The 57,671-nt window shown below is 71.3% G+C and carries 50 protein-coding genes and 2 pseudogenes (1 of these 52 running past the window's edge); 37 read left to right on the plus strand and 15 right to left on the minus strand.

Annotation, left to right across the window (positions count from 1 at the left end; translation table 11 throughout):
• The first annotated feature begins 883 nt into the window (after positions 1-883).
• A complete protein-coding gene (locus tag ACZ4W9_RS32615) occupies positions 884-1,243 on the plus strand; it encodes a hypothetical protein (RefSeq protein WP_467941848.1) in 360 nt (119 codons plus the stop codon).
• 546 nt (positions 1,244-1,789) lie between these two features.
• Positions 1,790-1,912 (plus strand): hypothetical protein, encoded by a 123-nt coding sequence (locus ACZ4W9_RS32620; RefSeq protein ID WP_267058206.1) that lies wholly within the window; start codon positions 1,790-1,792, stop codon positions 1,910-1,912.
• 768 nt (positions 1,913-2,680) lie between these two features.
• Here ACZ4W9_RS32620 and ACZ4W9_RS32625 read toward each other — a convergent pair.
• On the minus strand, positions 2,681-2,998 hold the full coding sequence (locus ACZ4W9_RS32625; protein ID WP_467941850.1) for a hypothetical protein: 318 nt from the start codon (positions 2,996-2,998) through the stop codon (positions 2,681-2,683).
• Between the two features lie 984 nt (positions 2,999-3,982).
• Here ACZ4W9_RS32625 and ACZ4W9_RS32630 point away from each other — a divergent pair.
• Both ACZ4W9_RS32630 and ACZ4W9_RS32635 read left to right on the plus strand, forming a co-directional pair.
• Positions 3,983-4,237 carry a hypothetical protein gene (locus ACZ4W9_RS32630; protein WP_467941851.1) on the plus strand — a complete coding sequence of 85 codons (255 nt, stop codon included), beginning with the start codon at positions 3,983-3,985 and terminating at the stop codon, positions 4,235-4,237.
• Between the two features lie 92 nt (positions 4,238-4,329).
• Positions 4,330-4,557, plus strand: coding sequence for a hypothetical protein (locus ACZ4W9_RS32635; protein WP_467941853.1), 228 nt, complete (start codon positions 4,330-4,332; stop codon positions 4,555-4,557).
• Between the two features lie 366 nt (positions 4,558-4,923).
• On the opposite strand, the gene ACZ4W9_RS32640 is transcribed toward ACZ4W9_RS32635, so the two are convergent.
• Positions 4,924-5,337, minus strand: coding sequence for a Dabb family protein (locus ACZ4W9_RS32640; protein WP_467941855.1), 414 nt, complete (start codon positions 5,335-5,337; stop codon positions 4,924-4,926).
• Between the two features lie 80 nt (positions 5,338-5,417).
• On the opposite strand from ACZ4W9_RS32640, the gene ACZ4W9_RS32645 reads away from it, so the two are divergent.
• Positions 5,418-6,071, plus strand: coding sequence for a TetR/AcrR family transcriptional regulator (locus tag ACZ4W9_RS32645; RefSeq protein WP_467941857.1), 654 nt, complete (start codon positions 5,418-5,420; stop codon positions 6,069-6,071).
• Between the two features lie 53 nt (positions 6,072-6,124).
• Here ACZ4W9_RS32645 and ACZ4W9_RS32650 read toward each other — a convergent pair whose 3' ends face one another.
• Positions 6,125-7,756: an amidohydrolase gene (locus ACZ4W9_RS32650; RefSeq protein WP_467941859.1), complete on the minus strand. Its 1,632-nt coding sequence runs from the start codon at positions 7,754-7,756 to the stop codon at positions 6,125-6,127.
• A 265-nt stretch (positions 7,757-8,021) separates the two neighbouring features.
• Between ACZ4W9_RS32650 and ACZ4W9_RS32655 the strand changes: the two genes are divergently transcribed.
• From ACZ4W9_RS32655 to ACZ4W9_RS32680, 6 genes are all read left to right on the plus strand, one after another.
• Positions 8,022-8,582 carry a hypothetical protein gene (locus ACZ4W9_RS32655; RefSeq protein ID WP_467941861.1) on the plus strand — a complete coding sequence of 187 codons (561 nt, stop codon included), beginning with the start codon at positions 8,022-8,024 and terminating at the stop codon, positions 8,580-8,582.
• A gap of 406 nt (positions 8,583-8,988) precedes the next feature.
• A complete protein-coding gene (locus tag ACZ4W9_RS32660) occupies positions 8,989-9,324 on the plus strand; it encodes a hypothetical protein (protein WP_467941863.1) in 336 nt (111 codons plus the stop codon).
• Between the two features lie 438 nt (positions 9,325-9,762).
• Positions 9,763-9,951 (plus strand): hypothetical protein, encoded by a 189-nt coding sequence (locus ACZ4W9_RS32665; RefSeq protein WP_467941865.1) that lies wholly within the window; start codon positions 9,763-9,765, stop codon positions 9,949-9,951.
• 173 nt (positions 9,952-10,124) lie between these two features.
• Positions 10,125-10,754 (plus strand): hypothetical protein, encoded by a 630-nt coding sequence (locus ACZ4W9_RS32670; RefSeq protein WP_467941867.1) that lies wholly within the window; start codon positions 10,125-10,127, stop codon positions 10,752-10,754.
• Positions 10,751-11,740, plus strand: a complete 990-nt coding sequence (locus tag ACZ4W9_RS32675; protein ID WP_467941869.1) for a DUF6895 family protein — start codon at positions 10,751-10,753, stop codon at positions 11,738-11,740. The genes ACZ4W9_RS32670 and ACZ4W9_RS32675 overlap by 4 nt, the downstream gene beginning before the upstream one ends.
• Positions 11,737-12,882 (plus strand): serine hydrolase domain-containing protein, encoded by a 1,146-nt coding sequence (locus ACZ4W9_RS32680; RefSeq protein WP_467941871.1) that lies wholly within the window; start codon positions 11,737-11,739, stop codon positions 12,880-12,882. The genes ACZ4W9_RS32675 and ACZ4W9_RS32680 overlap by 4 nt, the downstream gene beginning before the upstream one ends.
• Here ACZ4W9_RS32680 and ACZ4W9_RS32685 read toward each other — a convergent pair.
• Complete coding sequence (locus ACZ4W9_RS32685; protein WP_467941873.1) at positions 12,852-13,046, minus strand: hypothetical protein; 195 nt, start codon at positions 13,044-13,046, stop codon at positions 12,852-12,854. The two genes, ACZ4W9_RS32680 and ACZ4W9_RS32685, sit on opposite strands and share 31 nt — an antisense overlap.
• Before the next feature lie 920 nt (positions 13,047-13,966).
• Positions 13,967-14,206 (minus strand): hypothetical protein, encoded by a 240-nt coding sequence (locus tag ACZ4W9_RS32690; protein WP_467941875.1) that lies wholly within the window; start codon positions 14,204-14,206, stop codon positions 13,967-13,969.
• A gap of 273 nt (positions 14,207-14,479) precedes the next feature.
• Between ACZ4W9_RS32690 and ACZ4W9_RS32695 the strand changes: the two genes are divergently transcribed.
• Both ACZ4W9_RS32695 and ACZ4W9_RS32700 read left to right on the plus strand, forming a co-directional pair.
• A complete protein-coding gene (locus tag ACZ4W9_RS32695) occupies positions 14,480-18,205 on the plus strand; it encodes an nSTAND1 domain-containing NTPase (RefSeq protein WP_467941877.1) in 3,726 nt (1,241 codons plus the stop codon).
• 752 nt (positions 18,206-18,957) lie between these two features.
• Positions 18,958-19,152, plus strand: coding sequence for a hypothetical protein (locus tag ACZ4W9_RS32700; RefSeq protein ID WP_467941959.1), 195 nt, complete (start codon positions 18,958-18,960; stop codon positions 19,150-19,152).
• Positions 19,153-19,228: 76 nt separating this feature from the next.
• On the opposite strand, the gene ACZ4W9_RS32705 is transcribed toward ACZ4W9_RS32700, so the two are convergent.
• Positions 19,229-20,011, minus strand: coding sequence for a class II aldolase/adducin family protein (locus ACZ4W9_RS32705; RefSeq protein ID WP_467941879.1), 783 nt, complete (start codon positions 20,009-20,011; stop codon positions 19,229-19,231).
• 80 nt (positions 20,012-20,091) lie between these two features.
• Positions 20,092-21,069: a phenylacetaldoxime dehydratase family protein gene (locus ACZ4W9_RS32710; protein WP_467941881.1), complete on the minus strand. Its 978-nt coding sequence runs from the start codon at positions 21,067-21,069 to the stop codon at positions 20,092-20,094.
• Between the two features lie 272 nt (positions 21,070-21,341).
• Between ACZ4W9_RS32710 and ACZ4W9_RS32715 the strand changes: the two genes are divergently transcribed.
• Both ACZ4W9_RS32715 and ACZ4W9_RS32720 read left to right on the plus strand, forming a co-directional pair.
• Positions 21,342-22,574 (plus strand): ATP-grasp domain-containing protein, encoded by a 1,233-nt coding sequence (locus tag ACZ4W9_RS32715; RefSeq protein WP_467941883.1) that lies wholly within the window; start codon positions 21,342-21,344, stop codon positions 22,572-22,574.
• A gap of 16 nt (positions 22,575-22,590) precedes the next feature.
• On the plus strand, positions 22,591-24,012 hold the full coding sequence (locus ACZ4W9_RS32720) for an FAD/NAD(P)-binding protein (protein WP_467941885.1): 1,422 nt from the start codon (positions 22,591-22,593) through the stop codon (positions 24,010-24,012).
• A gap of 147 nt (positions 24,013-24,159) precedes the next feature.
• Here ACZ4W9_RS32720 and ACZ4W9_RS32725 read toward each other — a convergent pair.
• Positions 24,160-24,470, minus strand: a pseudogene (locus ACZ4W9_RS32725) (HD domain-containing protein); the annotation flags it as partial.
• A 632-nt stretch (positions 24,471-25,102) separates the two neighbouring features.
• Here ACZ4W9_RS32725 and ACZ4W9_RS32730 point away from each other — a divergent pair.
• Positions 25,103-25,282 carry a hypothetical protein gene (locus tag ACZ4W9_RS32730; protein WP_181794033.1) on the plus strand — a complete coding sequence of 60 codons (180 nt, stop codon included), beginning with the start codon at positions 25,103-25,105 and terminating at the stop codon, positions 25,280-25,282.
• Between the two features lie 71 nt (positions 25,283-25,353).
• Positions 25,354-28,548, plus strand: a complete 3,195-nt coding sequence (locus ACZ4W9_RS32735; RefSeq protein WP_467941888.1) for a type 2 lanthipeptide synthetase LanM family protein — start codon at positions 25,354-25,356, stop codon at positions 28,546-28,548.
• 160 nt (positions 28,549-28,708) lie between these two features.
• Here the strand turns inward: ACZ4W9_RS32735 and ACZ4W9_RS32740 are convergent, their stop codons facing one another.
• The 3 genes from ACZ4W9_RS32740 to ACZ4W9_RS32750 form a co-directional block, all read right to left on the minus strand.
• Positions 28,709-29,575, minus strand: a complete 867-nt coding sequence (locus tag ACZ4W9_RS32740; protein ID WP_467941890.1) for a triphosphoribosyl-dephospho-CoA synthase — start codon at positions 29,573-29,575, stop codon at positions 28,709-28,711.
• Between the two features lie 6 nt (positions 29,576-29,581).
• Complete coding sequence (locus ACZ4W9_RS32745; RefSeq protein WP_467941892.1) at positions 29,582-30,547, minus strand: intradiol ring-cleavage dioxygenase; 966 nt, start codon at positions 30,545-30,547, stop codon at positions 29,582-29,584.
• 694 nt (positions 30,548-31,241) lie between these two features.
• Positions 31,242-32,258 (minus strand): chitinase, encoded by a 1,017-nt coding sequence (locus ACZ4W9_RS32750; protein WP_467941894.1) that lies wholly within the window; start codon positions 32,256-32,258, stop codon positions 31,242-31,244.
• 299 nt (positions 32,259-32,557) lie between these two features.
• Between ACZ4W9_RS32750 and ACZ4W9_RS32755 the strand changes: the two genes are divergently transcribed.
• From ACZ4W9_RS32755 to ACZ4W9_RS32780, 6 genes are all read left to right on the plus strand, one after another.
• A complete protein-coding gene (locus tag ACZ4W9_RS32755; protein ID WP_467941896.1) occupies positions 32,558-32,902 on the plus strand; it encodes a hypothetical protein in 345 nt (114 codons plus the stop codon).
• Positions 32,903-32,921: 19 nt separating this feature from the next.
• Positions 32,922-35,156, plus strand: coding sequence for a bifunctional polysaccharide deacetylase/glycosyltransferase family 2 protein (locus tag ACZ4W9_RS32760; RefSeq protein WP_467941898.1), 2,235 nt, complete (start codon positions 32,922-32,924; stop codon positions 35,154-35,156).
• Entirely contained in the window at positions 35,156-36,256 is a 1,101-nt protein-coding gene (locus ACZ4W9_RS32765; RefSeq protein WP_467941900.1) for an acyltransferase family protein, read from the plus strand. Before ACZ4W9_RS32760 ends, ACZ4W9_RS32765 begins: the two co-directional genes overlap by 1 nt.
• 618 nt (positions 36,257-36,874) lie before the next feature.
• A complete protein-coding gene (locus tag ACZ4W9_RS32770; RefSeq protein WP_467941902.1) occupies positions 36,875-37,264 on the plus strand; it encodes a hypothetical protein in 390 nt (129 codons plus the stop codon).
• Positions 37,265-37,875: 611 nt separating this feature from the next.
• Positions 37,876-38,193, plus strand: a complete 318-nt coding sequence (locus ACZ4W9_RS32775) for a hypothetical protein (RefSeq protein ID WP_467941904.1) — start codon at positions 37,876-37,878, stop codon at positions 38,191-38,193.
• Between the two features lie 62 nt (positions 38,194-38,255).
• Positions 38,256-38,879 carry a hypothetical protein gene (locus tag ACZ4W9_RS32780; RefSeq protein WP_467941906.1) on the plus strand — a complete coding sequence of 208 codons (624 nt, stop codon included), beginning with the start codon at positions 38,256-38,258 and terminating at the stop codon, positions 38,877-38,879.
• Between the two features lie 156 nt (positions 38,880-39,035).
• On the opposite strand, the gene ACZ4W9_RS32785 is transcribed toward ACZ4W9_RS32780, so the two are convergent.
• Genes ACZ4W9_RS32785 through ACZ4W9_RS32795 form a run of 3 tightly spaced genes read right to left on the minus strand, consistent with a single transcriptional unit; the run spans position 39,036 to position 41,060 of the window.
• Positions 39,036-39,764: a DJ-1/PfpI family protein gene (locus tag ACZ4W9_RS32785; RefSeq protein WP_467941908.1), complete on the minus strand. Its 729-nt coding sequence runs from the start codon at positions 39,762-39,764 to the stop codon at positions 39,036-39,038.
• A 28-nt stretch (positions 39,765-39,792) separates the two neighbouring features.
• Positions 39,793-40,404, minus strand: coding sequence for a DJ-1/PfpI family protein (locus ACZ4W9_RS32790; protein ID WP_467941910.1), 612 nt, complete (start codon positions 40,402-40,404; stop codon positions 39,793-39,795).
• Between the two features lie 2 nt (positions 40,405-40,406).
• Positions 40,407-41,060 carry an HD domain-containing protein gene (locus ACZ4W9_RS32795; RefSeq protein ID WP_467941912.1) on the minus strand — a complete coding sequence of 218 codons (654 nt, stop codon included), beginning with the start codon at positions 41,058-41,060 and terminating at the stop codon, positions 40,407-40,409.
• Between the two features lie 53 nt (positions 41,061-41,113).
• Here ACZ4W9_RS32795 and ACZ4W9_RS32800 point away from each other — a divergent pair, with 53 nt between their 5' ends.
• The 14 genes and pseudogenes from ACZ4W9_RS32800 (at position 41,114) to ACZ4W9_RS32865 (ending at position 57,143) form a co-directional block, all read left to right on the plus strand.
• The gene (locus tag ACZ4W9_RS32800; RefSeq protein ID WP_467941914.1) at positions 41,114-42,166 is read left to right on the plus strand and encodes a GlxA family transcriptional regulator; all 1,053 of its coding nucleotides are present in this window, start codon (positions 41,114-41,116) and stop codon (positions 42,164-42,166) included.
• Positions 42,167-42,330: 164 nt separating this feature from the next.
• A pseudogene (locus ACZ4W9_RS32805) lies at positions 42,331-43,342 on the plus strand (IS630 family transposase); the annotation flags it as partial.
• 202 nt (positions 43,343-43,544) lie between these two features.
• Positions 43,545-43,796, plus strand: a complete 252-nt coding sequence (locus ACZ4W9_RS32810; RefSeq protein ID WP_467941916.1) for a hypothetical protein — start codon at positions 43,545-43,547, stop codon at positions 43,794-43,796.
• 34 nt (positions 43,797-43,830) lie between these two features.
• Complete coding sequence (locus ACZ4W9_RS32815) at positions 43,831-44,172, plus strand: hypothetical protein (protein WP_467941918.1); 342 nt, start codon at positions 43,831-43,833, stop codon at positions 44,170-44,172.
• Between the two features lie 114 nt (positions 44,173-44,286).
• Positions 44,287-45,270: a glycosyltransferase family 2 protein gene (locus tag ACZ4W9_RS32820; protein ID WP_467941920.1), complete on the plus strand. Its 984-nt coding sequence runs from the start codon at positions 44,287-44,289 to the stop codon at positions 45,268-45,270.
• Positions 45,267-46,700, plus strand: a complete 1,434-nt coding sequence (locus tag ACZ4W9_RS32825; RefSeq protein ID WP_467941922.1) for an NAD(P)/FAD-dependent oxidoreductase — start codon at positions 45,267-45,269, stop codon at positions 46,698-46,700. Before ACZ4W9_RS32820 ends, ACZ4W9_RS32825 begins: the two co-directional genes overlap by 4 nt.
• Positions 46,693-48,111 carry an aspartate aminotransferase family protein gene (locus ACZ4W9_RS32830; RefSeq protein WP_467941924.1) on the plus strand — a complete coding sequence of 473 codons (1,419 nt, stop codon included), beginning with the start codon at positions 46,693-46,695 and terminating at the stop codon, positions 48,109-48,111. The genes ACZ4W9_RS32825 and ACZ4W9_RS32830 overlap by 8 nt, the downstream gene beginning before the upstream one ends.
• Positions 48,108-48,488, plus strand: coding sequence for a hypothetical protein (locus ACZ4W9_RS32835; protein ID WP_467941926.1), 381 nt, complete (start codon positions 48,108-48,110; stop codon positions 48,486-48,488). Before ACZ4W9_RS32830 ends, ACZ4W9_RS32835 begins: the two co-directional genes overlap by 4 nt.
• Entirely contained in the window at positions 48,485-49,960 is a 1,476-nt protein-coding gene (locus tag ACZ4W9_RS32840) for a GMC family oxidoreductase N-terminal domain-containing protein (protein WP_467941928.1), read from the plus strand. The genes ACZ4W9_RS32835 and ACZ4W9_RS32840 overlap by 4 nt, the downstream gene beginning before the upstream one ends.
• Positions 49,957-51,168 carry an MFS transporter gene (locus ACZ4W9_RS32845; protein ID WP_467941930.1) on the plus strand — a complete coding sequence of 404 codons (1,212 nt, stop codon included), beginning with the start codon at positions 49,957-49,959 and terminating at the stop codon, positions 51,166-51,168. Before ACZ4W9_RS32840 ends, ACZ4W9_RS32845 begins: the two co-directional genes overlap by 4 nt.
• Before the next feature lie 41 nt (positions 51,169-51,209).
• The gene (locus ACZ4W9_RS32850; RefSeq protein ID WP_467941932.1) at positions 51,210-52,970 is read left to right on the plus strand and encodes a beta-galactosidase; all 1,761 of its coding nucleotides are present in this window, start codon (positions 51,210-51,212) and stop codon (positions 52,968-52,970) included.
• A complete protein-coding gene (locus ACZ4W9_RS32855; RefSeq protein WP_467941934.1) occupies positions 52,970-55,357 on the plus strand; it encodes a beta-galactosidase in 2,388 nt (795 codons plus the stop codon). Before ACZ4W9_RS32850 ends, ACZ4W9_RS32855 begins: the two co-directional genes overlap by 1 nt.
• Positions 55,358-55,471: 114 nt before the next feature.
• The gene (locus ACZ4W9_RS32860) at positions 55,472-56,605 is read left to right on the plus strand and encodes a LacI family DNA-binding transcriptional regulator (protein WP_467941935.1); all 1,134 of its coding nucleotides are present in this window, start codon (positions 55,472-55,474) and stop codon (positions 56,603-56,605) included.
• Positions 56,606-56,918: 313 nt separating this feature from the next.
• Positions 56,919-57,143: a hypothetical protein gene (locus ACZ4W9_RS32865; RefSeq protein WP_467941961.1), complete on the plus strand. Its 225-nt coding sequence runs from the start codon at positions 56,919-56,921 to the stop codon at positions 57,141-57,143.
• 409 nt (positions 57,144-57,552) lie between these two features.
• On the opposite strand, the gene ACZ4W9_RS32870 is transcribed toward ACZ4W9_RS32865, so the two are convergent.
• On the minus strand, positions 57,553-57,671 hold the final stretch of the coding sequence (locus tag ACZ4W9_RS32870) for an STAS domain-containing protein (protein ID WP_467941937.1). It continues 298 nt past the right edge of the window; the window shows 119 of its 417 coding nt (coding positions 299-417); its start codon lies off the right edge, out of view — the gene reads right to left on this strand; its stop codon occupies positions 57,553-57,555.

The raw sequence follows: 57,671 nt of genomic DNA on the forward strand, positions 1-57,671 counted from the left end.
TTCTTCCCACCTTTGGGGACGAGGGGCTGGCTGTGTGTACGGGGGGTTCTCTCTCCCCCCCCCTCCCCCCCCCCCCCCCCCCCCCCCCCCCCCCCCCCCCCCTTTTTCCCCCCCCCCCCCCCCCCCCCCCCCCCCCGCCGTCGTCCCTACGGTCTCCACCACCCGCCCGGCCCGTCCGTCCGCCTGGACCGTCCGCACCGCCCCGTGCGTCCGTCACCACCGGGTTCCGGCGGGCGCCACCGGCCCATCGCCGGGCACGGGGCGAAAACATGGGGGCGATACCCCCATGCCCGTGACGCTCCTTCCCGGAAGCCGCGCCGGAGGGCGACGGAAGGGACCGCCCTACCGACCGGCGGCCGGGGATCCTCAGCCAGACCGCCGGATGGCGCACCGGCCGGCAATCGGACTGCGGGTGGGGCGTCGCGCGAGTGGGACGCGCCGCGGCATCAGGTGTCGAACCGGACAGAGCCGAGCCACGCGACCCTTTCGGAGTGGGTGAGCTGGAAGTCGAACACGTCGACCTTCTCCGCCATACGTTCGAAACACACCGACTTCGGCCTGGGAACGATCTCACGCTGGACGAACGGGCGCGGGGCGACCCGGGCGACGGACTTGTCGTGTGAGCGGGCCGGGGCAGAAGTCGCCGACGCCGATCGTCCGGGCACGGCCGGTCCGGTCGAGGTCCTCCAGGGCCCGCATGGTGAGGCGGATGAGTCGTGGGCCAACAGCTTATTGACGGAGCGATGCCCCATCCGGTTGCGGGCGGTGTCTGCGGTGGCGGTCGTTCCGTTTGCGGCCGTGGGGCGTTATCCAAGTTCGGGGAAGAAGGACACGGAACAGACGCGTGGTCAACGCCCCGATCGACAGGGGAGGTGTTTCACGGGTGCCACGTCGAGAGCGTCCGCTGGATGTCGAGGCCGGTCCGCTGCAGACCCTTCGCGAAGGCGGCGTGCACGCCATGCAGAACCTGCGGATGGACTTCCTCATGCTGTTCCCGGGCGCCCGGCGAGTGGTGCTGGAAGTCGACGGCATGCAGCACTACACCCGGAACTGCGGCACCGAGCCCGACAGCGCGAAGTACGCTGCCACCATGGCCGGCGACCGCGACCTGAAACTCCGCGGCTACGAGGGGTTCCGGTTCGGCCCCGACGAACTCCGCGACCGCGACCGCGCCCAACCTCTGCTCGCCGGCTTCTTCGACACCCTCCTTGACCGCCCACCCGCCGGTCCGTCTCGGATGTAGCTGCCCGCCCAATCCTGACCGGGTCGGGGCCCCACGGCTGCTGTCGTTCTGACGCCAAGTCCCGGTAAGGGGTGAAGGCGGGAGAGGTTCCCGCGATGGAGGTACCGCTGTGATCGTCCGACTCCTGGGTGGTCCGCTCGTCTGGTCGCGTACTGGAGACCAACGACGCCCCGTGGACCGGAGGTTGGTTCACCGCCGGTGAGGTCGCCCGTAGCCTGTACGTTCCCGTGCACCGGGACCCGGTGACTGGCATCGTCCTGGCGCAGGCCCAGGTGACCATCCCGCGCCGCCGGTAGCCGGCCCTCGGACGGTTGCTGCAACACCCGATCCGCGTTGCACCCCTGACCTGCGTTGTCAGCACCAGATACCCGTGTTCCACTGGATATGGACAGATGCTGATCCGCTTCATCGAAGGTGGGCGGAAGGCGCGCGACCAACTCGCAAGTGGAAGAGCAAAGTGCCCTCCATCTAGGGAAAGCGCCGTCCGTGCGGTACGTGTCACGCTACTGTCCCCACCTCAGACCACTGACATGTTGGGAGATATCGATGGACCGGACAGAGCTCAAGGCCAAGATCGATGAGCTGATGCGCCAGTACGACGAGGAGGAGATTGACGGCGCAACCTACGCCCAGGCGATGATGGAATTGACCGCCTCCGCCCAGGAGTGATGCCCGGTCCGTAGCCGATCGCCTCGGTACAGATGCGCAGCCGACCCGTCTCACCGGAGGTGCACCGATGCGCGGGAGCGCTGGTCATGCCCGATCCATCGAGCACTTGGCCAGGGCTTCGGCCTCAGCGCGGGACTACGGTCGTTTCATCGGCAGAGGCCTCTCAGGCGTCGGAGGTCGGCGCACCATCGACGGTGACTGCCGACTCCGGCTCCACTTTCGAGCTGGTGGCCGGCCTGCTGTCCGCCCTTGATGAGACGGACCAGCATCTGTCCGTCTTCAGCGAGACACGACCCAACTCCAGTGAGACAGGTCAATCGCGGCCCCGGGGTCTCCTGCGTCAGGCTCAGCGCCGCGCGGTCTTGAGGTCAGGCTGTGACGGATGTACCGCACTGCGGTTTCATCGAGCTCGGCAGACAGGGTGAGGTCCGGCGCGAACTCCCCCGGGGCACCGAAGAGGCGCCACCGCTAACCCGCCGCGCGCCGTGATCCGCCACCAGGGAACGGACGGTGCGCGCACCCGCCCCACCACCGCGCCCGATGCCAGGACGGTGGGCTCCGCTCGATGCACGACATCCGATGTCCACTTGCCGGTGGGGATGGGCGGTGCGCCACCCCTTGTCCACCTCCGCTACCTGCGACACCAGAAGTCTCCGTCCCCGGGCACCGCCCCGGCCGGTTCACTCAGGCCGCGGCCGCCCCGTGCCGGGCGCCCGGCGTCGCGGCGGATGTCGGCGAGGAACTGGTCGACCTCCTGCATGCACTCGATCAGGAACCCGGCCGCGACCCAGGCGGTGTGTGCGCCGCACCGCCCGCGAGGCACCACCGCTTGAGGTACCGGCTCGCCACCGTCACCAGCTGCCCGAGGATGTGCGCGGACTCGCAGTCGGCGTGCTCATCGGGCACGGCGGTGAGGCAGTCGGCCAGCAGCGGCGCACCGAACTCACCGATCAGCCAGGCCAGCTCCGGGCCGTCGGCGTGGAACTGTGCCAGCGCGGTCTTCTCCTCCTCGCTGCCCTGCTCCTGCCGGACCAGCTCCAGGCAATCGGCGGCCCGCATGATCTGCTCCGGGGCGAGTTGGGGCACCTTGGGCGACGTCGTCTCCTTGCTGTTCCCCGGCCGGGTGCCTGGTGAGCCCGGCCGATCACCCTACGGCGCGTGCCCGGCCCTGTGGACAGAGCGCACGCTCCGGGACACGGTGCGGGCGTGTTTCCGGGCACGGACAAATTCGGACTGCAAGGGGTGGTCAAGGAGGAGTCGGACGCCTGGGGTTGGTGGCCGTCAGCCCGCGGTCAAGGGGGTGGCTTCACACGGTGGCTCCGGCTCGTGCGCAGATCCGCGCACAGGCCGGACGAGCGTCGCCCCGGCCCGCAGGCCGGAGAATCCGAGGACACCGCCGAACCCGCACCCGCCCCCGCCCGTGAGCAGCGCGCCGCCCGCGGCCGCCGGCCTTCCGAGGACATCGATCAGGTCCCGCAGGCCCCTTCCACGAACACCTCCGTCGCCCCCTCCACGGCCGCTTCGTCTGTCCGATGTGAAGCCGCAGGGCAGCCCCGGAAGTCAAGGTCCCCGCGACGCGTTCGACAACCCTGGCCGCTACTTCGCCGGCAGCCCGTACGCGGGCGAGGGCATCACGGCCGTCGACGCCTCAGGAGTCGCTGCCCGAGCGGAGCGGCAGGGCCCCGTCCGGGCCGTGCGCGGCGAACTCGGTGACGGCCGTATAGGCGCCCGAGCGGCCCCGGACGCGTCGACGACACCGGCGAGGCGTCGGTGACCCGTGCGCACCGGGGGCGCAGGCTCGGTGGCCGGCCCCGTCCGCGCAGGCCCGCGCGCAAGGGGACCGCTCGGCGCGCATGGAGGCGTTCGACGCGATGGCGACGGGGGAGTGGGAGCTCGCGGGCGAGGTATGGCAGGAGACCGACCTGCTGCTGTGGAGGCCGCCCGCGTCCTGGTTCAGCGTCAACGCCTTCTTCGTCCCTGACGGGGACGGGCGCGTCGGCTGCGGAACTGGTACGTCAACTTCGAGCACCCCACCGCCTCACCGAGGACGCTTCGCCCCCCGACCTGACCGTGGTTCTGGTCGTCGCGCCCGACCTCACCCGCTGGGAGTGGAAGGACGAAGACGAGTACGCACACGTGCGACGCATCGGCATCGTCTACGACACCGAGCACCGGGCCGTCGACACCGCCCGCGGCGAGGTCCTGGCCATGCTCACCGAACGCTCCGGGGTCTTCGCGCAGGCGGAACGGTGGGCGGCCTGGCGGTGGGATCCGGCCTGGCCCACGCCGCGCCTGCCCCGGCCGGTTGCCGCGACGCGACGCTAACGGGGCCGGTGCTCAACGTTCCCGCCGCTCGGTCCCGCGACCGCGTCTCCAACCGGGAGACCACGCGCGTCCGGGCAGAGAGGACCGTCACCATGACCTTCATCGAGCCCGGCCGGTACGTACGCAACGGCTTCGCCGAAGGGCCGCTCGCCGACGCCGCGCTGTCCCGTGCGACCCGCGCCGGGCAGCTTCTCGACGAACTGCAGGAGCAGGCGCCCACGATGACCGACGGCCAACTGCGCGACGGTGTCACCGGGCGCTGCTCCGCTTCCCCCCGGAGCAGCCGCCCACGTGCCAGGTCGACAGCATCACCGCGCTGATCCGCCGCGGAGTGCGCCTCGACTGGCCCGCCTCCGACCGTCTGCCCTGCGCCTGACGCCCGCGGAGCGGGACGCCGGACGGCCGGTGTCGCCTGCCCCCCGCTGTCGGTGGCGGCTGGAAGGCTGTTCGGATGAACGCCGATGACGAGCAACTGCTGCGCGGCCGGGTGTACGGCGCGGATGATGACGACCCCAACCCGGGCCCGCTGCCGCACCGGACCTACGCCGAACTGGTCGGCCGGCCGCTGGACGCTCTGCTGGTGGACAGGTCCGCCACCACGCAAGCGGAGTTCGGGCCGGCAAAGCGATGGCGGCGCCCATGGACACCTGTGCGCTCTCACAGTCATGACCCGCCCCGTTCCGGAATCACGACCCGCTCTGTCCGACCCGCATGTCCACGAGCGGTTCGAGCTGGGCGGCCCACTCCGGGTACATCGCGGTCTTCCGCTCGTGCAGCGTCATGAGCTTGCCGCCGAGTTCCGGGTCCATGTCGTCGGAGAGATCGGGGCCGACGGCGATCCTGGACAGGTGCGGAATGATCTCGTCGTCCCCGGCCAGGTGGACCGGGTCGTGCATGTACCGTTCCAGGGCCGCCAGATCCTCGATGCCCACGCAGTAGGCGTGGGTGAAGCCCTCCGCCGGGTCGCTCAGGCTCTGCCCGACCGTGGCGAACGACACCGACTCGACCGACGCCGTCCGCCGCATCAGGGCGAGCACCCGGTTCTTCTGTTCCTCGGTCGTCTCGTCCTTGAAGGCGAAGCGCAGCGTGTGAACAATCACCGTTCCAGTCCTTCCCGTTGAGTACTGAACCCGCTGGTTCAGGAAAAATTCCTGACGAGTTCGATATGTAGACTGAACCAATGAGTTCAGTAGCGTCAAGGGACGGCCAGGGTGCCCCGCGCCGGAAGGCCGACAAGCGACAGACGATCCTGGACGCCGCCTTCACCGTCTTCGCACGACGCGGCTACGCCCAGGCGTGTGTGCAGGAGATCGCCGAGGAGGCGCGCGTCGCCAAGCCGACCGTCTACAGCCACCTGAACGACAAGGAGACTCTCTTCCGTCACACCATCGAAGCCGCGGCCGACGCCCTCATGGCGGAGATCCTCGCGGTCGTCGAGCAACTGCGCGAGCGAGAGCGGGACGACGACCTTCGAGCGGCGCTCGCGGGCACCGCCCAGCGGCTGCTGCGGATCTGCAACGGCGAACGTGCTCGCGCTCTGCGCTGGTTGACCTACTCCCAGGTGGGCGGGTTCCCGGACCTGGTCGAGGCCGTGCAGGAGCGCACCGCGCATCGCCCCTGTGCGGCGCTCGCCGACCGGTTGGCCCGCCTCTCACTCGCCGGGCGTCTGCGCCCGTCCGAGCCGGAACAGGCCGCCGAGCACTTTCTCGCCTTGCTCACCGGTCCTTTGGAGGCCCGCTCAAGGCTGGGTGCCCGCCGCCTTCCCGACGCCGAGCTGCGCGGCCTGGCGGATGCGGCCGTGGACGTCTTCCTGCGCGCGTACGGCAGTGACTGACGGGCCGGAATAGCGACCCGCGCAGGCGCCGACGAGAGAGGACACGTACGCGGCTACGTCTCCGCGTGCACGGAAACGCCGCCGAGGAAGGTGTGGGCGGGCCGCAGCCCGGCCAGTTCCTCCTCCGGAACGGTCAGCGGGTCCCGCTCCCACACGGTGAGGTCGGCGAGCCGCCCGGGGGTGAGCCGCCCGCGCAGCGCGCTCTCGCCGGTGAGGCGGGCCGCCGCCGTGGTGTGCAGGGCGACGGCCTCGGCGCGCCTGATGGCGTGGTCCGCGCCGAGCACGCCGCAGACGGTCTGCCGGGTGGTGAGCCCGTACAGGGAGTGGGCGGCGCCGTAGGAGCCGACGGGGTAGTCGGATCCACCGGAGATGTCGCCACCGGCGTCCAGCCACTGCCGCGCGGGGAAGAGGCGGGCTACCCGCTCCGCGCCCCAGTACTCGCTCTGCACGTCCGCCGCGTCGTACAGCAGTGCCTGCTGAATGGTCACGGGGACGCCGAGGGCGACGGCTCGGCGCCGTTGCCCGTCGTCGGCGAGGCCACCGTGTTCCATGACAAGGGTGCCGTAGGGCAGGCCGGGGAGGCGGGCCTGCACGCGTTCGTAGAGGTCGAGCAGCGTGCGCACGCCCCGGTCACCGTACGCGTGGATGCCGACACGCCAGCCGCGCCGCACGACGCGCTCCACTGCTTCCTCCAACACGTCCTGGTCCCAGGAGAGTTGGCCGGTGTAGCCGGGCGTGGGCCGGTGTGCGGGGCAGTAGGGCTCGTCCAGGGCGCCGGACTCGATGCCGCCGTCCATCCAGAACTTCACGCCCCACACTCTCAGCCACGGGTCGGCGGCGTACTTCCATGCTTCCATCCCGTCGAGGATCTCTTCGACCTGCTCGACGGTCGTGAACCCCATCGTGGTCGGCAGTGCCCGCACACGGCATCCCAACTCGCCGTTGTCGCGTACCTGTTGAATGGCCTTGAGGTCGGCGAGGGACGTGTTGGTGTCCCGGACGGTGCCGATGCCGGCGGCGGCGTAGTCGTGCGAGGCGATCCGCAGGCCGTCCAGCTCGAGGGCCGGATCGGGGACCGGCAGGTGCGGCTGGACGAGGGCCAGGCCGTCGACGAGGTGGCCGTTGGGCTGTCCGTCCGTGTCGTGTTCGATGGCGCCGCCCTCCGGGTCGGGGGTGGTGGCGTCGATACCGCACAGCTTGAGCGCGTGGTTGTTGAGGACCTGGTTGTGGACACCGCGCAGGACGAGGACCGGGTGGTGGCCGCTGGCCGTGTCGAGCTCGGCGGCGGTGGGGAAGCGGCGCTCGGCGAGGTTCAGCTCCTGCCAGTGTTCTGCCGTACGGATCCACTGCCCGGCCGGGGTGCCGGCGGCCCGGGCCCGGATCAGGTCCAGGAGCTCGGCGATGCTGCGGGCCCCGTCGACCGCCACGTCGTGGGCGCTGTCTGCGGCCGAGATCAGGTGGGTGTGGGTGTCGTCGAAGGCGGGCAGCACGGTGGCGTCCTCGCCCGGGACGTCGAGGACGCGGGTGCCGGGCCCGACGAGGTCGTCCAGACCGTGCGGGTCGACGGCGAGGGCCTGTATCCGGTCGCCGCGCACGGTCAGCGCCCGCTGTGGTTCCTGACCGTCGACGAGCGTGCGGACACGGGCGGCCTTGACGACCAGGTCGGCGTACGGAAGGGGGGCCATGGTCCGTCTCCTCCGGGCGTGCGTGCGTGCGGGGCCGGTGCCGGCCCGTGCTCCCAGTCTGCGTGCCGCGATGCGCTCGTGCAGCGGACGAAAGTCCCGCGCCGTGCTGGAACGCATCCCCATGAGCCCCCCTGATGCCGCGCCGGGGGATGAGGTCTGGCTCAATCGGGTCATTGCCGCCCGGAGCGCCGGCCGGGATCCTGGGGCCCTGATGTCACCCACCGCTCACGGGACATCACCCACCGAATAGGGAGGGAGCGACTCCATGCGCTGTCCCATAGCCGCGCTCGCCACGCCCCGACTGTCCGCCGCCTTCGCAGCCGCGTTCGCACTGATCGCAGGAGGCGTACTCGTGGCCCCGGCCGCCCACGCGGCAGGGGTGGACATTGCTTGTCCAGTCGGCTCGGAGCACGCCACCTACGATCCTCCCCTGACCAACACACTGCGGACCACGGACATCAAGGTCACCGAGAACTTCAGCTGCACCTCGCTGACCACCGGAGTCAGTAGCGGCACTACCGCCTTCTCCCGGACCCGTGAAGTCAGTTGCCTGATCGCGTTGACGCCTCCGAACACCGTCACGTCGGAGACGTACACCTGGAACACCGGCCAAAGCAGCACCGTGACCTATACCAGCACCACCGCGGCGCGCGCGGCCGACGGCACGACAGTGGTTACCGCCGTGGGGTCGGTCACCTCCGGTTTCGGGCAGGGCAGTTCTGTCACCAAGGTCGTCGTCGAACCTCAGCTCAGCCTGACCGCGTGCGCCACGACCGGCCTTCAGGACACAAACGGGACTGCCAGCCTCGTCATCCTGCCCGTCTGAGAGCTCATTTTCTCCCGAGGCCTCGCCGCCCCCACAACTCACCATCGACGCTTGGCACATCAACTGGATCGGATATTCCTTTCGAGGGTGACCTCGATGCCCCGCGTCGGAGAGAAGGCGCCACGAGGTCATCGTCCGCCACTGCCCTTACGGAAAACCCAGCCCAGGCACAACCCGCTGCTGGAGCATGGGGCGAGTCGGGCAGCCCTCACACCCGAGTGAGCCGGTCACCGGCATGTCGGCGCGGCTGATCACAGGGACACCCTCCTCACAAAATCAAGGCCGGCATGCTCACGCATCCCAGCCGACGGGACGCATCGCAAGATTTTCGGGTCAGTCCGGTTTTCAAGTGCATGCGCGCGGAGTAGCGTCCCAAGTCTCATGGAGGTACCGAAAGGAGTCCCACATGAAGGGAACGAAGATCGCCGGATTAGGAGCAGCCGCTTTACTGGCTGCCGCCGGCGCCATAGCCGTCTGTACCGTGCCGGCCTCCGCCGCAGCGCAGTCGCCGCAGGCGCTCCCGGCGGCGGCCGACATCAACTGCCAGTTCGCCAGCATCCAGGGCGAGGTCAGCACGTTCGAGATCTGCGACGCCACGCTCGGCGTACACCTCAACGAGACGGTGCACGTCGCCAACCCGGTGAGCATCACCTACGAGTGCACGAGCGTCACCATTCTGCCCGCGACCCCCCTCAGCAGCCTCAATGGCCTGGGCATCGGCTGCACGCCCATCAGTAGCTGAGAGCCACCCATCCCCGTTGTGTGCCCACGGAATGACCGGCAGGTGCGACCGGCGCCTGTACTCCGGGTATTCACCCCCGGCCGTGCACCGCATGACGTAGCCTGTCCCGCGGTGGGGCCAAATGCGCCGCGAGAATGCCTTCGCGCCGCCCCGGAAAGAATAACCGCCGCTCGCACAGCAACAGCTGCTGGAAAAGAAAGATGCCCGTCACCGCGCGTCGCTTGTTGACCGTCACATCCGGCCTGCCCCTCCGGAGACCGCCCTGGTGGTCCGGCGGGTGATTCAGCGGCCCGCCGAGGCAGGATTTTGGTGACAGTCCCGAAGAGCATCACGAAAACGACGCTGCGCCTCTCCCGGATAACGTGCCACGTTGCGGCGTATCCGTTGGAGATCGAAATCCCCGTGGCATCCCGGAAGTCGATGAAGGAGCGAAGAATCATGTCCATCACCGAAGTGCGACACGACACGCCGGTCCTGGAGGCCGTCCTGCTGGAGACGCTGCTGGCCGTCCCCGAGGCGCAGGTCAGCGGCGCTCCCCTGCCCTGCCCGCCGTGCGGACACATCATCATCGTCGGCGCGAAGGAGCCGAAGGAACCCAAGGAGCCCAAGACCCCGGCTCGTCGGTGACCACCGAACAATCGCGTGCCGCACACCATGCCTCGGCTGCGTGTCTGGCGCGTGGTGCTCTCGGTGTCCTGCGGGGCACCGAGAGCACCACTGTCGTCGGCCACCTGCGGGCGGCACAGGCCCGGCCACCGGGGCCCGCGGACGCCGGGGCGCTCTCGGCCGGTGCGGGCGCCGTGCGGATGCTGGGTGCCGACGTACTGGCCGGGTACGTCCTCACCGGGCGGTCGCCCGTGCCGGAGGAGCGGGCCGCGGTCCAGCGGTGCCTGGCGGCGTTGCCGCCGGCCCCGCAGCCGCCTCCCGCGCCGCCGGCCGGCGCGGAGCCGCCCTGGCTGAGGGCGTGGGTCGACTGGGGGCTGGCAACCGTACTCGACCGCCTCGGCCCGGCCGTCGCGGCAAGGCCGCCGATGCCGGTTCCCCCGCCGCCGCCGTGTTGCGTCCCGTCCGCGCCGCGCCGGGGTGCGGTCGGCCCCGGGGAGGCGGGTGAGGGGTGGGTGCCGTGGTCGCTGCGGATGGGCCGGCTGGCCTCTCTCGCCCTGCCGGGCCTGGACAGCGTGCTCCACGAAGCCGCCCGCTCTGCCCCTTTGGCGTTGGCGCGCGGGGCGGCCCGTGCCGTCCTGCGGCGCGACTACACCACCGCCGCCCGCATCACCCGCTGGCTGGCCTGGCTGGACGCCGAGGGCGCCGCGCCGCCCGTGGACACCTCCCTGCTGGCCCGGGAGATCGCCCTTCGCGGCCCAGAGGACAGCCGCTGTGCCCTGGATGTCGCCATCGTCCGGCGCCTGCTGGAACGGACAAGCGCATGAGCACGGCCCTGGCACCGCTCGCCCACCTCATCAGGTCCCGCGCCCTGGACTGGCTGCACACCCACCGCCGGCTCGGCGCCCTGCCCACCGGCGCAGGCCCCGACGAGGACCTGGATGCCTACAAGGCCGTCGCGGAGGTCGCCCTCGCCGCCGCGCTGACCTTGCGCACCGGCACTGCCGGCAGCCGTGAACGCGCCCAGGCGGGCGAACTGCTGGACTTCGGCTGGGGGCAACTGCGGCAGGGCGCCCTGCTGTACGAGCGCCTGCTGCACCACCCGCTCACCACCGACCCGGTGGAGTGCTACTCCCCCTTCGCCACCGCGGGCTACCGCCATCCCGGCCTCAAGGAACTGATCGCCCAGCTCGCCGCGAGTGGCGTCGCACCCGCCGTGGAGTGCGTACCCAACCGTCGGCTGGCCATCGCCAACGCCCTGCGCACCACCGGCCACGACCGCGGAGCGAACACCCCCGACTGGCCGGCCCTGACCCGGGCGACCTGGCTCGGCAGCACCCTGCAGCCCTGGCTGATCGACTGGGAGACCGGCTACGACATGACGCACACCGTCTTCCACCTCACCGACTGGGGGCGCATGCCCGGCGCACTGGGTGAAGACTTGACCACCTACCTCGGGCATTGGCTGCCGGTGTGGACCGACGTGTGGAGTGAGACCCGACAGTGGGACCTGGTCGGCGAACTGCTGATCGTCGGCGGCTGCCTGCCCGCACCGTACGCCGAGACGCAGGACTGGCGGCACCTGGCCGACCTCCAGCACCCCGACGGCCTGGTACCCCGCGACGGCGACCAGGTCGGCGATGACCCCGCCACGCGTTTCGCGGACCACCAGCACACCACGCTGGTCGCCGTCATCGCCGCCACCGTCGTCCTCGATCGAGACCTGGACGCCTCCGCCGGCTCCCCGTCCGGCACGGCAGGCGAAGGCCGTCCGCGCCCGAACTCGCCCGCATCACCGGACGGTGCGCCGTGACTGGACCCGCCGGCCCGGACCGCGCCATCGGCCGGACGGCGGAACGCGGCCCCGGCACGCCGTCCGACGCCGCCCTCGCGCGGCACGTCACCGGCCGCCTGCTGTCCGCGATGCCCGGTGCGAGCGCGGTCGCCGTCGCCCTGCACCGCCGGGGCCGCCGCGCACTGGTCGTACGCGGCCGCACCGCGCACCGCGGCGGTGTGCCCGCCACCGCAGGCACCCGCTTCGAGATCGGCTCGCTCACCAAGACCTTCACCGCCCTGCTGCTGGCCGAACAGGCAGCCAGGGGCGAACTGGGCCTCGACGACCCCCTCGTCCGCCACCTTCCCGCCGGTACCGCGGTTCCCCACCGCGGCACACCCATCACCCTCACCCATCTCGCCACCCACACCTCCGGCCTGCCGGGCGTGCCACCCACGCTCCCCCGCCTGCTGCCCGCGCTGTCCGCCGTCCTGCTGCAAGCCCCCTGGTGCGCCATGTCCGGGGCTTATGCCGCCTACGGCCCCGAGCAGGCACTGCGGGCCCTGGGACACATCCGTCTGCCCGCTTGTCCCGGCAGCCGCGTGCACTACTCGAACTACGCCGTCGGCCTGCTGGGCCAGGCCCTGCCCAACGCAGCCGCCGCACGCCTGCCCTATCCCGACCTGCTCCGCACCCGGGTCCTGCACCCCCTCGGCCTGCGCGACACCACCACCTCCCCCCACCCGCCGCCGGACACCTCACAGGCCATCGGCTACTGGCGGCGCCGACCACAACCCCCGCTGCGCATGCCCGCTCTCACCGCCTCCGGCGAACTCAGAAGCAGCGCCCGCGACTTGCTCACCGTCACCGAGGCCCTCATCGACCCCGACCGGCCCCCCGGACTCCCCTGCGCCCTGCGCGCCGCACTTCGCGAGGTCCAGCGCCCCCGTCTGCGCCTGCCCCGCCGCAAAGGCATGCTGGCCCTGATATGGAACATCCGCTCCCGCCCCGACGGCTCGCACCTGTACTTCCACACCGGCGGCACGTTCGGCTTCACTGCGTTCGCCGGGTTCAGCCTCGAGCACCGCACCGCCCTCGTCGTCCTGGCCAACACCTCGGCCGGCCGTCGCAACGACATCGTGCAACAGGCCTACACCGCACTGACCGGCCTGCACCGCTGAGTCCGGCGCGGCATCCAAGCGAACTCGGCGACCAGAAGAGGCAGGGGCCGCTCGCCGCTCGCTCCGCGCGCCAGCGCGGCCAGGGCGTCGTCGTCACCGTTCCCTGCCGCTTCCAGGGCGGCGATCACACGCAGGACCTGGTCCGGAGTCAGTTCTGATGGCATGGGCAGCACCGTAGCCGTGCCGGGTACGGGCCCGGGTGTACTTCGGCAAGGTGACGTCCGTCGTCATCCGGTATGCACCGGACCCGATGCCCGGCAGTTTGGTGCGTACCCGGTGCGCCGCACCGCATTGGTGCGCGCACCGACGCCCCTTCTCCGAGTGCGGCCCGGTGGCGCGCTCCCTTGTCCACCTCTGCTGCCTGGCCCATTTCTCTGCTACAGCGCCTTCCGGCCGCCGGTCAGACCACGGCCAAGGGGGCGCGTGATATCGGAGCCCGCCGCCCGTGGCGCGCCCCGAACGCGGTGCGGCGACGCCGGGGTGCCCACACTGCCGGCGCTGGCGTTGTCGGACCCGTCTGCAAGGGTGGTCGGTGTGCGGCAGGGTGCCGTCGGGCGGTGCGAGGGAGGCGACGTGGGGACGGGACCGGGGGCCGGCTGGGAGGGCTGGCGGGACCACCGGGACATCCGGCGATGCCTTGACCAGGGCGCCGATCCGGAGGCGCTGCCGTGCGGGGGTACTCACGCTTCATGACGGCAGGGTGCTCTTTCGTGTAGGCCGCTCGTCGCAGCGGTCCTCGCGATCGCTCCGCATAGTCCTGTAGCGGCGGCTCAGCGAGGCTGGGCTTGCTTTCCCGTGCCTGCCTTCCCCCTGCTTGCGGCTGGTCACGGCAATCACCGGACGGCGAAGGATCCCCGCCCGGCCAGACGGCCGGGCGGGGATTGTTCGTACTTCGGTGGCCCGCCAACTCGAGTGAGCCGGCCTTCGGCACGAGCCTGTTCGTGCTGGCGGCAGTGGGCGACGTGGTTGTTCGCGGCTGCGATCCGTTACGGGTACTGGATCGCTGTTCCTCTGTCAGCCCAGTGTCGGACTGCGGCACTCGTCGCGGTTGGACACCCGTGCCCTCAACGCATCGGAGCGGTCGTCAGTCAGCGTAGACCATGCCCTTCCAGCGGCTGCCCGACGGGACGCAGTCGTAGCCATAGACGTTGGACGCCGACGAGAAGTAGTCCTCGTCTTCCCAGCAACGAAACTCGGTGCTGTAGTACCGCCCCGTGGGCTGCCAGGTAGCGGTCGCTGACGCCTGCGCGCTGGCAGGAATGGCGACTGCTGTCGCGGCGCCCAGCACGATCGTTGCTGCGGCCAGACCGAGCCTGCGCTTCATAGGTCATACCTCCAGTGGTTGGTTCCGTTGCCAGTGGAGCCCCAGGCCGCCCGGCACTCCACCGAGCGGCTGCCAACGGCTCACATGACCGAGTTCAGCGGCTGTCGCATTGTTCGGCAGGGGGGATCTGGCGACCGAACAATGGCCGGGCGCGATATTTCTCGAGTGGCAGGAGGCGCGTAGGTTGACCGTCCGGTCCGGTACTGAGGCGACTGTTAGGGATGGCGTATGGCTGGGCGCCCTGAGGCACCAGTGGATCCGGGTGCGGGGCCGGTGCAGCGGTTCGCGTTCGAGCTGCGCAAGCTGCGCAGCGAGGCGGGCGGGGTCACCTACCGGGTGCTGGCGCAGCGGGCGGGGTACTCCGTCACGGTGCTGTCGCAGGCGGCCGCGGGTCAGCGATTGCCGACGCTGCCGGTGGTCCTGGCCTACGCCGTAGCGTGCGGGGGAGATCCGGTCGAATGGGAGGCCCGGTGGAAACGAACCGTCGACGCGGTCGCCGCCACCTCGGATGGTGCGGAAGACGGCACAGGGACGGTGCCGCCCTACAAGGGGCTGGCGCGGTTCGAGGCGGAGGACCGGGAGCGGTTCTTCGGCCGTGAGCGGCTTGTCACGGAGTTGCTGGTTCTGCTGCGTCGGCGGCGGCTGGCGGCCGTGTTCGGTGCTTCGGGCAGCGGCAAGTCCTCCCTGCTGCGCGCTGGTGTCATCCCCGCCCTTCAGCAGAGTCAGGATGCGGCTCTGCGTCCGGCCGTCATCCGCATCCTCACTCCCGGCGAGCACCCTGCCCGCACCCACGCCCGTCTGCTTGCCCCCGGCCCCACTGATCCCGGATCCGGACCCGAAGGAGAGACCGGATCCGGGTCCGGTGGAGTGGACACGTTGGTGGTCGTCGATCAGTTCGAGGAGGTCTTCACCCTCTGCCAGGACCCCGGCGAGCGCACCCGGTTCATCGATCTGTTGCTGGCTGCCTGTCAGCCCCTGAGCCGGTTGCGGGTGCTTGTCGCGGTGCGGGCTGACTTCTACGGCCACTGCGCCGGACATCCTCGCCTGGCCGAGGCACTGCGCGACGCCCACCTGCTGGCCGGTCCGATGAATGCGGCCGAAGTGCGCGAGGCGATCGTCAAACCCGCCGCGGCGGCCGGCCTGAGCGTGGAGCGGGCGTTGACCTCCCGCCTGGTGGAGGAGGTCACCGGCGCACCGGGTGGGCTGCCGCTGCTGTCGCATGTGCTGTTGGAGACGTGGCGCCGCCGCCGCGGGAGAGTACTGACGCTGGCGGCCTTCGAGGCCGCCGGCGGTCTCGAAGGCGCCGTCGCCCAGACTGCCGAGGACGTCTACACCCGCCTCACCCGGGACCAGGCGGCCGCGGCGCGCCGGGTGCTGCTGCGTCTGGTCACCCCCGGCGACGGCACCTCCGACACCCGCAGGCCCGCCCCGTATACAGAAGTGCGGGACATCGGCAAAGAGGAGACCGCCCAGGTGGTGGAGGCCTTCATCCGGGCGCGGCTGCTCACTTTGGACGAGGGCACCATCGATCTGGCTCATGAAGCACTGCTGAGCGCCTGGCCCCGCCTGCGGGCCTGGATCGAGCAGGACCGAGACCGCCTGCGTGCCCACCGCAGCCTCACCGAGGCCGCGCGTGTCTGGGAGGAACTGGACCGCGATCCCGGCGCTTTGTACCGCGGCATCCGTCTGGCCGCCGCCCGGGATCACTTCGGCTCCGGGCGGTCGGCGGATCTCACCACGGCGGAAGGCGCGTTCCTCGACGCCAGCACGGCCGCGCATGAGGAGGAAGAACGTGCTGCGGCCCGGGCCGCCCGCCGGCTGCGCATGTTCACGGCGACGCTGTCCGTTCTGGTGGTCCTGGCGGTCACGGCAGGTCTGCTGGCCTGGCAGCAGAGCCGGGCCAGCGACCGGCAGCGCCGGGACGCCGACGCCGCGCGGCGCGCCGCCGTCTCCCGCCAGTTGGCCTCCCACTCCGCCGCTCTGATCGGCACGAACTTTGATCTCGCCGCGCTCCTGGCCGTACAGGCCTACCGCACCAGCCCCACGGCACAGGCCGCACAGAGCCTGTATGCCGCGGCGGCCGTACCATTGCGTCGACGCCTGACCGGCCATCAGGATGCTGTGCAGTCGGTGGCGTTCCGCTCCGACGGACGCCTGATGAGCGCCGCCGCCGACGGCACGCTGCGTCTGTGGGACGCATCAGCCGGGCAGCTCCGCCGGAGCATCCCCGGCAGCGTCTACAGTGCGCCGGCATTCAGCCCGGACGGCCGCCTTCTTGCCACGGCAGGTTACGGCGGCGAGGTGGAACTGCGGGACACAACCACCGGCCGTGTCGGCAAGCGGCTGGCCGTGCACGATTCCGACACCACTGTGGTGGCGTTCAGCCCGGACGGCCGTACGCTCGCCACTGGCAGCCAGTCCGGTACGGAACTGTGGGACACGCACACCGGCCGGCGCCGTGCCGCTCTTCCCCCGCACACGCGCGTACCTCTCTCAGCGGTACCGGACCCCCCGGACGCGGGCACAGTCCAGTCCTGGGGGTTCAGCCCGGACGGCCGTACTCTCGCCACCGGCGGGACCGAGGTGGAGTTGTGGGACGCCCGCACCGGCCGGCGCCTGAGGAGCCTGCCCGGGCCGGCCTCCCCGGTTGATCTGCTGGCCTTCAGCCCCGACGGCCGTACCTTCGCCACCAGCAGTGATGACGGGGTGGAGCTGTGGGACACGCGCACAGGCCGGCGGCGCAGCATTCTGACGCAGTACACCGGCCCGCTCTCGTCCCTGGCCTTCAGCCCCGACGGCCGCACCCTGGCCACCGGCGGCCACGATCACGTGGTCCGCCTCTGGGACACCGGTTCCGGCCGTCTGGACAGCAGCCTGACCGGACACACGGGCGCAGTCCTCACCATGGCCTTCAGCCCCGATGGCCGCACCCTGGCCACCGGCGGCGCCGACAGCACCATCAGGCTGTGGAACATGCCTGACAGTCCCTCCCGCACCCTCTTCTCCCGGCACCCCGGACAACCAGTCGTCACAGTGTTCGCTCCCGGTGGCCGCACCGTCGCCACCAGCAGCACGGAAGAACCGGCGGTGCGTCTGTGGGACTCCGCCACCGCACGTGTGCGTGCCACCCTGCCCGGGTCCGGAAAGGTGGGCCCCCCTGCCGTGCCGGCCTTCAGTCCCAACGGCCGGACCGTCGCCACCATCAGTGCTGCACGCGGCATCGAATTGTGGGATCCGGCCACCGGTCGACGCCGCAAGGTGCTGACCCAGTACATCGACAAGGCGTACGCCCTGGCCTTCAGCCCCGGCGGCCGTTCCCTCGCCACCAGCAGTTTCGGCCGCGGAGTGCAACTGTGGGACCCGGCCACCGGCCGTATTCTCAGCAGCCTGACAGGGTCCGACACCATAGTGCCCGCATTGGCCTTCAGCCCCGACGGCCGCACCCTCGCCACAGGCAACGCGGACGGTTCCGTAACTCTGCGCGATACACGGATGACAGCTCCCGGCCGGATCCTGACCGGCCACACCGGAGCGGTCCGCGCCTTGGTCTTCAGCCCCGACGGCCGCACCCTCGCCACGGCGGGAGAGGACCGCACGATACGGCTGTGGGATCCGGCCACCAGCCGCACCCGCGGCACTCTGCCCGGACATACCGCACCTGTCAACGCACTGGTCTTCAGCCCGGACGGCCGCACTCTCGCCAGCGCAGGCGAAGACCGCACCGCACGGCTGTGGGATCCGGCCACCGGCACTGCACGGGTCACACTCTCCGCACACACCGCACCCGTCAACGCACTGGCCTTCAGCCCCGACGGCCGCACCCTCACCACCGCCGACGACCAAAGCACCATCCGGGTCTGGAACGCAGCCCTCCCCACACCCACCACGGCGATCAGCGGCATCTGCCGAGCCGTCCACCGCGACCTCACCGCGCAGGAACGCTCGCTCTACCTGCCGGACCAGCCCGCCACCCCACCTGGAGGACCACGCTGCTCCTGACCGAGGCACCAGGATCCGCTCCCGGCTGATGCACCAGCGACCGTGGCGGGCTTCGTGCGTCCATCCTTCCCACCGTGGACCAAGGGGCTCGTGGAATGCGCGAGACACCAATGCAGGCACTACGGGGTCGGACGCCGTCAGGCTGCTGAGAAGGACGGCCGCTGGCCGGGTTGCACTCCGCAGCCGAAACCGCTGTGGCGAGGAGACGGCCGTCAGGGCGTAGGCTCTCGGTGACGGCCGACTCTGACCCTCTGACTGCGCGTCAAAAGTGACCCACTTGGTGATCTCCGTCTGACTCCCGCCTTGGCGATCAAGGCCAGGAGGAAGGGCGGTCCTCGTGGAGGACTGGGCAGAAATCCGCCGCCTGCACCGGGCGGAGCAGACGCCGATCCGTGCGAACGCGCGGCGCAGCCGGTCTGGAAGCGGCCCCAGCTGGAGACCGCCGGGGCGGCTGAAGGCCGCCGGACGGCGCCGCCTTGCCGCCGGGCAGCCGAGCCGGCCCCGGCCGCGGCAGAACCGGATCGGCAACGCGGCCGCGCACCGCGACCCCCTCCGCGCCCCAGCTGCGGCACTCCACCCCCTGGCTGTGGTGACGATGCCGGACATCGTCCACCGAGTGGAGTCCACTTCGGTGCGCCGGACGACGGTGGAGTCCACCGTGATGCGCACCGCGATGGTGCGCTCGCCGCCGGCCCTTGTCCGGGTGAGGCCGGACGCGCGCGACCCCCCTTGTCCGGTTCCGCCACACTCCCTTGTCCAGCTCTGCTACCGCGACGTTTTCCCTGATCCGGGGTGTAGGCGGCTCGGTCCGGACGTACGCCGCGCTGGTCGGTGGGTCGCTGGACGGGCTGCTGCTCGACATCACGGGCTGGCGGCCGGAGGAGGCAGACGACGGTGTCGTCCTGATGACCGAGCTGGGACTGCGCTGGGCGGCTGCCGTGGCGTAGGCAGCCGGAGCCGTTCGTGGTGGATCGGTGGGCCACGGGGCGCGAAGTGGGGTGTCCGCTACCGCCTGTAAAGGCGTCACTCGTCGAGCAGGTCGGGGTGTTCGTGGGTGATTTCTTCCCATAGGAGTTCGAAGCTGAAGCGGGCGAGTTCGGGGACGCCGAAGCCTTCGGCTGCGGCGAGGGCCTGTTCGTGGGTGAAGGGCTGAGGGGTTCCGGCCGCCGATGCGAGGAGTTGGATCTGGGCACAGGTCTCGTAGGTGAAGAACCAGTGCACGGCCTCTTCGAGGGATGTACCGACGGTGACGAGACCGTGGTGTTTCAGGAGGAGGACCCGGTTGTCACCGAGTTTGTGAGCCATGTCGCGGCCCTGGGCCGCGGTGACGGAAGGGCCTTCGTAGTCCTCATAGAGGACCTGTTGCTGGTAGAAGGCGGCTGACTCCTGGTCCAGAGGGATCAGGAGCCGGCCGAGGGAGCCCAACGCGCGGGAGTGCACGGTGTGGCCGTGGGCGGCGGCGGTTACGTCGGGGCGCTGTGCGTGGATGGGTGCGTGGACGACGAAGGCGCTGGTGTTGAGGCGGTGGTGGCCCTCCACCACGGCGCCGGTCTCATCGACGCAGATCAGGTCGGCGACGCGGAGGCGGTTGAAGGAGAGACCGAAGGGGTTGACCCAGAAATGGTCAGGGTGTTCGGGGTCACGCACGGAGATGTGGCCGGAGATCCCTTCCCCGTACCCGTACCTGCCGAAGAGGCGCAGGGCCGCGGTCAGGCGCTGTTTGCGGTGGCGGCGTTCGTCGGCGGGCGAGGCGAAGACGGGTGGGTCGGGGATGGGCAGGCCGGTGTCGGATTCGTGGTGCGTCACGGACTGGGGCCTTTCGCTGGACAGGACGGGGGACTGGACGTTGACCCGGGGGACGGACGGAACGGCGGCCCTCGGACGGCTCATTCACGCCGGGAGAGGCCGAGTGGCAGCAGTCCGGTGGCTGGATGGCATCCGACGTAGCGGGCCCGTACGGAACCCGGTGGCAGCACGCTCACCTCGTGCCACAGTGCGACGTCGAAGGGGCCGTCTTTCTCCTGGAGCATGGCGAAGAACGAGTCGTAGATCCTCAGATGCGTCTCGTGGAAGTGTGTCCACGCCAGAAGACGATCGAGCGAAACGAACCAGGCCACGGTGCACGCTCTGTCCAGCGGGCGTCCGTTCATATCCTGCTCGACTATTTCTCGCGTACATATGCAGCCGGTCTCCGGGTGCTCCGCCAGATAAGCAACACCTCTCCTTTTGTTGGGCTGGACCTTTTGCAGAAAATGCTCGCGGAAACGGCTGCTTCCCGACCAGTCCTGGGCAGTGCGGATCAGGCAGACACCGCCTTGCACGACTACGTCCACGGCGCCGTCGTTGACCTGGATCGTGGCGCCACGGGTCGGCGGAGCCGAGGTATTCCGTATGCGGTCGCGCGCGGACCCCCAGTAGTCGTGCAGTTCGGTCGGTTCCTGGTCGAGTATTTCCGCCAGGCCGCTCGTGGGATACTCGTCCTGCCGGTGGGTGTGCAGGGTCTCGGTGGCTTCCACGGGTATCAGTGCCTCTTCCCACCACCATCCTGCGCCCTCGAGGGGAGTGGAACGTCCCCCTTCGGCGACCCACGACTGATGGCGGGCCGGATCGAGCCAGTAGGCGAACCACACGGTGTTCGTCAGGCCTGAGGAGTCCGTGAACGAGCCCCGGTTGACGATGTCCGGCCGGCTGGGTGATCGAAACCTTTCGCGTATTTCAGCCGCTGCCGTCTCGTGCGCCGCTTCGGCGGCGGCCTGCACACCGTACTGACCTATCACATAGGCCGTGCATTCCAGCGGGAAAACCCCGGTGAATGCGGGAAAGCGAGGAACATGCTGGGCTGGGGCAGAGGAATTTTTTGCCATGGCCACATCCTTGGTGCGAGATGTCGTCGAATCTTTGACCAGGAGTGGGAGCGGTCGAGGAGGCGGGCCACGATACTTTTTTCATTATAACGTGTTCCTCTGATCCGGCGTTTCCGGCGCCAGTCGCGGGCGGCGGTATTCATCCGCCCCGGTCGCGTCTCACCGGTTGTGGGAATAGTCTGAAGGGCGGCCGTCTGTACCCGTCGGTCCGGACTACGACCGGAGGAGCCGACGGCCGGTTCGGGCGGAAACCGATAGGCGGAGGTGCGCTGGTGATTGCCCTCGTGAATCCCGTCTCGAGCGGTGTCTTCCTGTCGGCGGCCCTCCAGGAGCGCGGCGAGGAGTGCCTGCTCGTCTACGACGGACGCTACGCCGCAGCGGCCGAGGGCGGTGGCCACGGTGGCCCCTGCCGGCGTGTGGCCAACCGGGACCTGCGCAGCACCGCCCGCCTGCTGCGTGACCTCCGTGTCCGGCACGTCGTTCCCGGGAGCGAGGCCGGAGTCGACCTCGCCCACCGTCTCGCCGAGCACCTGGACCTTCCGCGCAACGATGACGCGACGGCCTCGGCGCGGTCTGACAAGACGCGGATGCAGGGCGCTCTGGCCGACGCCGGCCTCCCGGTGCCCCGGCAGGCCCTGGTCGCCACCAGCGACGACCTGCCCGATGCCCTCGATCACGTGGGACTGCCGGTCGTCGCCAAGCCCCCCGCCAGCTCCGGGAGCGACGGGTGCAGGATCTGCCGCACGGAAGGGGAGGCCGCCGAGCATTTCACGGCGATCCACCGTCGCTCCAACCTGCTCGGCACGGTCAACGAAGCGGTGCTGCTGCAGGAATACCTTCCCGGTACCCAGTACATCGTCTCCACGGTGAGCATGGACGGACGGCACCATGTCCACGAGCTGTCGCGCAGCCGGGTCGACGAGGGTGACGGCATGCCGATGCGGCGCCACACGATCAGTTGCCGCCGCCTCGGGTCCGGGGAACGCAGCGTCATCGCCTACGTATGGGCCTGCCTGGACGCCCTCGGCATCCGGCGCGGTGCGGCCAACACGGACGTGCGCCTCACGCCGGCCGGGCCCCGGATCATCGAGGTGAACGCCCGGATCCTCGGACCGACGCTCGACCCGGACCCCTACTTCATAGCTTTCGGATCGAGCCAACAGCACCTCCTGGCCGAGAGCATGCTCGCTCCCGCCGACTTCCGGCGGCGCCTGCGTCTGGAGTACTCCCCGCCGAACGTGATGGGGAAGGCATTCCTGCGCTGCTTCGATTCCGGCGTGCTGCGCGGCATGCCGGGACTGGAAGCCGTCCGCCGCCTGCCGGGCTTTCACAGCGTCACGTCCCTGCCCGAGATCGGGAGCACGGTCAACGACCACGCTCTCACCACGGGGACCACGGGCATCGCGTACTTCGTCCATGAGGACGAGCCCGTGGTCGAGAAGTCCCTCGCCGTTCTGATGAGCATGGAGGACGCGGGCACGCTCTTCGATGTCTCCGCAGCGTGACCCGGAAGGACCCGTCGTGCTCCGCGAAGTCGCCGTGGTGGGAGCCGGCGCGACCGGCACCTCGGCGGTGGTCAATCTGGTCCGGGCCGGTGTCGCCCGGCACGTCGACGTCTTCGAACCGGGTGCGGTCGGTCACGGCGACGCCTTCGCTTCGACGGATCCGGCGCTGCTGTGCAACACCTCGGCCGACAGCATGTCGCTGGTCACCGAACGTCCCGATGACTTCGTCGACTACCTGCACGCACTCGGCATGCCCGTCACGCCGCAGGACTGCGTCCCGCGGTACTTGTTCGCGCAGTACTGCCGCAACCGGTACCTGAATGTGCGCTCGGAAGCCGCGGCACACGGCGTACGCCTCCGTCACCACCAGGACAAAGTGGTCTCCGTGGCGTGCGCATCACCGCGCTACATCCTGCGCACCGGGAGCGGGGCCGAGTTTCCGGCTGACGCCGTGCTGCTCTGCCTGGGAGTGGAGGCGTGGACCCCGCCGATCGTCCGGCCGTTCCGGCGTCAGCCGGGGGTGGTGCCGGCCGCGGCCCTGGGTTCGGCGGTCGCCCTGTCCCGTGGCGCGCGTGTGCTGGTCCTGGGCACCCGGCTGTCGGCGGTCGACGCGGTGATCATGCTCAGCCGTTCCGGCTGTCGCGTCCAAATGGCTTCACCGTCGGGCGCCCTGCCCTCCGTGAGGACCCGCATGCAACCTTGTCCCCGGGACAGCGGACCGCTCGCAGCTCTGGCCGGGCATCCCTGGGTGGGGACGACGGACGCGGCGCAGGCAGACCGGTTCGTCGCCGGCCTGGTGCGGTGTCTGGCCGGTCCCGGCCGCCCCCGACTCAGGGATCAGTTGTCCCTGGTCGACGACCCGGTGGAACGTCTGCGCGCGGAGATCGCCATCGCGGAGGAAGGACGCAACTTCTGGCAGGACCTGACCGTCGAGTTCATCGCGCTGACCAACGAGTGGTTGCTCCGGCAACCACCGGCGGCGTGGAAGGACTTCTGGGCGGTCGTGGAGGGCGTCCTCGACCGGTACATCTCGGCCATGCCGGTAGGCAACGCGAAGAAGCTGCTGTCACTGGCGGACGCCGGACGCCTGGAGGTGCGCGGGCGCCGACCTGCCGAGCTGTTCCGAACGGGCGACCGGTGGACCATGAAGTGGCAGGACGGCTCGCATGATCGCTTCGACGCCGTCGTCTACGCCACGGGTTACCGCCTGCCCGCCATGCGGTGCTCGGACGGCAGGCTCCTTCTGGGCGAACGCCGAAGGGGTACGCCTCCCTCGGTGTCGGCGGATTTGCGGGTGGACCTCGGACGGAACGCGGACGAGCGCGTGTTCGCGGTGGGGCAGTGCTCCGCGACCCGGGTGCCGCTCGTGCACGGGGTGGTCGCCGTCGTCCCCCAGACCTCCCGCGTGGTGCGCCAGTTGCTGGCACTCCCGGCATGAGACCGCCGCTGCGAGGGACACAGCAGCACAGCACAGCACGGCCCGGTGGCGGCGAAACCCGGGGGCCGGCCGGGGCCGTGTAGCACCCGACTCAGCCGGTCGTGTCAGGGCCTCTTGCTGCGGACGGTGCCAGTTACAGCAGACAGTTTTCTGCCACTGGAGGGAGTCCATGCTCAGCGCGGCGTCGGCGAGGGCCTTCGCGGACGGTGTCTTGAGCGAGGCGAGGCTGGTGTCGATCCAGTTCTGGGTGAGGCTGTAGCCCTGTTCCCGGTACTCGACCGCCTGGACCAGGCATTCGAGCCTGCCGGCGTCGCGGGCGACGATCGCCTCCGGGGTTTCGCCGGCCTCGTACTCGTCGACCGCGCTCTGCACGCCGGTGCGTACGGCGGGTGGGTGTTGGCGACCTGGCTGGCGGTCACCTCCTGGTTGGGGGCGGCCTTGAGATACTTCCGCCCGACTTGAGCACGCCCATCTCGGAGATAAGCTCGCGGTGCCCTTGGTGGGTGTCGTCGGCTGTGCGGTCGGCCGTACATCCAGCCATGACTGCTATCCACGCAGGGCCTCCACGAGCAAACCGGCCCCCGCCGCGTGATCATTGCGCCCCTTCCCGCCCCTTCCCGCTCCACCCACGGCGTGAGGGCCGCCAGGTGCGATGTGCCGGCTTCGTGTCAGTGGGGTTGTGTCCGTCACGGTTGAGTGGGGGAGAGGGTGTTCCTGCTGCTCATCGGCCCGTAACTGGAGCTTGCCACTGACACAGCGGTGGTACTCCGCGGCCTTGCGGCTGTCATGGGTCGGTACATCCCCAGCTGGATCACTGCCACGAAGACGGCACATCGCCCCGTACGAAGTACCGCACGCGGCGGTGCGTGACAGGCGTGCGGCTCCTCGCGGTACGGGCCGCTCAGGAAGCCGATGGCCGCGCACGCACTACCGGGTGGTGCTCTGACGGTGCGCGTCGGTGCGGCCCCAGGCGGGTGGACGAGCGGTCGGTGAAACCGTGATCCACACCCCTGGTGCGGTGAGGGCCCCGCTGCCATGATGAGCCGTCCGAACGACCACGCGGAAACACCAACTGACCAGGGGAGGCGCCGTGCTGACCACGGCAGAGCGAGTCCGTGCCCTCAAGGACGAGGACTTCCGGCTGAGTCTCACGCGGGAGTTCCCGGACCACCCGGCCGGGAACCCGGCCGAGGAGGTCTACGTGTCCGCCGGGCAGGCGGCCAACACCTGTGAGTCCTACTCCAGTTGCGCACGGATGTGCAGCTACTGACCCGACCGCCCGCCGCGCCGCACCCCCGTGGGGTGCGGCGCGCGGTATAGCCAACCCGAGGGGGTACCGCCGTGGTGGACACGTCCCCGCTGCGCCTGGCCGCCGCCCGCGCCGTCCCGTTGAGCCGCCGGGGCCGGGCCACCGTCACCGACGCCTCCCTCGGCGGGCGCGCCGACCGCGTGCTGGCCCGCTGGCGGGCACAGCGCCCGTTCGATCAGGACGGCTGGTTCGAAAGGCGGCTGGCAGCCGACTCCCTCGACCCCGGCCTCCTGCGCGAACTGCTCACCGAGCCCGCCGAAGCCCTGGCCGAACGGCTGGGCGCCGAGGAGCCGTGGGCGCGCCACCTGGCGGCCGTCTTCGAGGAACCCCCGTCCACCCCCGCCGTCGAGATCCCCGACCGGGACGCCTTCGCCACCCTGGTCGCCCCGCTGCTCACCGCCGCCCGCGACCGGCTGCGCGGGGGCATCGCCGCCCTCGGCCCCACCTCGCTCGGCACCCCCGAGGAGATCGCCGCCCACCTGCTGCCGTCCCTGACCGCCCCCGCCCACGCCATGGCCGTACGCACCATGATCGTGGAACTGGAGGTCGCCCGGCTCACCGGCCAACTGACCGGCGCCACCCCGCAGGAGCGCTACCGCGACTTCGTGCGCCGCCTCGCCGACCCCGCGCGGGCCGTCCAGATCCTCGCCGAGTACCCGGTCCTGGCCCGCCGCCTCACGGTGGCCGCCGAGCAGTGGACGGACACCCACCTCGCCCTCGTACGCCGCCTCGCGGCCGACCTGCCCGACGTCTCCCGCACCTTCTCGCCCGGCGTACCCCTGGGCCGCCTGACCGAGATACGCACCGGCCTCGGCGACGCCCATCGGGGCGGCGCCACCGTCACCGCCCTGCGCTTCGAGAACGGCACCCGGATCGTCTACAAGCCCCGCCCGCTCGACGTCGACCTCCACTTCCAGGACCTGCTGCGCTGGCTCAACCCCCGGCTGCGGCTGCCGCTGCTGGAGGCCACCCACCTGGCCCGGGACGGCTACGGCTGGGTGGCCCATGTGGCGGCCAGGCACTGCCGGGACGCGACCGAACTCCATGCCTTCTACCACCGCGCCGGGACACTCGCCGCCGTGCTCTACGTACTGGACGCCGTCGACTGCCACGCGCAGAACCTCATCGCCCACGGGGACCAGCCCGTACTCGTCGACTGCGAGGCGCTCTTCCATCCCGACCTGCGCGAACCCGCCAAGGACCTGTCCCCCTCCGAACGCCTGGCGCGCCACGACGCCGCCCACTCGGTGCTCCGGTCCGGACTGCTGCCCCAGCGGGTGTGGGACGAGGACGGCAACGGCGGCGCGGACGTCTCGGCCCTCGGCTGGGACCCGGACCAGGCACCGCCCCGCACCGTGCCGTACGTGGACGGCGAAGGCACCGACCGGATGCGCATCGCGTACCGGCCGATGAACCTCCAGGGCGTCGACAGCCGACCCCTCCCCGCCGGCCAGCCCCTGGAGCTGGCGGACTTCGCCGACGACCTCGACGCCGGGTTCACCGAGGCGTACCGGATCATGGTGCGGGCCAGAGTGGGGGTGCGCCGCCTGCTGCGGGCCTTCGCCGCCGACCACACCCGGCTGCTGCGCCGCGACACGCTGGAGTACCGCAGCCTGCTCGCCGCCGGTGACCACCCGGACCTGCTGCGCGACGCCCTGGACCACGACCGCCACCTGGACCGGCTGTGGGCGCTGGCGGCCTGGGAGGAGAGCGCCGACGCCTTCCTCGCGCACGAACGCGCCGACCTGTGGAACAACGACGTCCCCCTGTTCACCCTCCGCCCCGACGGCGTCGACGCCCGCGCCTCCACCGGAGCCCTCATCCCCTCCGTCGTCGACCGGCCCGCACTCGACACCGCGCTCGACAAGCTCGACTCCCTGGGCCCCGCCGACCTCGCCCGCCAACGCGAACTCCTGCGCCTGTCGGTGACCACCGCCACCGGTACGAGCGAACCGTCCCGCCCGCAGGCCGCCGCCCCCCGCCCGGACACCCCGGCCCCGGACCCGGACCCCGGGGCGATCCGCGCCCGCGCCCTGGCCAAGGCCGCCGAGGCCGCCGACCACCTGCTGCGCCGGGCCTACCGGGGACCGGCCGACCTGGCCTGGACCGGTCCCAACTGGACCCCGCCCGGCCGCTGGGCCCCGGCGGAACTCGGCCCCGACCTCTACAGCGGCACCGCGGGCATCGCCCTCTTCCTCCACCACCTCGCCCTGCGCACGGGCGAGGCGACGTACCGCAACGCCGCCCGGGCCGCCGGCGTCACCCTCCGCCACCAGGCCGGGCGCCGCGCCGACCGGCTCACCGGCGGTCTGACCGGCACCGGAGGCATCCTCTACACCCTCGCCCACCTCACCGCCCACCGCCCCGACGCCCGACTGGCCGCGCTCGCCGGCACTCTCGTCCAACGGGCCGCCGCCACCGCCGCCGAGGACGAGTCCTTCGACGTCATCGACGGCTGCGCGGGCACCATCGCCGGGCTGGCCGCGTGGGGAGCGGTGCACCCCTCCGGCGCGGTGACCGACGCCGTCGCCCGCTGTGCCGGGCGGCTCGCGGACCGGGCCGCCCCGCAGCTCGGCGGCGGGATCGGCTGGCTGCCCCGCGCGCTGGCCGGCACGGCCGACCGGCCACTGGCCGGGTTCGCCCACGGAGCCTCGGGCATCGCCTGGGCGCTCACCAGGGCCGGGAGCCTGCTCGGTGACGAGCGGCCGATCGCCCTCGCCCGGGAGGCGCTGGAGTACGAGCGGACCCTCTTCGACGCGGAGGCCGCCAACTGGCGCGACGTACGCGCCGACGGCTCGCCCGGCGCCGCCGCGTCCCACCCCGTGCTCTGGTGCCACGGGGCGGCGGGCATCGCCCTGGCCCGCGTGGAGCTGTGCGCGGAGCTGGACGACGCCCGGCTGCGCCAGGAACGCGCGGTGGCCCTGGCCACGGTGGCCCGCGACGGCTTCGGGCACAACTTCTCCCTCTGCCACGGCGACCTGGGCAACCTGGACCCGCTGCTCCTGGCGGGCGGGGCGGCGGCGGACACGGCACTGCGGCAGGCCGCCGTGACCCTGGATGCGCTGGAGGCGCGGGGCTGGGTGTGCGGCATGCCGAGCGGGGTGCACAGCCCCTCGCTGATGACCGGGGTCGCCGGCATCGGCTACGGGCTGCTGCGGCTCGCCGCGCCGGAAGCCGTGCCCTCCCTGCTGGCCCTCCGCCCGCCCGGGACGACACCCGTTCGGTGAGGTCTAGCCCGACGGGTGCGGTCCACTGCCGTGCTCGGCGAGGACCAGGAGCGCGAGCCCGATGAGTCCCTTGGACGGCAGCCGGTCTGGACCGCAAGCCGACCTCGAAGGCGGCGAAAGCAGAAAGTGTTCACCGCATGGTCGCAGGTTTCCCGGATGATCAGCGGGAGCGCGTGGCTCCGCTGCTGCCTGGAGTAGCGGGGGACGCGCCGTCGGTCATGGACAGCGCATCCAGGAACAAGGCTCCCGCCAGCAGACCGGCGCTGCCGCGCGGGCTCCATCCGCGCGTCCGGAGATCGGTGTCCAACGCGGTGAGCGCCTCTGCTCCCGTCGGCGTGGCCGTGCCGCCCGCCTCCAGAACCGACCGGGCTCCGGCCTGCACATGGCGCAGACCGACCGGACCGGCCGTGTACAGGAGTTCGGTGTCCTGGAGGGTGGACATCACGGTGAGCAGGGCGTCCAGGGCTGCGGAGGACTCGGTGACACCGGCTGAACGGGCGGTGCCGAGTACGATCAGGGCGCGACGCACATGCGGAAAGCCCGCGCGTGCCTCGCCCCGGGCGCCCGCCGCTCCGTACTTCGCCGACATGGCGGAGCCCCGGGACGGGCGCAGGGGTGCGCCCCGGTCGGGATGGGCGGCCAGCCGCCGGGCAGTCGCGGTGATGTCGGCGCCTCGCGCGGACGGATCCAGCGCGACGGCCGCGACCAGTGTGCCGAGAGTCCACAACGCCCCGCGGTGGCCTCCACCGGCCAGATCGACCGTGTGTTCGGTGCAGCGTCCCATCGCGCCCAGCTCGGCGCGCAGTACCGGCGTGGGTGCCGCGGTGCGGCGGGCCGCGGCGGCCATCGCCGCGAGCCCGGGGCACAGCGCCTTCGCCGACCACAGCAGGGTGCGGTGGTCCCGGCCGGTGGCACGGGCGGTGAGGTCACGCGGGTCGGGCAGGCCGGGCTTGAGGCACAGCAGCACCTGCCGCGTCAGCGCGGCCACCGCGGCGCGTGCGAGTTCCTCGTCCTCGCGGCGCAGCATCGACGGCTACGAGGACGCCGAGGCCGACGGAGCTGCCGGCCCGCTGGGCGCGTCACCCGGCGGCGTGCCCCCGCTCGGTGGTGTGCCTCCGCCCTCGCCCCCGGCCGGCGGCGTGCCCCCGCCCGCGCCGGTGTTCTCCGCGTCGGGGTCGATGCCCAGGGTGAGGAGGCCCTTGTAGCCCTTGGACGGATCACTCTTGTGCGCCGCCGTCAGGCTGAGCAGGCCGCTTGCGGCACCATCGTCTTCATAGACCATGTCGTCGGCGAGCTTCGTGTAGGTGCCGGTGTGCCGTGAGTACGGCTCCAGGGTGAAGATTTTCTGGGCCACGTCGTCGTCGAAGAACAGCTGGCCGGTGAAGTTGACCTTGCCGCCTTCGTAAGTGCCGTCCTCCTTCTTGCCGCCGGTGTGCACCTTGACGTGGATGTGGCACGTGCGTGGCGTGTACCAGCCGGGGAAGATCGTGGTGAACTTCACGACCCCGTTCGCGTTGGCGATCTGATAGCCGCGCAGGTAGGTCCGGTCGTCGGCGGTGGAGCCGTCCTCGCTTTCGGCCGGGGCCGAGCCGCCGGGGTTGGCGGTGGTGTACCCGGAGTAGTAGCCCCACGCGTCGCAATGCCATATCTCTACAGCCGCCCCGGGTACCGGGGTGCAGCCGTCGGTGGCGTCCACGACGGTGAGGCGCAGGGTCAGCGGGACGCCGCTCTTGCCTTCGGTGATGTCCTTGCGCACCAGGGCGCCGTCGAGGTAGTACGGCCCTTCCGTGACGCTCGTCATCAGCCGCACGCACGTGCCGCCGGCGGAGGATGCCGACGCTGAGGCGGTGGCCGTGGTGCTCGCCTTCGTGCCCGTGGCTGTCTCGGCGAAGGCGGACTGGTAGCCGGCGACCGCCAGTCCGCCCGCGGCGACCGTGCCACCGGTCACGGCGAGGGCTTTTCGGCGGCTGATGGACGTGTGCCTGCGTGTTCCTGTCATGGTGGGAACGTAGCGACGGTGGCCTTGATTTCCGTGAGACGGCGCTGGGAAACCGCTGTGTGAGGTGGTGTCGGTGTCGCTTCGAGGACTTCTCCCGCAGTCTCACGCGCTGTCGGACGCGCACGCCGTCCGTTTGTCGGCCCACGCAAGTCCCGGTGGACCGACGCTCCGCTGACCTGGGACGTCTGTCGTACACGCCCTCGCCTCTCCCCTTATCCCGGGCTGTGTCCACGTCCGTCCAGGACGGCGACGCCCGCCCAGCTCAACTGCCGCTAGTGTCCTGAGTCAGAGGTTCTTCGGCAGTAGGCGGCCACTTTGTCGAGGATCTCGTCGGCGGTCCTGGTCCAGGCGAAGGGCCTGGGGTGTTCGTTCCCATCGGCGAGCCAGTTTCGGATGTCGCGTTCGAGGGTCTGGACGGAGCGGTGGACGCCCCGTCCTGGCGGAGCATGTCGACGCCGAACTGCGGGCCGCCCCGTACGCGGGGGCGTCCTCGTCCCGCCGGTCGCGCGCCCCGCCGTCCTGGCCGTCGGGGGGGCGTGCCGACCTCGCCGTCCTCGACACCGGCGGGGCGTGAGCGACGGTGCGCGCGGGGCGGCTGGTGCACCGGCAGCGCTGAAGCCGCGAGCGTGCGCGGGTGCCCGGCTCGCGCAGGGCCTCCGCGAGTCGTCTGCCGATGAAGCGCGTCGAGGGCCGGTCAGCCCGCCAGCGCCTCCCCGAACGCCCCCGCCTCCTGCGTCACCCCGCTGCAGTCCGTCGCCGCGTCGTCCGAGTCGGCGTCGTCGTCGCACTGCTGGTCGCGGAAGGCCGACCACATCGACACCCAGGCGAGGGACTTCTCCTCCGCGAAGGCCCGCACCTGCGCCGCGTCCTCCAGCGTGAACGTCTCCCCGGCCACGTCGTTGACACCGATCATCGAGGTCAGAGCCATGCCCCGCCAGGCCTTGGCGTCGGACAGGCCGAAAACCTCCTTGAGCTGGGCGTGCGCGGCCTTCGCGGAAGTGACGGCGTAGTCGCCCATGTCCCCGGTGTAGGACTCGCCGTAGTTCATGGTCATCAGGTTGACCGTGGAGACCTGGACGCCGTGGTCGTTGGCGGACTCCAGCAGCGCGAGGCTGTCGTCGTCGAGCCCCGAGGGCATCACCGGCAGGGTGTAGGAGATCTTCAGGTCCGTGCGCTCCCGCTGGAGCAGCGCGAGCGCCTCCGAGCGCAGGGCCACCGAGTCGGAGTCGGTCAGCTCGTCGCCCTCGATGTCGAAGTCGGCCAGCGTGGCACCGGCGGCGTCCAGCGCCTCGCCGTAAGCCTCGGCCAGTTCCTCGGCGCTGTCGCAGGTCGCGGCCAGTTCCTTGCCGGAGGCGCCGCCGAAGGAGACACGGACGCCGGCGCCGTCCGCGGTGAGCTCGGCGATCCGGGAGGTGACCGTGGAGTCGTCGATGGAGTGGGTGCCGTTCCACTCCGGGGTGCAGCCACTGCCCGAGGAGATCACGAAGGCCAGGTTGTACGTCGCCGGGAAGCCTGCCGAGTCGTTGGCGGAGGCGCCGGTCGCACTGACGTACGGGGCGTACGCGGTGGCCGACGTGGCGGTCGACGAGGGGGTGCCCGACGGGGCGGCGGGCGCCGCGTCCGTCGTGCCGTCACCGTTCTGCGAACATCCCGCCGCCGCGAGGGCGATCAGACAGACGAGTCCGGCGGCGGACTTTCGTTTGCGGCTCATCTCGTGTTCTCCTGCTCTCGTTTGCTTTGTTCCAGGACGGAAACAAAGACTGTCTCCGAACCGGCAAGGTTCCATACGGGACTGTGTCCCACCTGGGCAAACATCCAGAAATCCGGATACTTTCCCAGGTGAATGACAGGTTCGGACGTTTCTCATGGGCGGCACACAAGAAAGCCGGAGCTTCGGTCACATAAACGCTCTCTAATATCCGGGGAATGCATTCCGAGACCACCATCGAAACCCGCGCTGCCGCGCGCGGTCGCCGTCGCAAACGCGGCAACGGGTCCACCGACGGGCCAGTGTTCGTTGACAACTCCGGTCGCCGGGCCCGGCTGCTGCGCCGGATCGGGCTGCTCCTGGGCGTCGTCTGTCTCGGGTACGCGATCGTGCTGGGCGCGGCCTTCATGGGCATCGGCACCTCGGTCAACCCGTCCTCGCTGCTGCCGTTCGGCGCGAGCGGGAACGGTACCGCCCCGGGCGGCGGCATGCGGCCGGAAGGCGGAACCGTCCCGAGCGGCGCCCCCACCGGCGTACCCAGTGGCGCGCCCACCGGGGTTCCCGCCGGTGCCCCCACCGGCGCCCCGCCCAGCGGTGCCCCGGTCAGCTCCGTACCCGACCCGGCCGCCACCGCGACCGCCGACTGACCGGAATCGGAGCCACCCTATGACCAGCACGACACCCTCGCGCGGCCGGCGCCGCGCCCCCAGCCGCATGGAGCGGGCGGCCGGCCGCGCCGCGGCCCTGCAACGGCCGCGGGTCATCCTCGCCCTGCTGCTCCTGCTGGCGCTGACCTGCGTCATGCTCCTGGACGGCTATCTTCGCGCCGAGGTCGGCGGCGACCAGCGCGTCCGCACCGGGGCCGGTTCCAGCGACGTCCCCGGCAAGATCATCGACGGCGGGCCGATCCTCACCTTCCAGGGCGGGCAGGCCACCACCGTCTCCGTCCCGGACAAGACGATCGCGTTGACCTTCGACGACGGTCCCGACCCGACCTGGACGCCGAAGGTCCTGGAGATCCTGGAGAAGTACGACGTGCCCGGCACGTTCTTCCTGGTCGGCTCGATGGTCTCGCGTTACCCGGGCATCGTCGAGGACATGGTCGAGCAGGGCAACGAGGTGGGTGTCCACACCTTCACCCACGTCGACCTCTCCTACCAGAGCGACGCCCGCGTGACCCGCGAGATCGAGCAGACCCAGTTGGCGCTGGCCGGCGCGGCCGGGATCACCACCACGCTGTTCCGGGCACCGTACTCCTCCAAGACGGACGCCATCGACAACTACAGCTGGCCGGTCTACAAGAAGCTCGGCGAGGACGGCTACACCAGCGTCTTCATCGACACCGACAGCGACGACTGGAAACGCCCCGGCGTCTCGAAGATCGTCAAGTGGGCCACGCCGAAGGACGACGAGGGCACGTCCGTCCTCTTCCACGACGCCGGCGGCGAGCGTTCGCAGACGATCGCGGCGCTGCCGAAGTACATCGAGAAGATGCGGGCGAAGGGCTACAACTTCACCACCATCAGCGGCGTCATGGCGGAGCAGCGGAGCGCGGACCGGGGCGCCGCACCGTTCCGGAGCGGGACCTCGCGGCTTCAGGCCGCTCACCACCGGGCCACCGGCGCCACCCTCTACGAGGGCAAGGCGCTCATCGCGACCGTCGCCGTCGCCGAGTGGACCGTGCCCGCCCTGTCGGTGGGGCTGACGATCGTCGGCGTGGCCGTCATGGGCCGCTTCGGGATGATGCTGCTGCTCGCCCGCCGCCACTACAGACAGCGCAACAAACGCAGGTTCAGCTGGGGGCCGCCCGTCACCCGCCCGGTGAGCGTGATCGTCCCGGCGTACAACGAGAAGGAGTGCATCGCCAACACCTTGAAGTCGCTGGCCGCCAGCACCCACCCGATCGAGATCATCATCGTGGACGACGGCTCCTCCGACGGCACCTCCGAGATCGCCCGCGACGCCGCCGCCGCGCTCGGCATGACCAACGTCCGGGTCATCCGCCAGGAGAACGCCGGCAAGCCCGCCGCCCTCAACAACGGCGTCCGCAACGCCGGTTGCGACATCGTCGTGATGATGGACGGCGACACCGTCTTCGAGCCGGACACCGTACGGCGCCTCGTCCAGCCGTTCGCCGACCCCGCCGTCGGCGCGGTCGCGGGCAACGCCAAAGTCGGCAACCGCGACACGGTGATCGGCGCCTGGCAGCACATCGAGTACGTGATGGGCTTCAACCTCGACCGGCGCATGTACGACCTGCTGCGCTGCATGCCGACCATCCCCGGCGCGATCGGCGCGTTCCGCCGCGAGGCGGTCCTCGGGGTCGGCGGGATGAGCGAGGACACCCTCGCCGAGGACACCGACATCACCATCGCCATGCACCGCGCGGGCTGGCGGGTCGTCTACGAGGAGCACGCCCGAGCCTGGACCGAGGCGCCCGGTTCCCTCAAGCAACTCTGGTCCCAGCGCTACCGCTGGTCGTACGGGACCATGCAGGCGCTGTGGAAGCACCGCAGGTCCCTCACCGACAAGGGGCCCTCGGGCCGCTTCGGCCGGGTCGGGATGCCACTGGTGGTGATCTTCCAGATCGTCACGCCGGTCTTCGCCCCGCTGATCGACGTGTTCACCGCCTACTCGATGATCTTCATCGACTTCAAGGCGGCACTGCTGGCCTGGCTCGCGGTGCTCGGCGTCCAGTTGTTCTGCGCGGCGTACGCCTTCCGCCTGGACCGGGAGAAGTACCGCTACCTGCTGATGATGCCGCTCCAGCAGCTCGCGTACCGGCAGATGATGTACCTCGTCCTGATCCACTCCTGCGTCACCGCCCTGACCGGCGGCCGGCTGCGCTGGCAGAAGCTGAAGCGCACGGGAGAGGTCGGCACCCCGGCGGGGACGGTGTGATGGGGGCACACAGCAAGGGGGCGGTCCGCCCGGCGGCCGTCGTAAAAACGGCTGCCCGGGGGGCGGCCGGCGGCCGGGACCGCTACTTCGACACCCTCCGCGCGATCGCCCTGGTCCGCGTCGTCACCTACCACACCTTCGGCTGGGCCTGGGCCGGGCTGGTCTTCCCCTCGATGGGGATCATGTTCGGCCTGGCCGGCACGCTGATGGCGAAGTCCCTGGAACGGCCGGCGTGGAAGGTGGTGCTAAGCCGGATCCGCCGGCTGCTGCCGCCGTTCTGGTTCTGGGGCGTCTTCGTGGTCGTGGCGATGCTGGTGCACGGCTGGATGCCGGACCGGCGCATCCTCTACTGGGTGGTGCCGCTGGGCGACCCGCCGGGCAACGCCTGGGGCGAGCAGGCCTGGGAGATCCTCTGGTACCTGCGGACGTACCTGTGGTTCGTGCTGATCTCGCCCCTGCTGCTGCGGGTCTTCCGGCTCGCGCCGGTCGTCGTCCTGCTCGCCTCCCTCGCCCCGATCCTGGTCTTCCAGTACGTCTGGCAGCCGCCGGACGACCGCTTCGGCACCGGCCTGCTCGACCTGGCGACGTACCTCTTCTGCTGGGTCCTCGGCTTCGCGCACCGCGACGGGGTGCTGGCGAGGCTCCGGCCCGCCGCGGTCGTGGTGCTCTCGCTCGCCGCGCTCGGGTGCGGCGGCTGGTACGCCCTCGCGCACCAGGGGGAGTACGGCACCTACGACCTGGACGACATCCCGCTCGCCCAGGCGTTCTGGTCGGCCGGGTTCGTGACGCTGCTGATGTACTCCAAGGCGCGGCTCGGCGTCGACTTCACCGGGCTGGCCCGGCACCGGAGGCTGGACCGGCTGGTGACCGTGTTCAACGCGCGGGCGGTGACCCTCTACCTCTGGCACGAACTGGCCCTGATCCTGGCCGTGCCGCTGATCGACCAGTTCTGGAAGGTGCCCGCCTTCGAGGCGTACCTGCCGCTGGAGAGCCAGTGGTTCCTGTTCGGCGTCGGCTGGGTGCTGATCGCGGTGTTCGTGCTGGTGTGCGGCTGGGTCGAGGACGTCGCGGCGCGCAAGAGGCCGAGGCTCCTGCCGTGATCCCGCCCTGAGGGGCACGCATCGCCGCCGACGCACTGAAGCTACGGGCCCAGGCCGTGCGGCGCGCGGACCGCCTGGGCTCCCGCACCCGGCCGCGCCCGGTCGCCGTGCCCGCCGCCTTGAGGTCACGCCCGAGTCCGATGAGTCCCTGGGGTGGCAGCCGGTGCAGAACTGGCGGTGGGGCCGCGTGTCGCCGGGCGGCGAGGGAGGTGGCAGGTCACGACCAGGGCGACCATCGAGCCCGAGACCTGCCTTAGCTCGGTCCTCGTCCCCGCAGCTTGTGGCTCCATGGAGTCTGTCACGCACCAGAAGGACAACCCCGAAGTGGGTCCGGTCGTCGCACTTTTACACCTGAACGTGTATTTGATGCGCTCTTTCGAAAGTAACCACCGTGGCGAAGCCGGCCGTGAAGCCATGGCCGAGAAGGATCGGCAGGTGGCAGGGAGGGCGGCCTGTCAGGGCGTACCCGGAGGAGAAGCGCCGCGTCGGCTCGCCCGGCGGTGGCCGCCGCGCCCGCTCCAGCCCGGCCCGTCCCCGCGCCGACCGACCCGGTCCGTCTACCTGTCGTGCCTGTCGCGTCCGTGCCCCGCACGGGAGTCCCGGCCCCGCAGGCCCGCCTTGGACCCGCGAACGGCACCGCTCTCGCGCCCCACGGCCACGCTGGACGCGACAGCCGCCGACAAAGCCGCACAGACGCCCGCCCCGGCCCCCACGGTGTTCGTGGCCGCCTCCCAGACCGCCCCGTCCCGGGTCACCGCCCGCATCAAGGAGGAGGCGCCCGTCGCCACCCGGCCCGCGCCTTCGGGCCTCGTGAAGGACTGGGGCTGCCCGGTCTGCCGGCCGACTGCGCTTCCGGGCCGTGCGCCCGAGCTGCTCACCGAGGAACAGGCCCGTGCCCGGATCGTGTATGGGCTGAGCCGCACCGGCTGGACCTGGCGCCGGATCGGGCAGTTCGCGGGCCGGTCGGCGACGACGGTGAACAAGATCAAGGCGAGCGTGGTGTCGTAGGCCGAGTACAGCAGCGTGAGGCCCACTCGGGACGTTCTCCGAGGGGGCCTCACGCTGTCTGTGCTGGATAACAGCGAGAAGAGGAGGCCGTCGCAGCCTCCTCTTCTCGCTGGCGGGGCGTGCGCCAACACGCGTTCCGCCTGATGCCCGTAGTTCTTGGTTGCACCCAGTGGACCAAGGGCTTTGCCGACCTCGCTGTACGTGCTGCGAAGTTCGTGCGGTCAGTGTGCTCCCTAGGTAGGGAGACCGGCAAAGGCTATGTGTACAGGCTTGAACCAATCTGCCGTACGCCGGGTGGGCCGAGGTTTCCGCATGCGAAAGCCTAACGCTGCGCATTCAATTTTGCGCAGGCCACGGGCCTGAAAGCGTGACAGACCTCTTGCTACTAGGGCGTACAGAAGGAGGTACACGGATGAGCCAATGAATCGGCAAATGGGATTTATCGGCCAAAGGGTTGGCGTCAGAGACGTGGGTCGGGTCTCGAGGCTGGGACACTGCTTGTGTCCGTGCGTGACGCAGCGCCAACTGTGTTACGGCCAGCGCGGGTTGCACCCAGAAGGGAGGGTGCGCCGCATTTGCGGCGCACCCCTTGGACCACATGATGAGGGCTGATGCCGAAGTACAGCGGCTCCCGCGCCGTATCCGAGAACGTCCCCACCTCCGCCGGGCTCCAGCGGAGCACCACCCCACCGTCCCCGGCCGGAGAGACCGGTGCTGGCCGGCTGAGCCTGGCCCACGTGCTGCCCCTCACCGTCTTCCCGATGATCGGGGGCGCACTGTACGTGGTGGGCATGCCGACCTCCGACATATTCACCTTCCTCGGCGGCTGCGGCGGGATCGGCGCCGCGGTGACCATCGCCGTTACCGGCGGCCGCCGTGCCCTGGTCGCCCTCGCCCACGGCGTCCTCGCCGCAGCAGGCAACAAGTAGAGGGGGGAACGGGGATGGGACGCCCTGAGACTCCACTGACCGGACCTCGCCACAGAACCGCCTTGGCCAGCCGTCTGAGGGAGATCCGCGCCCTCACGGGTGCCACCTACGCTGAGATGGCGCGTCACACCGACGTCGTCTCCGAAGCCACGTTGAAGCGCGTCGCCTCCGACCGAGGCGCGGTGCCCAGGTGGTGCAGGGTGAGCGATTACTACGTCATCTGCGTCGAGCTCGCGGGCGGCAACCGAAGGGACGTCATCGGGCAGGCAACGGGCCTGTACGAACTGTGGACGATGGCCCGGCGGGAAGAACGGAACACTCTCCGCCTCCGGGAGCCCCGCCCCCGCTTCATCAGGGACCAGGCGGATCTCAGCTACGCGCTTCACGTACTCTACGAGCGGCAGGGAGCGCCGCCACTTCGCCATGTGCAGGAACTCGCCGGTGGCGCAGCGCACCTGCCGCTGGCCACGGTTGCGCGGATTGTCCAACGTGAGGCACTGCCCGCGGACGCCAGGCAATACCTGGCGTTCTTGCGAGGCTGCGAGGTCCCTAAGCGTCATAACCCGGTCTGGCTCGACGCGTGGGAGAAGGTCTCCGTATCGCGCCATGAGCGGATGATCTCCCGCCCCTTGGAGAAGGCAATGAAGGAACTGGTGCTCCAGTTGGAAACGCGTTCTGCGTCCTGATCTGCATTTTGTCGTCCAAGAGCGTGCCGTGGGGCGGGCTACGACGTCAGCGAACGTCTGAGCACCGGCCGACCACAAGCGGGGACGACGCCAAGGCCTGTGCCGCTGCTGCACAGGTGGAGAACCACTTCCGCGCCCGTGGCAGTCGCTCTCCGCTCATCGACTGCTCCGCGCGGTCCACACCGTGCCGCGCGCCTCGTACTCGAGCATCTCCTCCAGACCGATCGCGGCTTCCGCGCCGAGTTCCCGGCGCACCAGCCACAAGGCAAGGTCCAGTCCGGAAGTCACCCCGCCGGCGGTGACCAGGTCGCCGTCGTCGACCACGCGGGCGTTCTTCAGCACGCCGCCCTGCCGCTCCAGGTCGGCCCGCGCCCGGTGATGAGTGGTGCAGGGGCGCCCCGAGGTCAGCCCGGCGGCGGAGAGCAGCATCACGCCTGTGCACAGCGCGCTGACGGTCAGGCCCGGACGGGCCGCGGCGGCCAGGGCCCGGGGCAGGGAGCCTCGCCGGATCTCGGCCCATACGCCGGGATCCTCCCGGCGAGCGTACCCGCCACCGGGGACCACGAGGAGGTCCGCCTCCTCGGGGGCCCATCCGTGGTCCACGCGCAGGCGGGTGCCGTAGGCCGCCTTGACGGTAAGGGGACCGTCGAGCGTGACGTAGCGGACCTCCACTTCCCGCTTCGCGAAGTAGCCGGAGGCGGAGAACACCTCGTACGGGGCGGAGAAGTCCAGTTCCTCCACACCGTCGAACATGACCACGTGGACGCGCAGGGGTCGATCGCGTACGGGGGGTTCGGGAACTGTTGCGTCGGCCCGGGTTGCGGCGGAGGCCGTCAGCGTCGTGGCCCCGAGCGCGGTGGCGCGCAGAAGTGTACGGCGGTTCATCTCGGTCAATGCTCCTCTTCTCGGTCGGTCAGGGGTTAAGGAGGGGTTCGTCTGCCAGGTAGGGAGGCGCCGGGTCGTACTGGAGGGCACGGCGCACGGCTCGGGCGTGCTCGCGTCCGTGCAGGTGGCCGACGAGCCACAGGGCGCTGTCGATGCCTGCGGAGACACCCTGGCTGGTGAGCAAGTGGCCGTCGACGACATAGCGGGCGTCCCGGACGACCGTGACGTCACCGCGTTTTTCGAGAGCCTCCTCGTACTGCCAGTGAGTGGCGACTCGGCGGGCCCGGGCCAGGCCGGCGGCGTGCAGCAGGAAAGTCCCGGTGCAGACGCCGACCACCCACGTGGCGTGCGCGGCGGTATCGGTGAGCCAGCCGGTGATCCGTTCGTTGCGGGTCTCGGCCTCTCTGGCGCCGTGACCGCCCGGTACGAGGACGACGTCCAAAGGCGGGTGGTCACCGAGTGTGTGATCCGGCAGTACCCGCATGCCCTGGGAGCACCGGACGGGCGCGGAGCGCTCGGAGATGAGCAGGACGTCGTCCGCGCCGTCACGCAGGCCGGATGAGGTGGTGAACACTTCCCACGGACCGGTGAAGTCGAGCTCCTGCGCCGATTCGAACAGCAGGATTCCGTATGTGGTCATGTTCAATTGCCCCAGCGCGCGGCGTCGGCCATGGTTTCCATGCGGGTCCTGTGCGGCGGCACAGACCTCTCCCGCAGCAGTTCGGACGCGAGGGTGAAGGGCAGGGCCTTTTCCGGGCGGTTGCGAGCCTGGCCGATGATCTCGTCGGTGAGGGTGGTGGCCATGGACAGCCGCGGGTAGGCGGCGTGGATCGCGGCGCCGGTGGCGTCGTCGACGCAGTCGGTGTCCCAGCCGAAGTCCATGCCGGTCCCCTGGTGAACCAGCGCGCACAGGGTGCCGCGCCGCTCGGCGATGCCCGGTGTCGTGTGCAGGGCGATGGCCTCCCAGACGGCGTCGACGTCGGCGGTGGGCAGGCCCCGCGCGGTGAGGAACTCCGCCGCCGTGTCGGCTCCGTCCACCTCGAACCGCTGGTGACGGTTCCCCGCCTGTGTCAGACCGATGTCATGCAGTACGCAGGCCAGGAACAGCAGTTCCGGGTCGTAGTCACGCCCCGGCTCCGCCCCTTGGTGATCGGCGCGGAGGCGGGCGAACAACGCGCTGCGGATGCTGTGGTTGGCGGTGGCGGTGGACTCGGTCTCGCGCACCAGGGCCAGCGCGCTGCGGGCGACGGGGGAGTCGGGCAGCGGCGGTACGCCAGGGGTCATCACGTCGTTCATGGCATCGATGCTCGTCCGCGTCGACTGCCGACGACAGTGGCAGAATTGCCTTCATGCGCGAGGAAGCTGCCAACCCTGCTCCACCGCATCGAGTTGCGGTACTGGTCATGGACGACGTGCTGCCCTTGGACCTGGGCATCCCGGCCCAGGTCTTCATCGCCGTACCCGGCGACCCCTACCAACTGACCCTGTGCGGACGGGCCGCGCGCCCGGTCCGGACCGCGGCGGGCTTCGCGGTCACGGTGACGGCCGGGCTGGAGGCCGTACGCGAGGCGGACACCGTCATCGTCCCGGGGTACGCGGCGCACCAGCGGGAGCTCCCGGAGGACGTGCTCACCGCACTGGCCGAAACCCACGCCCTGGGCCGGCGGCTGGTGTCCATCTGCACCGGCGCGTTCGCACTGGCGGCAGCTGGGATCCTGGACGGCCGCAAGGCCACCACCCACTGGAGGTACGCCGATGAACTGGCCGCGCGGTACCCGGCCGTTTCGGTGGATCCGCGCGTGCTCTATGTGGACGAGGGACAGGTGCTGACCTCGGCGGGCGTCGCCGCCGGCATCGACCTGTGCCTGCACCTGGTGCGACGTGACCTGGGTGCACAGACGGCGAATCAGGTGGCGCGCATGCTGGTTTCGGCGCCCCACCGCGACGGCGGGCAGGCGCAGTACATCAAACGGCCGCTGGCCCCCGAGAAAGACGGCGTCACCCTCGCGGCCACCCGGGCGTGGGCCCTGGCCCGTCTGCACGAACCGCTGACGGTCCGGCAGCTCGCCGCACACGCGCACCTGGCACCGCGCACCTTCGCCCGGCGGTTCGTCACCGAGACCGGCACCACACCCCTGCGGTGGCTGCTCACCGCTCGCCTTGACCGTGCCCGTGAACTGCTGGAGACCACCGGACTCGCCGTCGACCTCATCGCCGATCGATGCGGTCTGGGCAGCCCCTCCAACCTGCGGCTCCACTTCCGCCGCGTCCTGGGCACGACGCCCGTCGCGTACCGAGCGGCGTTCGCCGCGGCACAACCGAACTCCGGCCAGACGCACACCCCCGACGGCGGCCACCGGTTCGCCGGCCACCGTGCCGGACCAGACGGGGACGGCACCTGAGACTCCGACGGCGTCCGCGACGCGGTTGCCTCCATGGGCGCCGCCGCAGCGAGTCCTGGGCACGACGGCGAGGAGCGACCGGTGCCGTCACCTGCCGGAGGGCGCGATCGCCGACGAGACGGGCGAGGGCGGCGCCGACCGAAGACTCGACGCGAACCGGCTGGCGGGCGATGATGCTGCTGGCCTCGGCCGGCGGCAGCACCGTTCCGGTGATCGAGCGTCTGGTCCAGGCCGACGAGGACACGGTCCGCGACGTGATCCACCGCTTCAACGAGATCGGGCTCGTAAGCCTGAACCCTCAGTGGGCGGGAGGCCGTCCCCGCCTGCTGAGCAGTGACGACGAGGACTTCGTCATCCGGACGGCCACCACCCGGCCCACCATGCGGGGCAAACCCTTCACTCGCTGGTCGATCCGCAAACTGGTCGATCCCCTGCGCGGGAACATGGCTCGGCCCGTTCGAATCGGCCGGGAGGCCCTGCGGTGCTTACCGGCCCGCCGTGGGATCACCTTCCAGCGGACGAAAACCTGGGAGGAATCCCCGTTCCCCGTTCCCCGGACCCGGTCTTCGGCGCCGAGCTGGAGCGGATCGAGTACGCGATCAACGAGCGTCCTGACCGCACGTTCGCCTTCGACGAGTTCGGAGCACTGGGCATCCGCCCCGCCGCCGGCTCGTGCTGGGCCGGACAGAACCGGCCCGACCGACTGCCGGCCACCTACCGCCGCACCTACGGCATCACCTACTTCCACGGCTGCTACTCCGTCGGCGACAAGCTGTGGGGTGCCAACCGGCGCCGCAAGGGCATCGACCATACCTGGGCCGCCCTGCGAACGATTCGCGCCGCCCGCCCGGACGGCGCCCCGATCTACGTGATCCTCGACAACCTCTCCGCCCACCTGAACTGGAAAGATCCGCAGGTGGGCCGCGAAGAGCAAGGTCGAGCTGTGCCTCATACCCACCTACGCGTCCTGGGCCAACCCCATCGAGGCTCACTTCGGTCCGCTGCGGCAGTTCACCCTGGCCAACTCCCACCATCCAAACCACCCGGTCCAGTCCCGGGCACACTGCACGCCTACCTGCGCCGGCGCAACCAGAGCGCCCGCCACCCTGCGTCCTGGCAGCCCAACGACGCGAACGCGCACGCATCCGCAGCGAACGAGGCATCCGCTGGGGCGGCGGACCACTACCGGCCGTGGCCTGGCCACTCAACCCGGCGAACCTTCCCGGTCACACCACTAGCGGGTCTGGTTGCTGGCTGTGATGGTCTTCGCTGTTCCTGTGTGAGGGGTGCGCGGGGTCGGGTGGGCTGTATGACGGTTCACGGGACGGTGGGTGGCCCCAACTGCTCCGCTGTCTCACGTTCGCGGGCAGCAGCCTCCGTGATCCTTCATCCCCGCTGCCTCGAGATGGCGCAGGAGGCCCGCGTCGACAGGGAGGAGGACAAGCAGCGCCGCGCCGTACAGCGGGAGGCGGAGCGCCCAGTGTGCAAGCGGTGCAGAAGGAAGTTCACCGCCGAGCGCTGGGAGGAGATCACCATGCACCGGACGGCCTGGCAGGCCGGCGACCTGTCCGTGTGCGGGCCCTGCCACGCCGACGACATCGCCCGCAAGGAAGCCGCCGCCGAAGATTAGTCGCCGCGGCCTGAGCGCGACGAGCATCCAGGAGATGGCCGAGCCCGCCAAGGCGCCGCTCGGCTCGACGTACCACTACTACCCCCCCGACGGCGAGATCCCGCCCGTGCTGACGGCCGCGGCCGAGATGTTCGAGCGGTGGGAGACCCTGTTGGCCGACTCGCTCCGCGCGCACGGCGCCGACGCCGGGCAGGCCGCGCAGCTCCAGGCCCTCATCCCGCCGCAACCGCGAGGTGATCCTCGCCCGACGGGCGAGGTCCGGGGCCACGCGCCGAGCGCGGCGCGGAGGCTGTGCCCGCTTTGCAACGCTCGTCATAGAGGGATCCGCTCCGGCCGGTCCGAGCCGGAGCCGTGGGTGCGTCCCCGAAGATCTTGACGCCTGTCATGTTACCGGTAACACTCAGACGTCGCCGGAACGCAGCAAGCGTTTTCGGCCTACCGCGTACCACCAGTTCCATCCCCTACGTGTGCCTTGCGCGAAAGGTGTGCTGTGCCGCGGAACATACGAGTCTTCAAGGACGGACGCCCCAAGCTCAGCGTGGTCGTCCCCTGCTACAACGAGGAGGAAGTGCTCGCCCACACCCATGCCCGTCTCATCCGGGTGGCGGACTCGCTGACCGCGTTCGACTGCGAACTGGTCTACGTCGACGACGGCAGCAGCGACGCCACCTGGGACCTGATCAACTCCCTGGCCAGGAACGCGCCTTGCGTGCGAGCGGTCAAGCTGAGCCGCAACTTCGGCCACCAGGCCGCCTGCCTCGCCGGGCTGCGCGAGGCAGGCGGGGACGCGGTCGTCGTGATCGACGCCGATCTCCAGGACCCGCCCGAGCTGATCCCCGAGATGGCGGCGCTGTGGCGTGAAGGGTGGTCCGTCGTCTCCGCGCGGCGCCGCAGCCGCGACGGCGAGACGGTGTTCAAGAAGGCCACCGCCTACGCCTTCTACCGCCTGCTCAACTCCCTGTCCGACCACACGCTCGCGCTGGACACCGGCGACTTCCGGCTCCTTGACCGCGAGGTCGTGGCGCTGCTCACCGCGAGCGGGGACAAGAACCTGTACCTGCGCGGCGCGGTCAGCTGGTTCGGGTTCCCCGAGACCAGCGTCACCTACGACCGCGACGCGCGGTACGCGGGCGCATCGAAGTACACCCTGGGCAAGATGCTCGCCCTCTCTCGGCGCGGACTGCTGGCGGGCTCCGTGGCGCCGCTGCGCCTGTCGGCGTATCTGGGCACCGCCGTCCTCGCCGGCGGGATCGCCGCCGCGGCCGTACGGCGTGAGCCGCGCCTGCTGGCCCGCCCCGGGGCCTTCGGCGCCCACGCGCTGACCCTCGGCATCGTCGGCGAGTACCTGCACGCGGTCTTCCGCCAGGTCCAGGGCCGTCCGGACTACGTCGTCGAACAGCGGCTCGGCGAGGCGGACGCCCTCACCCCCGTACCGTCCTCCGACCCTTGCGAAAAGGAGCGTGTCCTCCTGTGAGCACGCATGCACCCGGGACCGCCCAGACCGGGACCTCCGCCGACACCCCCGCCCCCGTCGACGTCGTCATCGTCGGCGCCGGCTTCACCGGACTGTCCGCCGCGCTCGAACTGGCCTCCCAGGGGCGCAGCGTGCGCATCCTCGAGCGGGAGGACCTCGTCGGCGGGCTCGCCGCGAGCTTCGGCATCGGGGACGGCAAGCGGCTCGAACGCTTCTACCACCACTGGTTCTCCTCCGACACCGAGATGATCCGGCTGTGCGAGCGCCTCGGCATCTCTGATCTGCTGGAGCCCCATGAGACCCGCACGGGCGTGTACTACGCCAACTCCGTGTACCGGCTGTCCGCCCCGCTCGACGTGCTGCGTTTCGCGCCCCTCGCGCTGCGCGACCGGATCCGTCTGGGCCTGCTGGCCCTGCGCGCCCAGAGGGTCAAGCATTGGCGGGAGCTGGAGTCCCGGACGGCCGAGGAGTGGCTCGTCTCGCTCGGCGGGCGCCGGGTGTACGAGGTCGTGTGGCGCCCCCTGCTGGAGGGCAAATTCGGCAAGTACGCCGATCAGGTAGGCGCCACCTGGATGTGGACGAAGCTGCACCTGCGCGGCGGCAGCCGCACCAGGTCCGGCAAGGAGACCCTCTACTACATCAGGGGCGGCAGCGAGGCGCTGCTGGACGCGCTGCGGCGCCGCCTGGAGTCCCTCGGCGTCGACATCCGCACCGGCGTCGAGGCCGAGGCCGTGCACACCGACGGCGCCTCGGTCGGCGGGGTCAGCGCCGGCGGCGAGTTCCACCCGGCCCGGCACGTGCTGATCACCACCGCGCCACAGGTCGCGGCCGGACTGCTCGACCACGAGGACGCCGCCCACCCGGCCGTGCCGGAGCTGCTGCGCCGCTGGTCGTCCGTCGACTACCTCGGCAACGTGTGCCTGGTCCTGGAGAACCGGCGCAAGCTGTCCGACACCTACTGGCTCAACGTCAACGACCCCGACTTCCCCTACGTCGGCGTCATCGAGCACACCAACCTCGACCGGCCCGAACGCTACGACGGCAAGCACGTCGTCTACCTCTCCAAGTACCTGCCGACCGACGCCGAGCTGTACCGGATGACCGACGAGGAGGTCTTCGAGTACAGCCTGCCGCACATCCAGCGGATGTTCCCGGCCTTCGACCGCAGATGGGTGGAACGCTTCCACGTGTGGCGCGCCGAGTACGCCCAGCCGGTGATCACACCGAACTACACGCGCACCATGCCCGCCGTAGAGTCGCGGGTGCGCGGCCTCTACCTCTCCGGCATGGCGCAGGTCTTCCCCGAGGACCGAGGCACCAACTACGCGGTACGCGACGGCCGCCGCGCCGGACGGCTCATCGCCGACCGCATCGCCGCCGCGCCGTCAGCGCCGTCCGCCACGACCGCCGGGAGCGCCCGCGATGTCTGACCTCCTCTCCCTGGACCAGGCGGAGGCACTGACCACCGAGCAGGTCCACGACCTGTACCGCAGGTACGTCAGCCGCAGCCAGGTCTCCCTCATCGGCTCCTTCGGCTTCGGCCGGGACCTCGTCGACCACGCCGAGGGCGCGTGGATCCACCTGCGCGACGGCCGCCGCGTCCTGGACTTCACCGGCGGTGTCGGCGTCCTCAGCCACGGCCACAACCATCCCCGCATCCTCGCCGCCCGGCGCCGCTTCCAGGAGCGGCGCCGCATGGAGGTGCACAAGAACTACCTCTCTCCCTACGTCGCCGCCCTCAGCCACAACCTGGCGCGGCTGCTGCCGGGGGACCTCAGCATCAGCTACTTCCCCAACTCCGGCGCGGAGGCGGTGGAGGGGGCCGTCAAGCTCGCCTACAAGTACCACCGCGGCCGGCGCGGCACCGTCCTGCACACGGACATCGCCTTCCACGGCAAGTTGCTCGGCGCGGGCAGCCTCACCGCGTCCCCCGAGACCCACTTCCCGTACCCGCAGATCCCGGGCACGGACACCTTCGGCTACGACGACCTGGACTCGTTCCTGCTCGCCCTGGAGCGGCACACCGACTCCGCCGGCGACTGCGATGTGTACGCCGCCGTCCTGGAGCCGTTCAGCGCCTCCAGCCTGCGCGAGTGCTCCCCGGGATTCCTGCGCGAGGTGCGCCGGATCTGCACCGAACGCGACATCGTGCTGATCTTCGACGAGGTGTACACGGGCTGGGGCAAGACCGGTGCGCTCTTCCACTTCATGCACCACCCGGGCCTGGTCCCGGATATCGTGACCACCTCCAAGTCCTTCGGCGGCGGCAAGGCGTCCATCTCCGGCTACATCACCCGTGAGCCGGTCTTCCGGGCCGCGTACGACAACCTGGCCGACGCCACCCTGCACAGCACCACCTACTACGGCTTCGGCGAGGAGACCGCGACCGCTCTGGAGGCCGTCGCGATCGCCGTCGAGGAGGACTTCCCCGGCCGCGCCCGTGCGCTCGGGCAGCGCCTCGACGACGGACTCGCACGGATGGCGGCCCGCCACCCGAAGCTGGTGCGCCAGGTCGCGGGCCGCGGCGCCCTGCATGGCGTGTTCCTCACCCCCGGCCCCCAACTCCCCGACGCCGTACGGGAGTGTCTGCCCACGTCGGCGGCGCGGGACCCGCAGGCGGTGTCCAAACTCCTGACAGGCGCCGTGATCGCCGCCCTGTACCGCGACCACAACATCCTCACCTTCTTCGGCTCCAACCGGCTCATCGCGCTCATCGTGTCGCCGCCCCTGGTGGCGCGGGACGACGAGGTCGACCTGTTCGTGAACGCCCTGGACGAGGTGCTCGACCAGGGCCCGGCCCGCCTGCTGTCCGGCCTGGTCAGGGAGAAGGTGACCGCGTGAAGCTCACCGACCGCGCCCTGTACGACTCGAGGCTGCCGGACTGCTGGGCACGGCTGTACGACGCGCTGCGCCCCGCCGACGCGCTGCACCGGGCGGTGCGGCACACCGTGGAGAGCCTGAACCGGATGCCCGCGCCCTACCGCTGGGCCACGGCCGCCGCCCTGCGTCTGTTCCCCACGGCTTTCCGTGCCGTCACCGGCCGCCGGCCGGGCGTCGCCTCCGCCGAGGACGCCCGCGCGGCACTGGCCCGGCTGCGCGCCTGGCCCGCCTACGGCGAACTGCTGCGCGCCACCACCGCCCTGGCCCTGTACGGCGCCCTCGACGGCGGCCGCGTCCCGCGCCGCGCGGCGCCGCGCCCGGCGGAGGTGACGCGATGAGCCGCCGCAAGGCCACCGCCGCCGACGTCTCGTGCGACACGCTGGTCATCGGATCCGGGGCGGGCGGCAGCGTTGCCGCGCTCGAACTGGCCGGCGCGGGACGGTCGGTAACCGTCCTGGAGGAGGGACCGCGGGTGACCACCGCGGAACTGGCCCAGGCGAGCCCCGCCGAGTCGATGCGCCGCTTGTACCGCAACGCGGGCGCGACCGCCGTGTTCGGGACGCCGACCATCGCGTACGGCGAGGCCCGTGCCGTGGGCGGCACCACCGTGGTCAACGGGGGTCTGTTCTGGCAACCGCCGGCCACCGTCCTGGACCGCTGGGCGGCATGGTCCGGGTACGGCGGCTACCGCTCACCCGTCGTCGAGCGGCACTTCGGGGTCATCCAACGGGAACTGGGCATGATCGTGCAGGAGCACGGCGACGGCAACGAGGACTCCAGGTTGCTCGCTCGGGCCGCCGAGTCCCTGGGCTGGCGCTGGCAGCACCCGCAGCGCGTCGTCCGCGACTGCGCGCACCGCAACCAGTGCGCCACGGGCTGCCCCAGCGGGGCCAAGCAGAGCATGGCCGAGTCCTATCTGCCCCGTGCCGAGGCGCTGGGCGCGTACGTCGTCCCCGACACGCGCGCCCTGCGGATCACGCACCGCCGGGGCACGGTGCGCGCCGTGGAGGCGGTGGACCGTGCCGGGCGCCGGGTGCGCTACCGTCCGCGCGACGTGTTCGTGGCGGCGGGCCCCATCGGCACGCCGGTGCTGCTGCGCCGTAGCGGCATCCACGCGCGCACGGCTGGCCGGCGCCTGGCGCTGCATCTGAACCTGCGGACCATCGCCCGTTTCCCGCGGCCCGTGGACGCGGTGCGCGGCACCATGTTCACCGCCCAGGTGCAGGAGCATGCGGCGCTCGGCATCCTCGTCATGCCGTCCAATCTGACGCCCGGCGGCCTGGGCGCCGCGCTCGCCGGGCGCGCCCCGGCCGAGGTCGACCGGTTCCTCGCTGACCGCGCCCACCTGGGCATGTTCACCACGCAGGTGCGCATGCAGGGCAGCGCGACCATCGCCGCCGTCGTCCGCGGCACACCGGTGCTGCGCCACGCCATGACGCCCGCCGACCACCACGCACTGCGCCTGGCGTTCCGACGCACGGCCAGCCTGCTCTTCGCCGCGGGCGCTGTGGAGCTGCTGCCGCCCACCAGCAGCGCACCCCCGCTGCGCAGCCCGGCGGACGTGGACGCCTACTGCAACCGGGTGCGCCCCGGCGACTGGGAGCTGGTGTCGGTGCACGGCATGGGCAGCGCGCCCCTCGCCCTGCCCGAGCGCGGCGGCGTCTGCGACGAGTCGGGCCGTCCGCACGGCTTCACCAACCTGCGCCTGTGCGACGCCAGCGTGCTGCCGGGAGCCCCCGGCATCAGCCCGCAGGGCACGATCATGTCCTTCGCCCGCGAGATCGTGGGCCGTCACCTGGAGGCGGCATGAGCCGGCCGACCACCACCCCCGCTTCCACGTCACCCACGCAAGCCACCGCCGAGACCGCCACGTTCACCCCGGCCGCGGTGGTCGCCTCCTGCGTCGGATTCGTCCTCATCGGCGCGCTGCAGGCGCTGTACGGCCCCGCGATCCCCGCGCTGCGCCGCGAGTTCGGCCTGTCGCCCTCGACGGCGGGGCTCGGCCTGAGCGCCCACTTCGTCGGCGGCGTGGCCGGGGTGCTGCTCTTCGACCGGCTCTACGGCCGGATCGGCAACCGGAAGATCCTGGGCAGCTCCTATCTGCTGATGGCGCTCGGCGCCGTAGGGTTCGCCCTCGCCCCGGACTGGCCGCTCGCCCTGGTCATGGCGCTGCTGGCGGGGCTCGGCTTCGGCGGCATCGACTACGGCCTCAACCAGTTGTTCGCCGTCGGCTTCGGACGCCGCTCGGCGGCCATGCTGAACATCCTCAACGCCCACTTCGGGATCGGCGCCATCCTCGGCCCGGTCCTGATCGGGGCGGCCGGCGCGGAACACTACCCGGCGGTGTTCCTCGCGTTCGCCGCCGCCAACCTGCCGCTGCTGCTGTGCCTGCGCGGCGTCCGCGATCGCCCGGCTGCCCCGGCCGCGGACGGACAACCGCCCGCGGACCAGGGGGCGCTGGGACGCAGCCTCGCGTCGGTGCTCGCCCTGTTCGTCGCCCTGTACGTGCTGCACGTCGGCATCGAGGCCGGTGTTGGCGGCTGGGAGCCGACCCATCTGGAGACCGTGGGCTACGGCGCCGGCGTGGCCGCGACCGCCACGTCCGTGTACTGGCTGATGATGACGGCGGGCCGGTTCCTCGTGGCACCGCTCGCGCTGCGCTTCTCGGCACAGGCGATCATCACCGTCTCCTGCGCGGGCATGACGGTATGCCTGCTGGTGGCCGCCGTGCCGGACCTGGCGCCGTACGCCTACGCGGGTGTCGGCCTGTTCATCGCGCCGATCTTCCCGACCGGGCTGCCCTGGCTGCACCGTGCCGCCCCGCGCGCCCGCGGGGCCGGGGCCCTCGTCATCGCCGCGTCCATGGTCGGCGGGGTCGTGGCCGGTCCGGTGCTGGGCAAGGCCATCGAGTGGTCCGGCGTCCGCGCCGTACCGCTGCTGCTGGGCGGCGTCTCGGCGCTGTGCCTGGCCGCCACGCTCTGGCTGATCCGCGCCACCCGGCCCGGGCGGCCCCGCTGACTGCCGTACCCCCGCTTTTTTTGAACCGGAGGAAGACCCGCATGCCCGCTCTGACGACGACGTCCGACGGCTTCCTGTTGCAAGGCGAGCCGTTCCGGATCGTCTCCGGCGCCCTGCACTACTTCCGCGTCCACCCCGACCAGTGGGCGGACCGGCTGCACAAGGCCCGCCTGATGGGCCTCAACACGGTGGAGACGTACATCCCGTGGAACCTCCACCAGCCCGAGTCCGACGGCCCCGTCGTGTTCGACGGTCTGCTGGACCTGCCGCGTTTCCTGCGCCTGGCCGAGGAGGAGGGGCTGTACGTGCTGCTGCGCCCCGGCCCCTACATCTGCGCGGAGTGGGACGGCGGCGGACTGCCCGGCTGGCTCACCGCCGACCCGGACATCCGGCTGCGCAGCAGCGACCCGCGCTTCACCGGCGCCGTGGACCGGTACCTGGACGGGCTGCTGCCGCCGCTGCTGCCGTACATGGCGGCGTCCGGCGGCCCGGTGATCGCCGTACAGGTGGAGAACGAGTACGGCGTCTACGGCGACGACACCGCCTACGTCAGGCATCTGGAACGGGCCCTGCGCGACCGCGGCGTCCGGGAGCTGCTGTTCACCTGCGACCAGGTCGACCCCGCGCACCTGGCCGCCGGCAGCCTGCCCGACGTGCTGACCACCGGCACCTTCGGCGGCAAGGTGCCCGAGGCGCTGGCCACCCTGCGCGCCCACCGGCCCGACGCGCCGCTGATGTGCGCCGAGTTCTGGATCGGCTGGTTCGACCACTGGGGCGGCCCGCATCACGTGCGGGACACCGCCGAGGCCGCCGCCGCGCTCGACCAGCTGCTGGCCGCCGGGGCCTCGGTGAACCTGTACATGTTCCACGGCGGCACCAACTTCGGCCTCACCAACGGCGCCAACCACGGCCACGCCTACGCCCCGACCGTGACGTCGTACGACTACGACGCCCCGCTGCCCGAGCACGGCGACCCGGGCCCCAAGTACCACGCCTTCCGCGAGGTCATCGCCCGGTACGCCGCCGTGCCCGACGAGCCCGTTCCCGCACCCTCGGCCAAACTCCCGGAAACCACCGTGGAACTGGACCGGCGCACCCCGCTGCTCCCGCACGCCGCGTCCCTCGCCCGGTTCCCGCGGCACAGCGAACATCCCCTCACCATGACCCAGTCGGGCACGGCCCGGGGCTTCACCCTCTACCGCACCACCATGCCGGCCGGCGGCGACGGCCTGCTCCACTTCGCGGGCGGCGTCGGCGACCGCGCCCAGGTGTTCCTCGACGGCGCCCCCGTCGGCGTCCTCGAACGCGAACGCCACGACGAGGCCCTGCCGGTCCGCGTACCGCGCCCCGGCGCCGCCCTCGACGTCCTCGTCGAGAACCTGGGCGGCGTCAACTACGGCCCGCACATCGGCGCGCCCAAGGGCCTGCTCGGCCCGGTCTCCTTCGACGGCGCCGAGCTGCGGAACTGGGACTGCCTCCCACTGCCCCTCGACACGCTGCCCACCCTGCCTCCGGCGACCGACGGGGCCGCCACCGGACCCGCCTTCCACCACGGCACGTTCCACGTGGCCGACCCGGCCGACACGTTCCTCTCCCTGCCCGGCTGGACCAAGGGGCAGGCCTGGATCAACGGCTTTCCCCTGGGCCGCTACTGGCAGCGCGGCCCCCAGCGCACCCTGTACGTTCCCGCGCCCGTCCTGCAACCGGGCCGCAACGACCTCGTCCTGCTCGAACTGCACGGCACCACCCGCACCCAGGCCCGCCTGACCGCCACCCCTGACCTCGGACCGGAGAAGTCCTGATGTCCACCGCACTCCACCATCTGCGCGTCCCCGCGCCCGCGCCGCCGCTCACCGGCCACCTGCCGTTCGCCGACGCCCCCGAGGCCCCGGACCCGATCGAGGTGACCAGCCGCTACCTCACGCGCGGCGGCCGCCCCTGGTTCCCCGTCTCCGGCGAGTTCCACTACAGCCGCCACCCGGCCGGCCGGTGGGAGGAGGAGCTTCTGAAGATGAAGGCCGGTGGGGTGACGGCCGTCGCGAGCTACCTCATCTGGATCCATCACGAGGAGCGCGAGGGGCACATCCGCTTCGACGACAACCGCGACCTGCGCCGCTTCGCCCGGCTCTGCGCCCGCCACGGCCTGGACTTCATCCCCCGCATCGGCCCCTGGTCGCACGCGGAGGTCCGCAACGGCGGGCTGCCGGACTGGCTCCTCGCGCGCGACTGCACACCGCGCACCGACAACCCCGCCTACCTGGAAGCCGTAGGCACCTGGTTCACAGCGATCGCTGAGCAGCTGCGCGGGCTGGACCGCGCGCACGGCGGCCCCATCGTCGCGATCCAGATCGAGAACGAGCTGTACGACCAGCCGGACCATCTGCGCACCCTGAAGAAGATGGCCCAGGAGGCCGGACTGAGCGCCCCGCTGTGGACCTCCACCGCCTGGGGCGGCGTCCATCTGCCCGGCGACGACCTGCTGCCGCTGTACGGCGGCTATCCGGAGACCTTCTGGACCGAGGCGCACGGCGGCTGGCCCGACACCTGTCGCAAGCACTTCTTCTACACCCACCAGCGCGACGACGAGGGCATCGGCGCCGACCTGCGCCCCACCACCGTGCGCGGCGCCGACCCGGAGCTGTACCGGGCCCGGTTCCCCTGGGCCACCTGCGAGCTGGGCGGCGGCATGGCCGTGGCCTACCACCGCCGCCCCCGGGTCGAGGCCGCCGACATCGGCGCCCTCGGCCTGACCAAGATCGGCTGCGGCTCTGTCTGGCAGGGCTACTACATGTTCCACGGCGGCACCAACCCGGCCGGCGAACTGACCACCCTCCAGGAGTCGCACGCCACCGGCTACCCCAACGACCTTCCCCTCCTCACCTACGACTTCCAGGCCCCGCTCGGTGAGTCCGGGCAGGTCCGCCCCTCCTACCACGAGTTGCGCCTGCAGCACCTGCTGCTCGCCGACTTCGGCGAGCGCATCGCCCCCATGGAGTCGGTCCTGCCAAAGGAGCAGCCGACCGGCCAGCACGACCGTGACACGCTGCGCTGGGCGGTGCGCGGCGACGGCGGCTCCGGCTTCCTGTTCGTCACCAATCACCAGCCGCACGAACAGCTCCCCGCCCACCCGGACACCTCCTTCACTGTCGCGTTCGACGACGCACCCGAGCTGACCCTGCCCAGCACCCCGGTCACGGTCCCCTCGGGCGCGTACTTCTGCTGGCCGTTGCACCTGGACGTGGCGGGCGCCCACCTGGAGTGGGCCACCGCGCAACCGGTGTGCACCGTCGACGACGACGGCCGCACGGTCCTCGTCCTGGCAGCGACGGACGGCATCACCCCCGAACTCGCCCTGCGAGCCGACACGGTGAGCGCGGTGCGCACGCCGTCCGGCGAGGTCGGCACCAGGGGTGAGCGCATCCTCGTGACCGGCCTGCGCCCCGGCACGGACGCCCTCGTCGAGGTGGATACGGCCGGCGGAGAGCGGATCGGCGTGCTCCTCCTGGACGCCACGACGGCGCGCACCGCGTACCGCGGACGGGCCTGGGGCGCCGAACGCCTGGTGCTATGCGGCGACGGGGCCGTGGTCTTCGACCACGACGAGGTACGCGTGCACACCACGGGCACCCGGCCCTCCTTCGCCGTACTGCCCGCACCGCGGCGGCAGTTGAGCGTGCCGGGCGCCCGGCTCAGCGAAGCGGCGGACGGCGTGCTCACCCGGTACACCGTCGTGCCCGACGCGGAGCCCGGCCCCCTCGACCCGCCGCGCCTCACCCTCGTACGCCCCGTGGGACAGGCGCCCGCCCCCGCCACCGGCGTCCTGGGCCGCGCGAGCGCCCCCGCCGACGAGGCGTACGACACCGTCGCCGCCGAGTACCGGGTCGATCTGCCGGACGCGCTGCCCGACGGGGCGCTGCTGCGGCTGCGCTGGACCGGTGACACGGCCCGTGCCCACGCCGGCGGCACGCTGGTCGCCGACCAGTTCCAGGCCGGCCGGCCCTGGGACATTGCCCTCCACCGGCTGCCCGCCGGCCCGCCGCGGGTGGGCGACCTCCGGCTGCGGATCCTGCCGCTGGCGCCCGGCGCCCGCGTCCACCTGCCCGAGCGGGCCGTCGCCGACGCCGGGACCGCGTCCGTCACCGACGCACGGTGGGTCCTGCCCCGCACGTGGGCGATCGGCGTGGAGTAGGACCGGTGGGGGAGTGGGGCGGCAGCCTGGCCGAGCGGCCCCACCCCCCACCACCTATCCTGTGATCGCGCACAGACCTCCTGGACACGGCCGAAACCCCGAAGGACGCCCGCCATGACCCGAAGCCCCGCCGACGGCACGCCGTCCACGGCGTCCGAGGCGGCTGCGGCGTCCGGGAAGGGGCGCAGCCGCCGCAGCTTCGCCGGGGCCCGGCCCGTGATGGACGATGTGGCGAAACTGGCAGGGGTGTCCAAGCAGACGGTCTCCCGCGTCCTCAACGACCACCCGGCGGTCCGGCCCGCGACCCGTGAGGCCGTCCTGGCCGCCATGCGCACCCTCGGCTACCGGCCCAGCCGTAGCGCCCGCTCGCTGGCCAGCGGGCGCACCCGGATGCTCGGAGTGATCTCCTTCGACGCGGCCCGCTTCGGCCCCGCCTCCATCCTCACCGCGATCAACTCGGCCGCCCAGCAGGCCGGTTACCTCGTCAGCTCCATCGCCCTGGACACCGCCGACCGGGACACCGTCCTGCGCGCCGTCGACCGGCTCAGCGCGGAGAGCGCCGACGGCGTGATCGCTATCGCCCCGCAGGCACACATCGGCAAGGCGCTGGCGCAGGCCGGCATCGACACCCCGCTGGTCGTCCTGGAGAACGACCTCGGCGACGGCACCCCCTGCGTGGCCGCCGACTCCTGGAACGGGGCCCGCCTCGCCACCGAGCATCTGCTGCGGCTCGGCCACCGCACGGTGCACCACATCGCGGGCCCGCCCGGCTGGACCTCCGCCGACCGGCGTGTGGACAGCTGGCGGCAGACCCTCCAGGCCGCGGGCGTGCCCGTTCCCGACCCGCTCTTCGGCGACTGGAGCGCCGACTCCGGCTACGCCCTCGGCCGGACCATGGCCGCCGACCCGGACGTCACCGCCGTGTTCGCCTCCAACGACCAGATGGCCCTCGGAGTCCTGCGTGCCTTCCACGAGACCGGGCGCCGCATCCCCGACGACGTCAGCGTCATCGGCTACGACGACATCCCCGAGGGCGCGCACATGCTCCCGCCGCTGACCACGGTACGCACCGACTTCTCCGAAATCGGCCATCGGGCCCTACGGCTGCTCCTGGACCGCATCGACGGCACGACCGAGCCGTCCCCCGTCTCCCGCGTGGTCCCCGTCGAACTCATCGTCCGACGCAGCACGCGTCCGGCGCGACCACCTCACCACGGCCGGGCCGCCTCTTCCGGATCGCCTCGCTGACCGGATGAGCGGCACAGGCGACGGTACGGCCACGCCTCGCCCCCACCCGAGCCGGGAGCGGGCGAGGCGTGGCGTCGGCTCGGTGAACGGCCTCAGGGCCTGTGTGATGTTGTGATCAGTCGGTGGTCTCCAGGAGGTCGTCGATCCAGATCATTGCGGCGCGGAGGCGGAGGCCGGCGAGGTAGCTTTCGGGGGACCTGTCGTAGCGGGTGGCGATCCCCCGCCAGGCCTTCAGCTTGTTGATCAGCCGTTCGACGGTGTTTCGCTCCTTCTAGAGACCGGCATCGAGACGCTCCGCTCGATCACCGGCGGCATGCATACCCATTTCACCGGCCCCGGCGTCGCGCTGGAGGTCACGCTCGGCAGACGGCAGGAGCTCCCGATCCACGAGGCCCACGCCGCCGGCCTCACCCGGCTTTTCCGCCACGCCGCCGGCACCATCGGCGTCCGCAGCACGCCCGGGGGAGGCCGGTGCTTCCACTGCGGCGGGACCGGGCACGCCCGACACTTGTGGGAGCCGGCTGCCGGGCAGGCGTGAGCGACACACCAGAAGAACGCCCGCGCAGGCTCACGCCGGTAAGGTGGCGGCTCCGGGCGCAGCGCCGCAAGCGGAGAACGGCGGCCCTTCTCCACCGTGCGCAGTTCCCGGGTGGTCGGCGGGCACCGTGTCGACCGAAGCTGTGGTGTAGAGCGCGACGTCGACGGCTCCGGACCGGCTGATGCCGAAGCGGACCTCGATCGACTGCGGGGAGGGACCCAGCCGTGCCGCACCATCCAGTCGAAGTCGACTCTGCGCGCCCCGAGCCGGGTGAGGGCGTGCTCAGGGCCGAGAGGGTGTCGACGGCGGCCAGGTCGGCACGGTCCTTGCGCCGGCGGATCTGGCCGGCCTGGCCGGGGTGGTGCAGTGTCCCGGCTGGGCGCGCTGTGGCCCTTGAGCAGGCCGTGGCTCAGGCGGCGTGCTCCGCCTCAAGGGCTTCGTCCAGGGTGGGGTGCAGCGGGATGACGTCATCGAGGCAGACGACGTGCAACAGGTCCGTTATGGGCTTTGGGGTGCGAGCCAGGCGCA

Source organism: Streptomyces sp. NPDC029296, assembly GCF_055569255.1.

Coding starts and splice junctions, on each gene's coding strand:
- ACZ4W9_RS32660 (WP_467941863.1), top strand. CDS start 8,989: ATGAAGGGAACGAAGATCGCCGGATTAGGAGCAGCCGCTTTACTGGCT.
- ACZ4W9_RS32675 (WP_467941869.1), top strand. CDS start 10,751: ATGAGCACGGCCCTGGCACCGCTCGCCCACCTCATCAGGTCCCGCGCC.
- ACZ4W9_RS32635 (WP_467941853.1), top strand. CDS start 4,330: ATGACCTTCATCGAGCCCGGCCGGTACGTACGCAACGGCTTCGCCGAA.
- ACZ4W9_RS32800 (WP_467941914.1), top strand. CDS start 41,114: ATGCGCGAGGAAGCTGCCAACCCTGCTCCACCGCATCGAGTTGCGGTA.
- ACZ4W9_RS32850 (WP_467941932.1), top strand. CDS start 51,210: ATGCCCGCTCTGACGACGACGTCCGACGGCTTCCTGTTGCAAGGCGAG.
- ACZ4W9_RS32795 (WP_467941912.1), bottom strand. CDS start 41,060: ATGAACGACGTGATGACCCCTGGCGTACCGCCGCTGCCCGACTCCCCC.
- ACZ4W9_RS32860 (WP_467941935.1), top strand. CDS start 55,472: ATGACCCGAAGCCCCGCCGACGGCACGCCGTCCACGGCGTCCGAGGCG.
- ACZ4W9_RS32865 (WP_467941961.1), top strand. CDS start 56,919: ATGCATACCCATTTCACCGGCCCCGGCGTCGCGCTGGAGGTCACGCTC.
- ACZ4W9_RS32790 (WP_467941910.1), bottom strand. CDS start 40,404: ATGACCACATACGGAATCCTGCTGTTCGAATCGGCGCAGGAGCTCGAC.
- ACZ4W9_RS32840 (WP_467941928.1), top strand. CDS start 48,485: ATGAGCCGCCGCAAGGCCACCGCCGCCGACGTCTCGTGCGACACGCTG.
- ACZ4W9_RS32740 (WP_467941890.1), bottom strand. CDS start 29,575: ATGCTGCGCCGCGAGGACGAGGAACTCGCACGCGCCGCGGTGGCCGCG.
- ACZ4W9_RS32685 (WP_467941873.1), bottom strand. CDS start 13,046: ATGCCATCAGAACTGACTCCGGACCAGGTCCTGCGTGTGATCGCCGCC.
- ACZ4W9_RS32655 (WP_467941861.1), top strand. CDS start 8,022: ATGCGCTGTCCCATAGCCGCGCTCGCCACGCCCCGACTGTCCGCCGCC.
- ACZ4W9_RS32765 (WP_467941900.1), top strand. CDS start 35,156: ATGGGGGCACACAGCAAGGGGGCGGTCCGCCCGGCGGCCGTCGTAAAA.
- ACZ4W9_RS32650 (WP_467941859.1), bottom strand. CDS start 7,756: ATGGCCCCCCTTCCGTACGCCGACCTGGTCGTCAAGGCCGCCCGTGTC.
- ACZ4W9_RS32665 (WP_467941865.1), top strand. CDS start 9,763: ATGTCCATCACCGAAGTGCGACACGACACGCCGGTCCTGGAGGCCGTC.
- ACZ4W9_RS32750 (WP_467941894.1), bottom strand. CDS start 32,258: ATGAGCCGCAAACGAAAGTCCGCCGCCGGACTCGTCTGTCTGATCGCC.
- ACZ4W9_RS32845 (WP_467941930.1), top strand. CDS start 49,957: ATGAGCCGGCCGACCACCACCCCCGCTTCCACGTCACCCACGCAAGCC.
- ACZ4W9_RS32830 (WP_467941924.1), top strand. CDS start 46,693: ATGTCTGACCTCCTCTCCCTGGACCAGGCGGAGGCACTGACCACCGAG.
- ACZ4W9_RS32710 (WP_467941881.1), bottom strand. CDS start 21,069: ATGGCAAAAAATTCCTCTGCCCCAGCCCAGCATGTTCCTCGCTTTCCC.
- ACZ4W9_RS32775 (WP_467941904.1), top strand. CDS start 37,876: ATGCCGAAGTACAGCGGCTCCCGCGCCGTATCCGAGAACGTCCCCACC.
- ACZ4W9_RS32760 (WP_467941898.1), top strand. CDS start 32,922: ATGACCAGCACGACACCCTCGCGCGGCCGGCGCCGCGCCCCCAGCCGC.
- ACZ4W9_RS32745 (WP_467941892.1), bottom strand. CDS start 30,547: ATGACAGGAACACGCAGGCACACGTCCATCAGCCGCCGAAAAGCCCTC.
- ACZ4W9_RS32690 (WP_467941875.1), bottom strand. CDS start 14,206: ATGAAGCGCAGGCTCGGTCTGGCCGCAGCAACGATCGTGCTGGGCGCC.
- ACZ4W9_RS32785 (WP_467941908.1), bottom strand. CDS start 39,764: ATGAACCGCCGTACACTTCTGCGCGCCACCGCGCTCGGGGCCACGACG.
- ACZ4W9_RS32620 (WP_267058206.1), top strand. CDS start 1,790: ATGGACCGGACAGAGCTCAAGGCCAAGATCGATGAGCTGATGCGCCAG.
- ACZ4W9_RS32645 (WP_467941857.1), top strand. CDS start 5,418: ATGAGTTCAGTAGCGTCAAGGGACGGCCAGGGTGCCCCGCGCCGGAAG.
- ACZ4W9_RS32815 (WP_467941918.1), top strand. CDS start 43,831: ATGGCCGAGCCCGCCAAGGCGCCGCTCGGCTCGACGTACCACTACTAC.
- ACZ4W9_RS32855 (WP_467941934.1), top strand. CDS start 52,970: ATGTCCACCGCACTCCACCATCTGCGCGTCCCCGCGCCCGCGCCGCCG.